Genomic DNA, 57,671 nt, shown 5'->3' with positions numbered 1-57,671 from the left:
GCCCTGACGCAGAACGCCGCGGACTATCCGGACCAGAACTGGATGCTCATCAACGACCACGTCGACGAGCCCAACGTGGCCGGGTACACGTGGGCCAACCACGAGATGTCGTACCTCGCGGGCGTCCTCGGCGGGACGATGACGACCGAGGAGCTCTCCCACGAGGGGAACTCGAACGAGCCGAGCGACGCGCACATCGGCTTCGTCGGCGGCGTCGACGGGTCGCTCATCAACGCGTTCGAGGAGGCGTACAAGGCGGGCGCGGAGTGGGTCAACTCCGACGTCACCGTCGACGTGGGGTACATCGGCGACTACAGCGACACGGACACCGCCGCGAGCATCGCCTCCTCCCAGTACGACAACGGCGCGGACATCGTCTACCACGCCGCGGCCGCGGCCGGACAGGGCGTCTTCGAGGCCGCTCAGGAGAACAACCGCTTCGCCATCGGCGTCGACGCGGACCAGTCCGTGACCCTGGAGGAGTTCCAGGACGTCATCATCGGCTCCGCGGTCAAGTACATCAACGAGGGGACGCGGGAGGTCGCGGCGGCGGTCGCCGAGGACGACTTCGGAAGCGTCACGGGCGCGAACACGCTCGGCCTCGACGAGGAGGGGGTCGACGTCGTGATCGGGCAGGCGTTCGAGGGGAACCTCCCGGACGTCGTCTCGCAGAACGTTCAGGACGCGAAGGACGGGATCACGAGCGGCGACATCGAGGTTCCGTGTTCCGCCTCCGGCTGTAACTGATCGCCGGCCACATCCCGATGGCATTTATAAACACGTTTTCGACGGGAGACGATGACGGCTGAAGGCACGCGGCCGCCGGCCGTTCGGATGGAGGGCATCACGAAGCGGTTCGGCGACGTCGTGGCGAACGACGAGGTCGACTTCTCGCTGGAGCAGGGGTCGATCCACGCCCTCCTCGGCGAGAACGGCTCCGGGAAGACGACGCTGATGAGCGTCCTCTACGGGCTCTACGAGAAGAACGCCGGGACGATATCCGTCGGCGGCGAGTCCAGAGCGTTCGACTCGCCGAGGGACGCGATGGACGCGGGCATCGGGATGATCCACCAGCATTTCCAGCTCGTGGAGACGATGACCGTCCTCCAGAACATCATCCTGGGCCACGAGCCGACCGAGCGCGGCTTCGTCGACACGGCGGCCGCCCGGGCCGACGTCGAGGAGATCTGCTCGCGCTACGAGTTCGACGTCGACGAGTACCTCGACGTGAAGGTCCGGGACCTCGACCTCGGCGCCCGCCAGCGGGTGGAGATCGTCAAGAGCCTCTATCGCGGTGCGGACATCCTCATCCTCGACGAGCCGACCGCGGTCCTCACGCCGCAGGAGATCGAGGACCTCCTCGACGTGATGGAGCAGCTCACGGACGCCGGCCACTCGCTCATCTTCATCACGCACAAGCTGGGCGAGGCGCTCGACGCGGCCGACGAGATCACCGTCCTGCGGGACGGCGCGGCGATCGGCACGGTCGACGCGGCCGACACCTCCGAGGAGGAGCTCGCGCGGATGATGGTCGGTCGGGAGGTCCAGTTCGACCGCCCGCCCCGGGACTCGACGGAGGGCGATCCCGTGCTCGACGCGGAGGGGCTCCGCGTGCGGGGCAACCGGGGTCTCGAGCAGGTGAGCGGCGTCGACCTCACCGTGCGGGAGGGAGAGATCCTGGGGGTGGCCGGCGTCCAGGGGAACGGGCAGACCGAGCTGGTCGAAGCGCTCACCGGGCTCCGCGAGGTCGACGCCGGCACGGTGCGGTTCGACGGCGCGGACGTCACCGACACGGACCGACGCGAGCGCATCGACGCCGGCATCGCGTACATTCCGGAGGACCGAACGACCGAGGGGCTCGTCCAGGACTACACGCTCGTTCGCAACGCGCTCCTGGGCAACCAGACCGTCGAACCGTTCTCGACGAACGGCCTGATCGACTGGGCGGCCGTCCGCGCCCACGCCGAGGAGATCGTCCGGGAGTACGACGTGCAGCCGCCGAACGAGGAGACGGAGGCGAAGTCGCTCTCCGGCGGGAACCAGCAGAAGTTCATCGTCGGCCGGGAGATCGAACACGACCCCGACGCCATGGTCGCCTCCCACCCGACGCGGGGGGTCGACATCGGCTCGATCGAGTTCATCCACGACCGGCTGCTGGAGCTGCGCGAGGCGGGGATGGCGATCGTCGTGGTCTCCTCGAAGCTCGACGAGATACAGAAGCTCTCCGACCGGATCGCGGTGATGTACGAGGGCGAGTTCGTGGATGTCGTTGACCCGGAGACGACGACCGAGGAGGAGCTCGGGCTGCTGATGGCGGGCCACGACACCGGCGACGGCGAGGGCGGTTCCGACGCCGCCTCGAGCGGAGGTGTCCAGTCGTGAGCGGGCCGTCGGAACGGCTCCGTGAGGCGGTCGACCGCGCCGCCGGCCACATGCTGCGCGCGTCGGTGCTCGAGCGGCTGGCGATCGCGACCGCCTCGACGGCGCTGGCGCTGGCGATCGGCGTCGGCATCGTCGCGGCGGCCGGGTACGACCCGGTGCAGTTCGTCACCAGCCTGATCGAGGGCGCGGTCGGCGGCCGGTCGGCGATCGCGCGAACGCTGCGGTTCTCGACGCTGTTCATCCTGACCGGCGTCGCGGTCGCGGTCGCGTTCCGGGCCGGCGTGTTCAACATCGGCGTCCAGGGGCAGTTCGTCGTCGGCGGCTTCGCGACCATCATGTCGATCATCTGGACGGCGCCGCTGCTCCCGGGGGGCGTCATCGGCGGGGTCGGCCTCCTGATCGTCGGGTTCCTCGCGGGTGCGGTCGCCGGCGGCGCCTACGCGGCGCTCCCCGGCGCGCTGAAGGCGTACGCCGACGCGAACGTGATCATCACCACGATCATGTTGAACTTCATCGCGACCGGCGTCGTCGGCTGGCTCGTTCAGGGGCCCCTCCGCGGGGAGGGCAACGCGGCGCCGAACACGGAGCGGATCCCGGAGTACGTCTCGTTCCCGAGCCTCGTCTTCGACAGCTCCGGGTTCTCGGTCGTCGGACTGGGGATCGCGCTCGTCACCGTCGCGGCGATCTACGTGGTCATGGAGCGGAGCCGGTTCGGCTACGACATGGTGACGAGCGGCCACCAGGAGTCGGCCGCGACCTACTCCGGCGTCGACGCCGAGCGAACGGTCGTCACCACGATGGCCCTCTCGGGCGTGGTCGCCGGGATCGCCGGGGCGGTGTTCGCGGTGATGATCATGGGCTACTACACCGACCCCGGCGGCATCGCGACGTACGGCTTCGACGCCATCGCCGTGAGCCTGCTCGCGGCGAACAACCCCCTCGGCATCGTGCCGGCCGGACTGCTGTTCGGCGGCCTCGACTCCGCGGGGACGCACATCGGGCTCTACACCGACGTTCCGGTCCAGCTCATCGACGGCGTCATCGGACTCGTCATCCTCTTCGTCGCGGTGCCGGAGCTGTTCCGTATGGCCGCACAGCGGACCGGGCTGGGGGGTGAGCGCCGATGAGCCTCACCGACTCCCTCGGCGGAAGCCGGGTTCGGATCGCCGGCGTCGTTGCGCTCGTCGCCGCCGCGGCGGTGGCCGCCGTGGCGATGGACCTGCCGCTCCTGGAGATCGTCACGGTCGGCTTCGCGGAGCGCTCGCTCCAGGCCGCGACCCCGATCGCGTTGACGGCGATCGGCGGGCTCTACGCCGAGAAGAGCGGCGTCTTCAACATCGGCGTCGAGGGGTTCATGATCTTCGGGGCGGCGACCGCGGCGACCACGATGTGGATCGTCGGCGGGGGGTCCCCCGGACAGAGCGACGTCTGGCTCGCGATCCTCGCCTCGGTCCTGGTCAGTCTGGCGTTCGCGGTCGTGTTCGCCGTCCTGCTGATCCGGTACGAGGCGGACCAGATCGTCGCGGGGCTGGCGCTGTGGTTCATCGGCCTCGGGTTCGGCCCGTTCATGGCGGTCCTCGTCTGGGACAGCCGCAACAGTCCGAGCCTTGAGAGCATCAACGACCTGACGATCCCCGTGCTCGCGGACGTGCCGGTGCTCGGCCCGATCCTCTTCGACACGTCGCCGCTGGTGCTCGTCACCGCCGTCCTGGCCGTCGCCGCCTGGAAGTTCCTCAACGACACGCGGTACGGCTACTGGATCCAGGCGGCCGGCGAGAACCCGGAGGCGCTCGACACGGCCGGCGTCAGCGTCACGCGCGTCCGGTACGCCGCCGTGATCTTCTCCGGCGTCATGGCCGGCCTGGGCGGTGCGGTGCTGCTGGCGCAGGCGGGCTCGTTCACCGGGACCGGCGACACGATGGTCAGCGGCCGCGGCTGGATCGGCATCGTCGCCTACCTGTTCGGCAACTACAACCCGATCGGCGCGGCCGTCGCGGCGCTCGTGTTCGGCGGGCTGGACATGCTGCAGATCCAGCTGCAGACGGTCGGCATCAGCGTGCCCAACCGGCTCGTCAACCTGTTCCCGTACGCCGGCGTGGTCGTCGTCCTCACCGTCTGGGGGTCCACGCGGACGCCCTCCGCCGTCGGTGAGCCCTACGAGAGCGAGGAGTAGGGCTCCCGAGCCGGCCGTGGGGCGCCGCGGATCGGCCGCGGTCGCCGTCACCGACCACACCGTCTGCGGCCGCGCGCCGCCGGATCAACTACCACGCGAGAGCGAACTCTGGCTGCTCGGCGATCTGACGTAGTGACGGTCAACGACCGGGTCGAGGTGGCCGGCGTCCCTGAGATCGAGGTCGAGTCGGCCCACCACGGCTGAGCCACCCCGCCTGAGGGGCCTGCCCGGGACGTGGCTCAAGACCCCTGAGTACGAGCAGCCAGTCGCGTACGCCCGTATCCTGGTGAACGGCCGTTCAACGAGTAGCAGGAGGGTTTCGACACGACGCTCGATGAGGGGGCTGCGTGGCGTTAGTGTACCCGTTCATGTTCTGTTGTTGGGTGCATCACCGTTCCTTCATCTCCCCGCCGAACTGCTAGTCATCCAGCTCAGACAACCAAAAGCATAGACACCCATGTACGAAGCTGGCTTGGCAACGGTGATTCAGCGAGATCCCGTTCGTGGAAGATACAGCGCGAGTCGCGAAGACCTCACAGGCGTCTTGAAATCAATATCACTGAGTGGCGTTGCTAGCACAGCTACAGATCGTAGCATGCCACCCCCACACAGATTCAAGTAGGCCGAAAGTAGTACTGAATCAACATATGGAGCTACACGAGCTTATTGATAAAGACTGGAACAGCTACGAACAAAGTCGGTTTTTGAAGGGGGAGACGAAGACGGCCACAGACGATTTCGACCCAGGAGAGTTCAAACACGACGGCTTTGACGACCGGGAACGCTACCTCGAAACGTACGTCCCAGCACTTGCCGATCCGGAGCGGGTCCGGACCGAACTCAACAACTTCACCCCGCCCCGGATCAGTTCGATCAACGACTCACCGTATCAGGCACTCGTCATCCGCTACGGCATTCTCCGACAGTTGATCCAGCAGCCCGACTACAGCATGGAAAAGCCGGACCTCTTGGATGCAGTGCAAGACTGGCAGCGAACGCTGATCGAGCGCTTCGATGCGGATTCGTTTAACGATGCGGACGATTTGCTCCATCTTGCCCGTGCTGCTGTGGACTACCAGAATCAGATCGACGATTCGGAGATCCACATGATCTACAGCTACTTCGAGCTTCACAACCGAGCCCATAACAGCAAGCACGACTGTTACACATGGCTCGACTTCTTTCAGCGTCTCTCCGCCATCGACCGCTTCCCAAAGGTGTCCCGCTCCGACAGCCCGGAGCATGCTCGTGACACGATTGAGAAGGGGCTATGGTCGCTCCAAGAACAGGCGCTCGTCTATGAGGTTAACGAGGAGGACTACCACGAGCTCGTCGGGATCCCAGAGGACTACATTGAGGTCATCCGGGACTGGCTCTACTACGAGATGTCGAATGAGAATTACCTCCAAATGCTGGAGACACTCGACCCATTTGATCGCCAGTCCGTCCTCGTCGAGGCCCGTGATCAGTTTGACGTCAAGGGGAAGAACTACGGTCGAAACCAGAACCGACGTGAGAACATTGTTGCTGCGGGTGTATATCCGAGTGAGCTCCTGAAGACAGTCGTCGACAAAGGGGATCTGAAAGCCATCGTCGATCAGTATGGGTTGGAGGCCCACAAGCAGAAAACAGACCAGATGGTGTCCGCGATCATCGAGTATTTCGAACAATCGCAGAAGTCCGTCGACGATAGAGAGCCAGCAGTCGATCTGTATATCGATGCCTTCGAAGAGATTGCCGACGGCTCCGTCACAGCCGTTCCGCCACAGCTCCAAGACCTCGTCGTCGCCGACAACCCTGAGGAGAAACTGGATATCCTGTTTGAAGAGGCAACCGGGGAAATCTTCCGCGAAGCGTTCAACCTCGATGGGACGAATCAGCTCGGACAAAAGGCAACCGGAATGGTCGCAGACGGGGAGATCGAGCAGGACGGCCGGTGGTTACTGTGGGACAACAAGCGCCGACGGCAACAGTTCCGTCTTGGAAGCGACACCCGAAGCAAGATCAAAAACTACATCGACACGAAAAGCAAGCAGCACGATGTTGAGTGGTTTCTCATCATCGCTCCGGATTTCACGGACCAAGCTGCCAGAAACGCGGAGCAACTGGAAATGCAGATCGGGGTGGACATTCGACTTATCCGCGCAGCCGACTTGAAGGAGCTCGCCGAGCTGTGGCAAGAGGAGTTCGCGGCTGCCGATCGGGAGTTGCCCCTTTCTGTCTTCTACGGATCCGAACTGTTCGACGTCGACACCGCTGCGTCGCTACTCGCAATCGAATTCTCGTAGTTGCCCGTCACAGTCAGTCCCCATCATCATGTGCTCCCGGTTTGTAGCCGATTTCTAGCGCCTGCGGTCGAGGCGATCGGTCTACCCTGTGAACCGGTCGGGATTAACCCCCGAGCCCTTAGCCTACTCCGCCTGTTCATGGAAACTCCAGAGGAAGACGATGCCGTTGCCCGTTGAGGGTGGCCCTCTAATGAGATCCGGGAGTGTCCGTTCAGAGATTACAACTATCTCTACTTACTTCAGTATCCTCACCATTCGCCACATATGTTCTTCGAGCTCGAGTTTCCCGGGTCTTCCTGATTTGTATCTCCTCTATTCCGACACCACAGCCCTAGCAAAACAGCTGTCAAACCAAATTATGAGGAAAAATCGACGGTTCTCAATTCAGGACGAAAGGGATCGACCGCTTGAGAGAACGCGGGTTAGCGCTTCGGATCCCACGGGAACCGCTCGTGACGGTAGTAGTAGATCCCGAGCGCAGCCGCCACTGAAACCACCAGCAGGACGATGCCAAGAACAACTGACGTTCCGCCGGGACCACCGACGCCGCCCGGAGCTTCGGTCGTTCCTTCGGGACCGCCTTCAGCAGTGACCTCGACAGTCCCAGCCGTCACGTCGTTGAGTGCGACCTCGTAGCTGCCGGCCTCATCGAAAGCGGAGGAGAACGTCACGCCCTCCGTTTCACCCGCTGCGACTGTGACATCCTGTGAGTCGACGGTTTCGCCGTCAACCACGAGGTCGACTGTCGCTGTGCTCTCGGAATCACCAGTGTTCTCAACCGTTCCAGTGATCTCGACCGTCTCACCGACCGCGGCCGTCGTTGTGGACAGTTGTGCATCCGTCACTTGAACAGCCGCGTCGGCCTGCTCATCCGAGATGACGCCGACCGCGAACGGCGAGAATCCGGGTGTCTCAGCATTGAAGCGGTTCTCTCCCTGATGGCTCGTCTCCAGTTCCTGCCACTCGCCATCGTTGTAGCGGAAGAGTCGGACATTGTCGGGATCCGTGCCTTCCGGAAGCCGATCCTCGTTCACGCGGAACCGAATCGATGCCTCGTCGATGTCCTGATTCGCGTTAATCGCATCAATATTGAGGTAGCTCACAGGCTCTCCAGTATCAAGTGCGGGCGCACTCTCCACTGGATCCCGCTGTGGCCGTGTGAGCTCGACACGGAAACCGCTATTCGCGAACAGCATCCGGAGCTGCAGGCTCTCGAACGCAACGCCATCACCGGAGACGGAATCACCGAGTTCGACATCGATCGCCTCCCCGCCGCTGGCATCTCTGATCGAGACCGTAGCACCGGTTCCAGTCGCGGTTACGGTTTTCGAGGCCTCATCACTACCGCCACCGCCGCCACCGCCGCCACCGCCGCCACCGCCGCCACCACCGCTAGTGGCGACTTGTACGGTTCCTGCCGTAACACCTTCAACGGCCACACCGTAAGAGCCCGTGTCGCCGAACGTCAGCGTAAACGTCTCCGTCCGCGACTCACCGGCTGTGAGCGTCACCTGCCGGGATTCCTGAGTGGTGCCATTAACGGTCACGTCAATCGTCTTCGTTGCGGACTCGTCACCGGGGTTGTTCAGATCCGCAGTGACGCGGACGGCCTCTCCAGGTTCGATCTCCGTCCGATTGAGGTCGGCGTTCGCCACCTTAACTGAACCCGGCGTCTGCACCTCTCCGCCAGTAACGGTCAGCGTCTCTGTACTCGAACTCCGAAGCATCGGGTCACTCCGATTCGCAGCGAGATGGATGACCTGATACGTTCGCGAGTCACCCTCGGACAGGTTCGCGTTCGTCCCAACGGGCATCGTGAGCGTCTCCGTGGCGCTCCCGTTCATCGCCGTTACGAAGGACACATTGGCTTGGTCGAGATTCTCTCCCGTTTCGACGTCCTCAACCGTGCCATTCTCCGTGACGACGAGCTCGGCGAAGAACGGGTCTCCTCCACGTGTGCCGCTGACAGAGACAAGCGTTCCCGTCGAGGTCACGTTCTCAGACGTTGCATTCTCAATGATGACCGTCTGACCTTCGAACTGCGCCTTGTCGTAGGCAACGACGAGGTGGGCAACGGAGTCCGCTGCAAGGTTCGAGTTCGCCTCGAAGGAGACGTTCTCTCCCTGCGTGACCTCCGTCGACGAGGGCGTGACTGACGATGAGGTTTCCTGCACCTGAATGCGCTCGGCCCCGATCACGCTGACGGAATCGTTGATGACGTCGAAGGCAATGCCACCGTTACCGCTTTCCTCGAAGCCAGTTCCCTGGTCGATGGTTGCTAATACGGCCGCATAATCACCGGACTGGTTGGGTGTGAAGTCGAACGACGTTTCTCCAGTCCCGTCCAGCTGGCCTACGTTCTTAACGTCGACTACTTCAACGCCTTCCGCATCGAGCGTTACCTCACCATCCGTCGGTGAGCCACTCATCTCGAAGAGTTCCTGAAGGTCATCCCTGGAGTTGAGCCCGGTCGTATTCACATCCGAGTCAGTCCGGACGAGCACCACATGCGCGTCTTCATCTGCGAATCGGTCCGTTGGTGCACCGGTTACCTTGTCAAAGGTGATTGCGACCGAATCCCCCTTGTTATACACGGACATCTGCTGCCGGTTGATACCCACGTCTTCTCCGTTAACGCGAACGAACGTTTCGGGAATCGGCACCGACGTGGCCGCAGTACTTGCATCCGTCCGAAGCGGAAGTGGGGATCGTTCCCAGACGGAGATACCCACAAAGTCGGACGCCGGACCCCTCACCGCTTCACCCTCGACGGTATACTCGATTGGATCCGTAATCGACGCGCCAGGAATTGTGAAATTGACCTCCGGATCCCGACCGGTATCGGACGTATCGTAGAAGCCGTCACGCGTCTCACCCTTGCCACCGACGCTTGGTGAGAACCGGACGTTTGCGACACCGTTACTGCCCTCAGAAACGGAGTCGCCAGCTCCATTCGCGAGCTGGCCTGTCTCCGGATCACTGAGCGGTTCAGACGTCGTACTAGACGGTCCAGTGGAGTTGCCCCAGTAATTGAACCGCGCATCAACGTTTGCCGAAGTGTTTTCATTGCTAACTCCGGCACCGTTCCGTCCAAGGAACGAATCGTGGATCTGGACGGCGTCAGCTGATGTCTCCTCAGTCACGACGACAGCGGAACCGTTGTTATCACGAAGTAGTGACTCCGTGACCTGGACGGAGCCCAGTTGACTCTGGTTACTGTGGATCAACAGCGCCGACCCGTTGGTCTCCTGAATGACAGCGGTATCAGCAGTGACCGTACCAATTGACCCGCCGTTCTCGGCGATAAGGAACAGCCCGTCTTCGTTGTCATCAAGGATCACTTCGGAGAACGAGAGGTCCTCAATCGCTCCACCATCACTGATAACTGTGACCCCGGAGCCTGCAGAACTATTGTACAACGTCCTAGAAATGGACACTTGCGAAACCGCTCCGTTGTTCGTGACCACCCGAAGACCAGCAGAAGACACATTTGACGCACCACTGTTTGCAAGAGAGATATTAGAGATTTGCCCGTCATTCAGAGAGGAGAGTGAGACCCCCGTTCCCGTATTCTGAGCGACGGTGTTCTCGACCGTGATATCACTCACATTTCCGCCATCACTGAGAACGTCCAGGCCAGTGCCGGCCGAGTCATTAGCTAAAGTGCTGTCGACCGCAACGCCCGAAACCGACCCGTTTACTCCATATACCGAGATCCCTGCATTTGACGCATTCGTTGTAGCGGTGTTCTGTACGGAAACATTGGAGAGTTGTCCACTGTCACGTGATCGGAGTGCGACGCCGGTGCCTGCGTCTTCAGCGAAACTGTCCGTAATGGAAACACCGGCGACTGTTCCGTTTGCGCTTGTAACAGAGACACCGTCACTGTTGGGATCCGACTCGTTAAGCAGCGCAGAGGAAATATTGACGTTCTGAAGCGATGCGTTCTGAGCAGTGACATCGATCCCAGCAAATTCGATTTCCTGAGCGGCCGTATCCGTGATGATGAGGTTGTCAACGGATCCATCGTTCGATGCCCATGCATTCACGCCGACGGACGCATTCCGCACGAGGGTACCATCGATAGTGGCGTCAGCAATCATCCCCTCGCTTGACAGCAGAACCCCCGACTGTGTGATGTTTTGAGCAGCAGTTTCCTCGATTGAGACGTTCTCAAGCTGCCCGTTTTCGGCCGATCGAAGTCGGATCCCGTTTGTGGACCCTTCAACAGTGACACTATTGACGGTGATGTCTTGAACTGTCGCACTACTTTCAGCGTGAATAACGAGTCCCGCGGTCGTGGCGTTGGTAACGTCTATATTGGATATTTGTACGTCGTTTGTGTTACCGGCCACGAGAACACCGCTGTTCGAATCTGCGATTCCAAACCCGGAAATGGAGACACCCGATAGTTGTTGGGTTCCATTTCGAACGACGATAGCCGGCTTCGACTCATTATCCGCGATGAGGACCACACCGTTCGCGGCCTCCAGCGTTATGGACTTGTTAACAACCAAGCTTTCTTGATACGTTCCTTCCTCCACATGAATTGTCTCACCTGTGGATGCGTTATTGATCGCCTCTTGAATTGATTCGTTCTCGCTGACGGTTGTCGTATTGGCTTCAGCCGCAGTGACTGCGCCAGCTCCAGCAACCACTCCAAGAAGGACTACTACGACTACGCAGGCGAGAAGGAGGGAACTTCTTCTTGTCCTCAACCGACTTGTCATATGGCTACAGTTGTTATATACGAGTGATAAAAGAATTCCGGTGGTGTACCCGGTTAAGCAATCGGTATACTTTTTCGATCCTACTATATTCCACAGACAAACATACATGAAACATGGGGGGAGGATGCAGCCACATACATCAGACCCAATTGGTTCATACCGATTAATTAAGGGCCGGGGCTGATAGAGACACTTATGAACTCCCGTTGGTTCCTTGGGCTCTCTCTACTTGTGATAATCGCAGTTGGAGTCGGGGTTGCCGGTGCTAGTGTGACTGCCTCAGATGAGTTTTCACTAGCGATGGATTCCAGTATCGATGTCCAGCCACAAACTGTGACGATAGAAGGGTCGACGTATAGTTTTGCGTCAATCGGGACCACATCGGCAGACAGCACGTTCGATGTCTCCGCGACGGGACCAGACGGAACCAGCTTCCGTATTCATCTCCGCGATTCCGAGAAACAGATCGCGACAACAGGGTCACGAATGGAAGGGAGTGGAGTTGAAACGTTCGATGCGAGCGAACTCACCCCCGGAACTTACATGATTCTGATCTCTGCAGACGGGTCGTACGAAGCAGCACTACCACTCGTGGTAGACGGATATGACACCTCCCTATCCGCACCGACTACTGTTGAGCCCGGCGAAACAGTGGCGATACAAGTAACCACAACGCAGACGGACGAATCCGCGGAGCCAATAACGCAGGCAGGCCTCGTCACAACCCATGAAGGAGAGGAACGCAACATTTCGATGACACACGTGGGTGATGGCACGTATGAAGCCACGGTGACGTTCGAAGAGGAAGGCACCCATTCGATCTATGCAGGGGTCCGTGGCGAATCGGAGATCAACGGCGAGAAACAGTTCGTCGGGCTCTCGGACAGATCGACAGTCAAGGTTGAGGCCGATGACGGGAGCACCGACGATGGAAGCTCGGGAAGCGGTGCTGGTGGCCCGACCGAGACTCCTATCGAGACAGACACCACGACAGAAGAGACGACTGCGACGGAGGAAGCTACCCCGGAGACCACCACAACTGCTACATCGACTCAAACGGAAACCACGACCGCTCAGTCCACGGACCGAACAGAGTCACCGACAGAGGGAACGGAATCAGAGGACTCTACGACTACTGAGAGCGGACCAATAACGCCGAGTGGGACACAGACGCCGGAAGACAAAAGTGGAGTTGATGTCCCGCTTCGGGGAGTTCAACTCCTGCTGTTCACGCTATTGCTCGGTGCTGGGTATATCCGATTTAGCGATCAGTGATCAGTCTGATAGAGTAGGTGAACTGGAACCTCTCGGTATCACTTTCTTGGGCGTGTTTGTTTCATCATAGGATACAGAGAGTGCACCGATACAGTCCAGCAATCGTCACAGACTGTCACGCCGGTGTAGAACCAAACCCCTATTTTTAATTGGGCTGTCAGCATTGCTGGAGTTATTGAATGTCGGAGCCAGCCACACCACCATCCGTTGCAGTAGAGTGTACTGGTGTTACGCGAGTGTTCGACACGGACGATGGCTGGTTCGAACGGGGAGATGGGCGATCGGTAACTGCGTTGGAGGATGTCTCGATAAGTGTCTCAGAGGGTGAAGTCGTTGGGGTCGCTGGACCCAGTGGAAGCGGTAAGTCCACATTGCTGCATCTGCTCGCGGGGCTGGACTCGCCGACGGCTGGTGCGGTTCGGATCCGTAGCCGGGATATCGCCACACTCGGTCGCCGCCAGCGGGCGCAATTTCGGCTCGCACACGTTGGACTGGTGTTTCAGCGGTTCCACTTGCTCCCGGCATTGACTGCACGCGAGAACGTGGCGTTGCCGCTCGTCGCACAGGGGCAGGCCAAAGGGACGCGACAGGAGCGGGCAGAGGATTTGCTTAACCGGGTGGGGCTCGGCGATCGTCTGACTCATCGGCCGGGATCGCTCAGTGGGGGCGAACAGCAACGGGTTGCGATTGCGCGCGCACTCGCGGCCGATCCCGCGGTCGTGATTGCGGACGAACCGACTGGCGAGTTGGACAGGCAGACGGGTGAGGCCGTGCTTGATCTGTTGACCGAGGTGAGCGATGGACGGGCGGTGATCGTTGCGTCACACGATGAGTACACGCTGAGTCGGACGGACCGCGTGCTTCGACTGCGAGATGGGCGTGTGGAATGAGGGAGCGCCTGCTTCACGTCATCGGGATCGGTGCTCTTGGCGGGCGTCGCGTGGTGGGTCGGCTTCGCGGTGCGTCGCCGGGGCGTACTGCCGTCTGTATCACGGGTGTCGCGGTCGCAGTCGGGCTGTTGATGGTCGTGACGGGGCTGTCACTCGGGCTGGCAACGGGCGCAACCGTCGACGGTGATGGTGTGAACTACTGGATCGTTCCGGATGACGGGAACGCCGGGAGCGTGCCGTTGAGTGCGGAAGGGACCCAACTTGGGGACGTGCACACGACGGCAGCACGGATCGAGTCGGACGAACGGGTGCGGTACGCAACGCCCGTTGCGATCCACCCAATACGGATACAGAATCCGGAGACTGACGAACGGATGTACGTGCTCGCGCTGGGGATCATTCCGACTGCTGAGCAGACCCATATCTCCGGGCTCAACATATCGACGCTTGACACCGCATATCCCCACTACGCCAACGGTACATACGAAGGAGCGTGGACTGGTGAAACCGTCATCACGCCCGCGGTGAGCGCAGAGATCGGCACCGAACGAGGCGGTCCTCTCGAGCTCGCCCGTGACGACCGTGAGCTCGATGTCGTCGGCGCCGCGGAGACGAACCTCTCCGCAGGCGTTGGGGAGGTGCCCGCGGTCGTCATGCCGCTTGCGGAGCTGCAGACGGTGACCGGTACTGCGAGCGGTGATCAGGCCGACCAGATCATGGTAAGTACGAGCGACAGTCGCGTCCGCGAGAGTCTCACGGGGATCTATCCGCGGACGAAGGTCATCACGCGGTCCGGTATCGTAGGTGCGGACACCACGCCGACGAGTCTGCCGCTCGCCATGGCGTTGACGGCCTCGCTCGTGGCTGGGGGAATCGGGGTGGCCTTCGTGGCGACGATGATGGGGCTCGAGTTGACCGCGGGGCGGCGCGAACTCGCGATGCTTGGGGCGATCGGGTTCTCACAGCGCAGTCGGGCGCTTCTGTCCGTCAGCGAGACGCTCATCGTCTCCGCACTCGGGGGCCTGCTTGGGGTTGTGTTCGGCACCGCTGGGATCCTCGCACTGAACGCGGGCATCGCGCAGACAATCGGTCTCTCGACGGTTGCGGAGCTGTCGCTCCCGCTCGCGGGATACGCGTTCGTGATGGCGCTACTTGTTGGGCTGTTGTCGGCGCCGTATCCGCTGTATCTAGCTCTGCGGACGGACACCTTGGAGGAGTTGACCCGATGACGCGCAGTCGAACGGCAGCAGGAATGGTGTGGCTCGGCCTCCGCCAGCTTCGGTCGGATCGGATGCGGACCCTCCTCGCGGTTGCGGGCGTTGCGCTTGCGGTCCTCGCGGTGACCCTGTTGGCAGGCGTCGGCGTGGGCGTCGTCGAGACGGGGGATCAGCTGTTCAACGAGTCCGACCGTGACCTGTGGGTCTCCGGGGGGCCGATCCAGATCGCACCGGGGACGGTCGGCGGCTTTCAGAATCCGGTTCCGGACGCACACACGCTGTCCGCGGAGATTCAGGAGCATCCCGATGTCCAGACGGCCGTGCCAATGGGGTTCCAGGTCGTCTACGTGAGCCCTGACGGCGAGGAGTTCGACACCGTGATGGGGAGTGGCGCCCCCGGTGGTGGTGGCTCGGTCGCGATCACGAACGGGAGCGGCTTCTCGGGCGCGGACACCCACTACGCGGGCGGCGAGTACGATGGGCCCATGACGCATGAGGCGATCATCTCGCCGGAGATCGCCGAGCGGTACGACCTCGAGGTTGGCGACACTATCTACATGGGCGGCACGATCGCGAACGCTCGCCGGAACGAGTTCGAGGTCGTTGGGATCTCGCCGACGTTCGCGAACTTCCTCGGGACGGGGACTGTCACGACGCGACTGAGCGAACTACAAACGCTCACTGGGAACGCGTATCAGGACCGGGCGACGCTCATCACGATCCGACTCGAGGATGGCGCAGATCCGGAGACGGTTCGCGACGAGCTCGCGGCCGCGCATCCCGAGTACACGTTCAAGACGAATCAGGAGCAGTTCGTCGACCTGCTCGAACGCCAAGCCGTCATTCTTGCGGGCGGCGTGAGTTTGGTCGTCCTCGGCGTTATCGGTGGGGCACTGCTTGCCGTCAACCTGCTTTTGTCGCTGATGTACGCGCAACGGGATGCCTTCTCGGTGCTGCGAGCGCTCGGTGGCTCGCGCACGCAGATCGTCGGCGTCGCAGTGACACAGGCGATCGCGATCGCGGCCGGTGGGTGTTTCGTCGGGCTCGTCTTGACACCTCCTACGGCGATCGTGTTGGAGACGGTCGCAGCCACCGTGACTGGGTTCGAGGGACTGGTCCAGGTGCCCCAGGAGGCGTATCTCGGTGGCGTGGCCGTCGCGACCGTGTTCGCGATCATCGGCAGTCTGGCCGGGGCATGGCGTGTCACACGGCTGACCGCGGCCGCGGAACTCGTCCGTTGACGGACAGCAGGAAGCCGAACGCCTCTGTGCGTGTCGGGGATCTGTTCCTCGCGAAATCTGGCTACTTTTGAATCCCTAACTCGACGGACAAATGTGGAGGGGAGGAACATCGCCGCCAGAGTGAGGGCCTACCTGCTGGTGGCGAAAGCGGTAGTTCGAACCATGCTGTGCGTGAGTGCCGTGTTCATCGTTGCGGCCATTCCAGTCCTCACTGTGGGGGCCGCAGTCACGGCTGCGATTGCCGTTACGTTTCGGACGAGCCAGCTCGCTCACGGACCTCATCAATCATCAATACGGACGCAGATGCGGTTTTTCTGGCGACGGTGGTGGCAGGAACGCTGGCGTGCACTGCCGCTCTCCCTGCTTGCACTCTCTCCGCTACTCCCCGGTCTAGTGGGACGAAGGTGGCTACTGTGGGGATCTCGGAGCCCTCTGGAGGCGATCGTCGGGCTCGGGCTGCTCGCTGTCGTGACGCTTTGGGTGCTGCGTGCTGGATCGCTGCTCGCGTCGTATCCGTTTCTTGCTGGCTCGACGGCCGTTCGCAATGCCGCGTATCGGCTGTGGGAACGGCCGCGACAGACGGTCGGTGCGCTGGGCGTTATCTGGGTCGTCCTTTCCGTGGCGATTGTGGTCCACCCGCTGCTCATCCCGTTTGTGCTTGGAGCCCTCTCAGTGTGGGAGGGCATCATGTACGGGACGCGTGTGGACTAGTGACCCCTACGAGGGAGTCTGAGAGGCAGGAGCGCCCCACGACGAGCTAGCGTTCCGTCTGGGACCCGTCGGTGGGTGTCGACTGTCTCGCATCGACCAGGGACTCCGCCGTCTCGACCGCGTCGTGTGCAGCAGTCGCGTCGACGGGTGTCTCTCCGAACGTGGCGCGCTCGAACGCTTGAGTGAGCGTGTGGAGTGGGCTGCTGTCTTGGAGGTGGTCCTGGATCCGTGCTGCAAATTCGCGGGGGGTTGCCGCTTCGAGGTCGGCATCAGTTACGCGATCTTGGAGTGCGCGTCTCGCGGCCGCGTACGAGGCCGTGACTGCGGTCGTCGTGTTCCCGGCAGCGTCCGCGGCCTTTGCGTGTTCGAGTAACTGCTTCGCTTGTGAGGTGGCCGCATCGGGTGTGGTCGTCGATGCGTCGTCCGCCGTGGCTGTGTCCGCCGCCGCGGTCGACGACTTGGGTGCGGTGCCGAACAGGACTGGGACGTACGTCTGAAGGGTCCCTCCCCGCACGTACCACCAGGTTGTGGCGAGCAGCCCGAGAAGGACGACTGCACCGAGACCGATCACGGGTACTGTGGGCAGTTCGGACGCGCTATTCCCCGACTCACTCGTGCTCCCTGAGGCGAGGGGTACTGTCGTCGACGCCTCACTGCCCTCGAGATTGAGCCCGGATCCGTCGAACGTAACGACCGGCTTGATCGCCTCGGCGCTCCGAGCCGTCTCTGGGACCGTGACTGTGTGGGTGAATGTCCCGTCCGTATCGGTCGTTATCGTTGCCAGATGCCGCCCCTCGAGTGTGACGGTGAGCTGTCGTTCGCCGGGAGCGACGCCGGTCGCGGTCGTGAGTTGCCCAGCGAGCGAGAGCGTGTTCTCCGATATGGACGCGTTCATGTCGAGACCCGTTGTGGTCGACCCAACGCGCCTCTCGGCCGACGCGTTCGACGATGCGACCGCCGCCTCCGACAGTCCGACCGCGACAGTCGCCGACTGCGATCCGGCTTCGACTGCGGCCGGCAGCCTCCCGGTCAGGGTGTAGCTGCCGTCCGCGGTCGTCTCGCCTCTCGCAAGCGGTTGGCCGTCCACACTGAGCGTCACCGGGATGCCGGCCACGGTTCGATTCGCGATTGAAACGGTCCCGGTCGCTTCAACCGTCTCGTCGAATTGGACCGTTTCGGTCGCAGTCGTCAGGGCGGTTTCCGATGGCGTTTGCTCCGTCACCGTCAGGGGAATCGTGGTCTCCGACTGGAGATAGGCCGACGAATTGCGAGGGTTGAACCGAACAGGGGCGTCGGTAGCACTCGTCGCGAGGAAGACGGGACGATACACGAGCGAGAAGTGGCCGCTTTCGTTCGTGTCCACCGAATACTGGCGCTGGCCGACGACCACGCCGATGCTCCGGTTCGCGACGGGGTCACCGTCCGTGGTGACGAGCTGACCGGTTACTTCGACTGGCTCCGTAAAGGACCCACTTGAGGTGTTCGCGGTGGCGTTGAGGGTCGTTCCGACGAGTTGTGCATCACGGATCGCCGCCGACTCGTTCGTGACGGTCGCGTTGAGCTCGGCAAGCTGCTGTCTTGACTCGGTAAAGTCAGTCTGGAGATCCTCCTCGAAGGTCGCATACTGCCCATCAAGGTTCGTGGTCGTCTCCGAAATCTCGCTTGCCTGCACCTGCAGTTCGCGAGCCAACTCCCGGGCGCGCTCCTCGTCCCCGTTTGCAACCGCCTCTTCGTACTCCTCGCGAGTCTCCTCGTACTCCTCGAGTTGGTTCGCCAATCGTTCCTGCTCGGCTTTCGTTTCGTTGAGCTCGGCGGCAGTGTCCTCGTTCCCCGTGTCACCGGCAACTTCCACGTACTGGTCGAGAATGGCGTCGTACTCGTCCCCAACCAGCGTCCGTCCATGTTCGTACTGTCCCTGACTGATCTCCCGCGTACTATCGCCAAGTCGGGACGCGAGTTGGGCGGCTAAGTAGGAGGCGACTTGGTCGTCATCACCGTCGCCACTAGCCTCCTCCGGATTTTCGTGTGGGGGAGGCGTTTCAGTCGAGTTGTTTACCACTTGTAACGGTGTGTCAGCCACCGTGTCGACCGCTGCGCCTGCAGGCACCGTGCCCACAATCACGACGCCGATAAAGAGCGCGCCGAGAACGATCGCGACGAACGGGCGACGAGTCACAAGGAATGTCTTGCGACCGACGTATTTAGACCCTTTCGTGTTGTGGGTCGGGGGATTGGGTTGGTGTGATGCGACCGGGAGACTGTGTCGTCGTCCAGCTGTGTCGTCGGAATCCGAGGCGGACTCAGCTGCGTCTGTCAGGGACTGTGGCTCAACGACTGAGTCGACTGCCGAATGGGTACGGCATGCATGAACGTGGATGCAAATTTCATTATCCCAGATCACCTTACAGTCAGTTTATGAATCCCAGAAAATTAATATCTGGATAGCTCGCTATTATGGACTGCTGCTGAGAACAAAACCATCGTGGCACCACCTCGGGACACACGGCTCAGTCGTCGGATGCGCCGGTCTCCGGGGTATCCCCAAATCCACAACAATGACTTCCGATCCTCTCCCAAGCATCCCCGTATCGATCAGTTGGAGACGATGGCTTCCAGGTTGGTGGACGGTGATCGCGACGATCCTGCTTTTGATCGTCGCGGTCGACCCAGTACTCGCACAGGAGAGCGCGGTGTGTGAAGCCGAACGTCTTCCCGAGATGATCTCGGGATTCTTCCAGCTGACGACCGCGGTCGGCCTCATGGGCCTCGTCGTCGTGTGGCAGGCCGACTCGCTGGTCGAGATGTTTACCGTGCGGCCCGACCAGCGTGAAGCCCTCAAGCGGCACAAGCGGACGGCGCTCAAGTCCGCGGTCGTGCTGCTCGTGTTGGGGCCCCTCACGACCGTCGCCGGAAGCATGATGAACCTCCCCATCGCGCAGTGTGTCGATCTCACGCCGTGGTGACCCATTGAGGTCCGATCGATGCGCACACGCGCACCACGACTCCTGCTCGTCTGGCTGGCAATGACCGCCGTCGCGGTCGGAGTAGGCACGGCCATGCAGACGAATGGAGAGGAAGAGCCGCTTACCGAGACGGAGCGAGCGACGCTCTTCTCGAAGCAGCCAGACCCGTGTCTCTCCGAGTCGGAGTACGAAACGGAACACGGGACGGAGCCGACCGCGATTCAGCGGCTCGCCACGTGTACGGACATCACGTTCGCGGAGCCTCCGGACACGGCCGCGAGATGGACGGCCGCCGATTTCCCGACCTTGACGCCAGGGAACGCGTCCACCTCGTACGTGCCCCCGAACGCGAACACGACGGACTCCGTCGCGATCGCCGATGCACACGCCTCGCTATTCGCGATCCATCCCTCAACGTATGTGCACCTGGATGGCGACGATCCGTCGCAGTATATTGCTCCCGAGGGAACCGTTCGCGGTTTCGTCGACTATCGCGTCCGCGAACCGGCCGCGATCACGAACGCGACCAACGCGTCCGTCTCCACCACCGACCACGACATCGAGGAGGTCCGCCTCTACATCGATGGCGAACGGGTCGCCAGCCATGACGGTAACGCGACCCCAGTCCTCGAGTATCGGACGGATGAGAGCGGGCGTGTGGACCTGCGGCTGGAAGCAGACATCCGGGTCGACTTGGAAAGCAGCGCGTCACGTCCGAACGGAACCACCTCGGTCCTGCCTGCCGACGAAGTGACGGTCGCGGAGACTCGGACCGTTCGCGTCTACACGCTCGACGCGGAGTCGTACGAAACGACGTACCCGAATGGAGAAACGGGGCTCGTCATCTACCACGCCCAGCCGTGGCACGGGTACACGCTGACTGCGGACGGGACCGACCGCGTTCGCGGCGTCTGGCGCTACTACACCGGCCGCGATACCCGCTGGGACACCCTGACGCGGTCGACCGCGACGGACGCGGAGACGGTTGACGCGCCTGCACGACCGGTGTACGTACACGCGTTTCCTTCGCGCATCGGTCCTCGTGCTGAACCCGTGCGTGACGGGCCGACGATCCTCGACGTGTGGGGGACTGATGCACCCACGCCAGCTGCAGGACTGCACGAGAATGTTGATGTCGGCGTCGTCAACGAGTCGTACACCCGCTCGTACGGGATGGCGATCCGAACGGATTCGGTCGACGACTCGGCGCTGACTATCCACGGCGTCGTCCGCGGCGTCGAGACGAATCTGAGCGACGTGGAACGCGAACACCGACCCCTTCGCGAGAGCAACCTCTCGGTCACTGTTACTGACCGGAACGAAACAGCAGCGACTCTCCGTATCGAACTCACGGATGCACGGACCGACGATCCGATCGTTCTCCGCGACGGGGATCGCCGTGCGCCGATCGGCGGCGAGCCACGAACGGGAACGCTCCGCGTGAACGGCAACGCCGTCGAGACGAACGGCCGTGGTGTTGCGGTCGTCACCGTCGACGAGCCGGGGATCTATACGGTCGAGTACGAGCCCGAGTCTTGGCGTGCGGCCAGTCCGGCCTACGTGGGTGCAACCGAAAGCGTTCAGTGGCACCCGCTGACGACGGTCTCGGGGTGGCTGCACGTGATCGAGACCGTCGTCGTGTGGGCGATTCCGTTTGCCGTCACGCTATATGCCGGACTCCGGATCGGTCGCTTCTTCCGCATTTCCGACCCATGAACACGAACACCACTCCCTCCAGCAGACGCACCGTCCTCAAAACGCTTGCCCCCGCGGGCGTTCTCGCGCTCGCCGGTTGTCTCGACGGTGACGGTGCCGACTGGACCCCGACCGCGGACGGCCCGCTCGCGGCCGTGGCCGTCGAAGAGACCGAACTCGTCGTCGATCTCGCTGCGGAGGCGAGCGTCGACGCACTCACGGTCGTCGATCCGAACGGCGAGCTCTTCGCCGAGACGACGGTCGCGGCCGGGGTGACAACCGAAACGTTCCCCATCGAAATGCCGTACGCCCCCGGCGAGTACGAGGTCCGTGCCGTTGTTGAGGACGAGGTAACCGACACGGAGACGATTGCGATCCGTCCGGACCTCGAGATTGTGGACCTCAAACTCGGCCGTAACCATCCTGACGAGATGTACGAAGGGGCTCCCGAATTAAGAACACGTACAGAAGTGATAGTCTATCTGGAAAATTCCGGTAGAGGCCCTGATTTTGTGACTGATCTGCGTTTCACTGGTGATGTCCCTAACCCCACAACTGACGGGTTTGATGAAAGCGGAATATTTGATCCATCTGATGGTCAGAGCGTTCCTGCAGATGGAATTGAGATTTCTCCTAATTCCGAATATAAGATATTCAGTTATTCACTCCCATTCTCATCAGCGGGAGATACTGTTGAGTGTCAACCAGGAGGAGCCGAAGGTGAGTTCACGGTCAGTCTAGAGAGTAAAATCACTGGAGAGGATGCAGTCGAAGAGAAATATCAAGTGGTCTATACTGGAGAAGATATGAGCGACTGTAGTATTGAAATCACGGAGGGGTCGTCGTGACCGACATCTCTCTCGTTGATGTTGGTGTTCAATGGTTTCAAGATATAGTTGATAAGGGGATCGAGTGGTTCCAAGATGGGCTGATTAGCGGATATGAATCGGTCACCGAATCGATCTTTTCTACGCCAACACCCCAGACTGGCGAACCGTTCGGATTTGGGGTCCCCACCAACGAACCGTGGAAGACGATCTACGGCGACCTCGTTGGTGGCGAGATCATGATCGTGGCGCTGCTGCTCCTGATCACTTGTGTTCAGGGCCGAAACACGATCCGTATCTTCAACATCGGGTCGACGTATGAAGCGCGGAAGGCTAGAAAGACGGCGTGGACGGGTGGGATCCTGATCGTGGCGTGGTACTGGGTCGCTGCGGTCTCGGTCTATTTCGTCGACGCGTTCACACTCGTCCTGATCCCCTCAGTGGGAACGGTTGCAGGCGCGATGGTCGACCTTCTCACCTCGTCCGTCGAGAACCCCGCCTTGGCCCTCTCGCTCAACATCCTCGGCGGAAGTGCGATGTGGGCGCTGCAGTCGCTGTTCTTCCTCCGGGACGTGCTCTTGATCGTCTTTATCTACGGGATGCCGATCGGGATCGCGCTCGCGTACGGGAACCTCCCGGTCGTCTCGCGGATCGCGAGTCGCGTCTGTCTGAAATTCGTTCCACTACTCGTCATGCCGATTCCGGTCGCGCTCCTCTTCCACGGGTACGAGCTGCTGTTCGGGAGTGGGACCGTCCCGGCAGTCACGCCTGACTCCGCGTTCTTGAGCCATCTCGTCGCGGTCTCGCTGCCTGTGGTGAGCGTGGTCCTCGTCTGGAAGACGTTTTCGTACGCGACGCCGCGGCTCACGCGGACCGTGGAGACGGCTGCGGGCGCGGCACTCACTGCGGGCGCGGTCGTTGGCGCCGGCGCGGCTGCGGGCCCGTGGGCCGCCTCCACGGCTGCCCGGTGGGGACCACGCGCTGCGGCCGGCCACGTCATCGCGAATCGGGTCGCGAACGGAGGAGGCGAAGACGGGGACACGTTCCAGAGCGCGCTCGTGACTGACGGTGACCGGCTCCCCGCCTATCGTCGAACGGGGAACGAACCGGGGGGGACACAATGAGCGACGAGAATCCGGCCCGGCGACGCATCATGGACGCGATCGGCGAGGAGACGCGCGTCCCGCTGTTCAACGTCACCGAAGGGGATCTGTATGTCCTACTGGGCTTTCCCGTTGCTGGCCTACTCACGGCCGCGTTCTCCGGCGTGGACGCCCTCCTCGCCCCGCTCGTGGGACTCGGCATCGTCCTCGGCGTCGCGGCCGTCTCCGCGACGCCCACGCATCGATCCGCGGCCAGCTGGCTCGCGGACGTGGGTCGCTTTTACGTGCTCCGACCGCGCGTGACGCAGCGCGAGCCGACGAATGACGACACAGCCGCGCAGGACCGACGACGTCAGTCCCCGGACCGATCGCTGTCCGAGTACCTGCCGTTCACGGTCGACGAGACGACCCAAGAGCTCACGCAGATCGAACGCGCCTGGCCGGACGCGGCCGCGATTCAGCGCACGGACGGCACGATGGAGGCGTTTCTGGAGGTCCGGCCCGGAAACATGGACTTCGCGATGGCCGACGACTGGGCCAGCGTCCAAGCAGCCGGTGCGGCGTTCGCGAACGACGAGCTCGACTTTCCGCTGACCGTGTACGCGACGACGCGGACCTTCCCGACCGACCAGCTAGTGGCGCAGCTCGAGGAGCGGCTGACCGACCCGGATGTCTCGGACAATCCGGTGTTCGAGCAGCTCGTCGAGGAGTACCGTCGCGAACGCCCTGATGAGCTGGCCGACACACAGCAGGTGCGCTACTACCTCGGCGTGGAGGTTGCACCCTACGAGGTGTACGAGCGCCACGACGACGAGCGGTCGCCTGCCCAACGGCTCACGACGATTCCGGTCCTCGGGGTGCTGGTGCGGCCGTTCGTCACGCGACGCGAGCGGCTCACGGAGGCCGAGCTTCGCGGCCGCGCGCTCTCGAAGCTCGACGATCGGATTCGGGCCGTCCAGACCGAGCTCGTCGGGACGGTGAGCGGGTGGTCCGCGCGGCGACTCTCCACAGTCGAGCTGTTTGGTCTCGCACTCCGGTTCTGGACCGGAAGCGAACGCGAGCAACCCCCGGTGCGCGAACAGGTTGCCGTGGATCACTCATCACGGGATACTGACGATGCGTGAGGCTATCAGCGTGCGTCACGACGCCGTGCTTCAGGGCGGACTGGACACGAGCGTCGACGTGCTGATCGGCTCCGCCGGCGTCATCGGCGCGGTCGTGATCGGCATCCTGATCGGCGGTTGGCTCGTCGAGCGGCGTCCGCGGAACGACCCCGAGGTCGATCTTTCGCAGTTCATTGATCCCGAGCAGATCGCGACCGCGCCGGACGATGGACGTGCGTTCGATGACGTGGCCGACCGCCATGCCGACACGGTCGCCCCCGACGCCATTGAGTGGGAGACGCGCGTCGCCCGGGTTGGCGACGACTGGACATCGACACTGTACATCGCCGACTGGCCGGACTACCCGAGTGACGGCTACCTCAGCGAGCTGTTCACCCTCACGGACGTCCGCTTCGACCTCACCGCCCACGTCCGGCCCAAGGACCAGGCCCGGGCTCGCGACGAACTGCAGACGGTCGCGGACGATCTGAAGGTGGACGCGGATCTCGAAGGAAGCGTTCGGAGCACCTACCTTCACGAGCGGGCCAACGAAGCGGCCGCGACCTATCGCGCCGTCGAAAACGGCCAGCGCGTCTTCGCACAGGCGATGCAGGTCACCGTCCGCGCCGACTCCCGTGAGGAGCTCCGGAACGCCGTGCGCACCGTGAAGCGTCGCCTCCGCGAGTCGCCCGCCGACCTCACGCCGAAAACCGCGATCTGTACGCAGGATCTCGCGCTGCAAGCGGCCGCGCCGATCGGCGACAACCCGTTCGGGCGCGACGCGATCGCGCTCGGTGGCGCGGTCGGCGCGCTCCTTGCGTCTCCCCATTCGCCAACCCTGCTCGAACCGGGCGGCGTCGAAGTCGGCGTCCATCGCCACACCGATAGTCCCGTGGTTGTCGACCCGTTCGCGCGCGAGAACGGCTACGCCATGTTCACGGTCGGCGACCCAGGGTCAGGGAAGAGTTTCAGCGCCAAACAGCAGTTCATCCGCTCCATCGCGCAGTCGGAGGACCGCATCGGCGTGATCCTCGAACCGCTGAACGACTGGACCGGCGTCGCGGACGCCCTTGACGCCCGCCGCATCACGGTCGGGGGCACGCTCGGGCTGAACCCACTCGAGATCCGGCCGACGCCCGAGCACGTGCAGCGCCGCCTCGGTGCCGACGCGAGCCCCTTCACCGAGAAGAAGGACAGCGTGCTCAGCTTCCTCACCAACTTCTTCGCGCTTCGCGGGGTGGACCTCATGGACCGGCGCACGACGCTCGAACTCGCGGTCGACGCGGCCTACCGCGACCGCGGCATCACCGAGGATATCGCCACGCACAGTCGCGAGAGTCCGACGATGACGGACGTGATCGACGTCCTAGAGGGGCTCGTTGAGGACCCGGACGAGTACGTCCTTCGGACGGACGCGGAAGCGGACAAACTCCAAGCGGACGCGACGTGGCTCATCGACCAACTCCGGCCGTTCGCGGAGGGTGGCCGATTCGAGAACCTCGGCCGCGAGACGGCGTTCGACATTCGTGACGAGGACCTCATCTACCTCGACCTCGCCCAGCAGGAGGGGAGCCTCGGCGGACAGACGAGCCTCCTGATGCAGTTGCTCGTCTCGCTCGTCTACGAGCGCGCCAAGGAGACGCCGAAGGAGGTCGTGTTCGTCATCGACGAGGCGCGCTACCTCTTCACTGATGCCGCGAGCCTCTCCTACATCGAGACGATTTTTCGACACCATCGGCATCACAATCTCTCTATCCGACTCGTCACCCAGACGGTCGACGAGTTCTTCCAACAGCCCGAGGCCGAGATGATCCTCGACCAGTGTGCGATCAAGCAGTTCCACCGCCTCGACGGCATGGACGAGGACTGGGCCGCCGAGTTCGGGCTGAATCACGCCCAAATGCGCTACGTCCAAGACGCGATTCCCGGCAATGAGGAGACCGGCTACGCCGAGGCGCTCATCGGCGTCGACGGGGAGTGGCGCGGTATCGAGATCCGTGCCCTGCCGTTCGAACAGGAGGTGATCGAGAATCAATCGACGATCGACGGCAGATCGCCCTGAATGTGCACGAATTGGGGAACTACCGCATAGTTGCGGTGAACGAATGGGGATGGGAGATGGGGGAATCGAGCGGATCGCAGGGGTGGTTCACAAACGTGCCGGGAATCAGGGGCTTTGGGGGACATCCTCCACCACCCGGCACGATCGGCCGTATTGGTTCCCTCATTGAAATACTTCTGGATCTGAAGAGTGGGCGGTTCTCCGTTCGGTTCCCTAACCGACTTGTTTTTACAGGGTGACCTGTATATCCAGCGTAATGCTGGGTCGACGGGATCTGTGGCTGCTGCTTCCACGCCCAGTCCGTCGGCTGCCAGCCGATCTCGCCGCGGTCGTTCTGCTCACGCTCCTGACGCTCGCGTCCGTGTTCATCCCGATCGTGAACGAGACGCCGCTTCGCGTCGTGTTCGGGCTTGCGTTCGTGCTATTTCTGCCCGGCTACGCGTTCATCGCGGCGCTGTTTCCGGAAGAGGGAGAATCACCGACCACCTCGGAAGCGGGTGGGACCGCGGCGTCCGAACCGGACACAGACGATGGGGATGATGCAGATGGCCCTGCCCCAGTTCCGGGGACGGCCGCGGCCGAGGAGGCGACCGCGGAGACGGCCGACACCTCCGCCGACGATCCGACCGCCCGCGCCGGTATCGACGGGATCGAGCGCGTCGCGCTCTCGTTCGGCCTCTCGATCGCCATCGTCCCGCTGATCGGGCTGGTGCTCAACTTCACGCCGTGGGGGATTCGGCTCGTTCCGATCGCGGTCTCGGTGTCGCTGTTCACCCTCGGCTGTGTCGTGGTCGCGGCCGTCCGTCGGTGGGAACTACCGCCTGAGGAGCGCTTTGTGGTGCCGTATCGCGAGTGGATCGCGGCCGGGAAGGCTGAGGTGTTCGAGCCTGAAGATCGGACTGACGCGGCGTTGAACGTGGTGCTCGGGCTGAGTATGCTGCTGGCCGTTGGAAGTGTGGGGTATGCGGTCGCCGTCCCGCAGGATGGCGAACAGTTCACGGAGTTCTACCTGCTGACGGAACAGCCGGATGGCGAGCTGGTTGCGGATGACTACCCTGAGGAGCTGGCGCTAAACGAGTCCGCGGAGCTCATCGTCGGCATCGGGAACAACGAACACAGCACCCAGAACTACACCGTTGTGGTCCAACTCCAGGAGGTCACGGTCGAGGGGAACACCTCGACGGTCGAGCGCCGTGAAGAACTCGGCCGGTATGGGACGACGCTCGAGCATAACGCGACGGACCAGCGACCGTTCGTGGTGGAACCGACGTTCACGGGCACGGAGCTTCGCGTCCAGTTCCTGCTGTACATGGGCGAGGCACCAGCGTCGCCGACACGGGAGAACGCCTACCGTGACCTCCACCTCTGGATGAACGTTTCCAACCCCCAGTAACGCGGTCGGCTGTCGCCGGAGGTGGAAAGGTTCAATGGAGTTGCCCGGAAGGGTGGGAACGGATGGAGCTCACGCGTCGCTGGTGGCTGACCGCGGCCATCGGCCTCTGGCTGCTGGCCGTTGCCGTCCTTACCCAGCAAGCGGTGCTCCTGTATGGCGGCGCGGCGATCGCCGCGTGGCTCCTTGCGGTCACGCTGTGGAGCACGCAGTGGATACTCCGGACGAACACGGACCTGTCCGTTACGACAGAGCTGTCCCACGCGGTGACGCGGACTGATGAACCGGTGCAGGCGACGCTCACCGTAACGCGCACGGATACAGTCGGGGCGGTCGAGACGACGCTCCCGCTTCCCCCGGGCGTCTCCTGTCCGAACGGGCCCCCCACGGTCACACTCGCCGCTGGCGAGCGGATCGCAGACACAACGGTGTCGCTGACGCCGACGGTCGTCGGGCAGTTCGAGTTGCCGACGCCCCGTATCACGTTCGCGGAGCCGTTTGGCTACTACACGCAGACGGTGGAGACGGGGTCGACGCCAGCGCTGACGGTCTCCGCGCGGACGCCGTCCACGCTCCACGTCGGACAGGGGGGCACGCCGGCCATCGGGGCGTTCGGCGAACACGAGGGTGACCGGGCCGGCCCGGGTGTGACGACGCGCGAGCTCCGCGAGTACCTTCCCGGCGACGCCGCGGACGCGATCGACTGGAAAGCGACGGCCCGGCTGGGTGACGTGTTCGTGCGCGAGACGGAAGCCGAGACGGACCGACGGACCGTCCTCCTCGTCGACCATCGCGGCCGGATGGCGTCCGGCCGGGAGGGAGAGACGATGTTGGCGTACGCCCGTGAAGTCGGGCTCGGGATCACCCAGTACGCCGCCGAGACCGGCGACCCGCTCGGGCTCTGGACCATTGGCGACGAAGGGATCACGACCGCGATCACGCCGGGCAGCGGTCCGGAGACGTACACCCGCATCCGAGAGACGCTGACGGGGCTACAGCCGGCTGGCGAGGCCACACCGGGTGGGGCACGCGCTCCGGCAGCGGTCCGCCGGACGGCTGACCAGCTCCGCGATGAGGAGCACCAGTTCGCGAGGACGTTGCGCCCGTTCGTGAGCGCGGCCGATCCGTACGTGACGCGCATGCGGGACGACCCGCTCATCGAGACGGTTCGGCGCGTGCGGACGCAGCTCACCGCGGACACGACGCTCGCCATCGTGACGACGGATACGGATCCCGTCCGCCTCAAGGAGGCCGTCCGGATGGCGACGCTTGGAGGAGGAAGCGCCCTCGTGTTCCTCACGCCGCAGACGCTCTTCGGAACGGCCGGCCTGGGCGACCTCGACGAGGCGTACGACGCGTACCTGTCGTTCGAGGACCTCCGGCGCGAGATCGCGGGGTACCCGCGGACGACCGCGTTCGAAGTAGCCCCGGGTGATCGACTCGCGGCCGTCCTGTCGAACCGACGGGAGGCGCAGACTGCATGACCGAGCTGGGATCGAGGGGGTGGCTGCGGACCGGACGCCGCGACCATGACCCGATCAGTCTCGGCGGGCTGCTGCTCGCGGCCGGCGCGCTCGGGGTCGGGAGTGACGGAGGGGTCGTGGCTGCCGTCGGCCTCCTTCTCACGGGCCTGCTGCTCACGAGTCTGCCCGCCGTCGCAGCCGGCCAGTTGTGGCTCCTCCTCGGCGGTGAACCGAGACTGCTGACGCTGGTGATGGTACAGGTCGGCCTCCTAATCGTCCTAACCGAACCGGCACGCACGGTTGGTGTCCGGTCGCCGATCGTACTTACGGCCGCGCTCTTCGCCATGTTTGCCGTCTCGATCGGAGTCCTCCAGACGCAACTCTCGATCGGCTGGCTCGCGGCCGGCCTCTGTCTGGTCGTCGCGATGGGCGTGTACGGCTGTCACCGCTATCTCCGCGTGCGCCTCGGGCTCGCCCGCCCAACAATGGAGACATAATAAACATAGGAGCGCGTCCTCTCGTCTTTAGTCGGGGATCAAGCGGGCAATAGCCTACGTCCCCACCGCCGACGCCAAAACGGAAATTCCCACCGTTCTGTCGGTAGTATTAAGATACTGGCTGACTATAGTATACAACACGGATGAAAAGCACACGGCATGCAACCTATAACCTCAACTACCACATAGTGTGGTTGCCGAAGTACCATCAATCAGTACTCGTTAATGAGGTTGCCAGCCGTGTGCGGTCCATCCTCCACGAAATAGCAGACAACAAAGGCGTCGAAATTCTCAACCTCACGTTACAGCCCGACCACGTTCACCTGTTCATCAGTAGCCCGCCCAAGAACGAACCCGCACTCCTCGCTAACTGGTTCAAGGGTATCTCCTCACGTAAGTACAACCATCGATACGCCGACCATGAGGGCGAGAAAATCGGCTGGGTGAGAGGATACTACGCAGGAACCGCCGGGGACGTTTCAAGTGAGACAATCGAGAATTACATCCAGCAGCACAAGGAGGGCAACTCGTGATCGAACTCACGAAGACGCTCGAACTCAAACTGGTAGAGCCAAACGCCCACAAGCGAAGGAAACTTCGTGAGACGCGAGAGGCATATCAAAACGCCCTGAAAGAAGCTTTCGGTGCCGGATGTGTCACGCAGACTGAAGCGAACGATGTCGTAGTCAACTACGACCTGAGCGGGTACGCGAAGAACGCCCTCAAGAAATACGTCCCACAACTCACGACGACGTACAGCGCGGGTGAACTTCATGACAACCACCCTGTTCGGTTCACTAACGAAGGGCTACGACTCGACCACAAGCCCGAGAACGCAATCGAGTGGTACGTCAAAATCCCGCACCATGAGGACTATCACCTCTGGATTCCCGCTCAACCGAATCCCGAACAGCGGGACTGGCTGGAAGCGTTGAATGCAGGAGCTGCCACGATGGGTGAGAGTCGGCTGTTCGAGCGGGAGGGAACGTGGTATCTTCACATCACCGCCACCCGAGACGTAGAGAAACACTCCGAGGTGTCCGCTGAAGAACCGACACCCATCGGGGTAGACGTAGGAGAGGCGTCACTCGTCACGGTGTGTCACCGCGACGACCACGGTTCTCCGACCACGCCCGTTCTATGGGCTGACGAGGGGAAGACCGTTCGTCGGCTCCGCAAGACCTACTTCACCGCCAAGCGCCGCCTCCAGGCGCGGGGATGCGAACGTATCGCGGAGTCCTTTGGGGACAAGGTGTGGAACCAGATAGACGATATACTCCACACCGTTACCCGCGAGGTTGTGGAGTACGCTGAGTCCGTCGAGAATCCCGTTCTTGTACTAGAAGATCTGACGTATATACGGGAGTCGATGGACTACGGCGGCTTCATGAATCGAAGGCTCCACGGATGGGGATTCGCCAAAATCCATGCGCAGATACGCTACAAGGCCGTCGAGAAGGGTATCCCGGTGGAGACAGTGAATCCACGAAGCACGTCGAAGGACTGTCACGCTTGTGGTGAAGTGGGGTACCGCCCGCGACAGGCGACGTTCAAATGTACGAACGACGCTTGCTGGATAAGCGAGTACCAAGCCGACGTGAACGGTGCGATCAACATAGCTGACCGCTACCTCAGCGGAGAGAGCCATTCAAGAGAACACACGGATGACGATGACTCGGCTGAGGATGGGGGGCGTTTGACCGCCCCGCAAGACAGCCAAGCTGATGCTATCAAGCACGAGACGCTTGGAACGTATGCGTCTTGAAACCCATAGGGCTACGCTCGGCCTAAAATCCCGTGGTGGGATTCCCGGGTCTCTAGAGCCGGGAGGAGGTCAAGAGCATGTCTGATACTACCTCGACGACACGGAACGCCACCGAGGAGTCGGCCGCGGAGCTGCAGGCTCGCGTCGACCTTCTCGAAGAGGAAACGCAGCGCCTCCGCGCCGAGCGCGACCGCGAAAAGCACGTCAAACACCGTCGGACGGCAGCCGGATTCGCCCTGCTGGGGCTGTTCGCTATCGGAGGCGCCGCCCTGTTTCCGGACGCACGATCCGTCCTGTTCGCGCTCGCGGGGACGGGCCTGTTTGCGGCCGTTCTCACACTGTGGATCACGCCCGAACGGTTCGTCAGCGCCGACGTCGGCGAGCGTGTCTACGCTGCGATGGCGCGGAACGGCGATGCGGTGGTGAGCGAACTCGGGCTGGTGGGCGAGCCGACGTACGTTCCTCGAGAGTCGGACGTCCGGCTGTATATCCCCCAATCCACGGGACACTCAGTCCCTGCCGCGGACGCACTCGAGGAGACGTTCGTCGTCGGCGCGGACGACGCCGACCGCGGTATCGCGTTCGAGCCGACAGGTGCACGCCTTCTCGACGCTCTCGACTGGAACGAGGGAACCGTAGCGAGCCAGGCGAACCTGCTGGCGAGTGCGCTCGTCGAGACCTTCGAGCTCGCCACCGCAGTGGACGTCGACGTCGACATCACGAACGGTCGCGCCACCTGGACCGTGTCTGACCCTCTATATGGGACTGGTGAGCAGTTCGACCACCCGATCGTCTCACTGCTCGCCGTTGGGACCGCGACCGCGGTTGACGAGCCGGTTCGGACGGATATCGACACTGGCGACTCGTTCACGGTCACGTGTCGGTGGGACGTGGATGACACGTAGCCAGGAGACATTTCACACGTTGGGACTGGTCACCGGCTCACCGGAGTAGTTCGTGCTTGGTGGCCCGCTTTCGCCATACGGACGTTCGAGAAAACACGTCCCGGCGAGGACGGAGAGTCGGCGCCATCGAGATTGCCTCCGCCGTCGAAGCGGCCGACCGATGGCGCCGCCAGAACCGGTGACTGTACTGGGAGTGAGGAGGGCTCAGCTTCCGCTCGTGTTTGCGGTTCCGGATGCCGAGAGGGACGCGGATGCCTCCGTGTTTGTGACGCTCACTTGGAACGTCGTGTTGAGGATGTCGTCCTGTTGGTCGAGGATGTTGTCCCCACTGTCTTTGAGCGTCACGTCCAGCCACAGTTCAACACTCGAGGTCGTCGTGTTCCCGTCTGTATCGGCACTAAACGCGCTGGCATCGAGTGTGTTGAGAAGGTTGATCTCCCCCATGTCTCTGGTGAGTGATCCGTCAGTGGAGCTACTGCTCGGGGTGAACGCGTATGGCGTATTCCCAACGGTCGATTTGCTGGTGTTCGGCCCGCTCGTGTGCCAGGTTACCTCCACTGTTGCGACGGCAGCGTCTTGATTGGCCCAGTCCACGGTAATGCTGGGCGTGATCGTCAAGGAATCCAACTGCCCATCAGTCGAGGACACTGACACGTCCGCAGCATCCAGCGTCCCGTCAGCTGCGAGCGACGGCTGTGTTAGGGTTACGATACCGCCACCTGCGAGCAGCGCAACGAGCCCGCCTCCCGTGACCTTCCTCAATACGTCCCGACGACGTATCTGTCTCATGTCTACGATATTGGACAACAGACGAAAAAGAGTGGTGGCCGATAGATCATTATGATTTTTCGTAGACATAAATATATAAATGAGACTGGGGTATCATTTACGACAGTTGATGCGAAATCTCCGTTTTTAGGCGGAAATAGATCCGGAAGAACGCTTCACCGGGGGGCCGATTCGGCTGCTGCTCCCGTGTCACAAAGGGCCAAGAGGGCCGACCCAGATGAATTCCGACTGGGTCAATTATCGGCGACTGACGGGTCGGGTGCCTCGGACGTGAACGTCTCGTCGCTTCCCGGGGGGGTGACGGAGTCGACGAGCTCCGTGACGATGTCGTCGACCGCACGGTCGGCGAGTTCCGCGTCCGTGCTTCGGATAACCCGATGGCGGAGTACGGGGAGCGCGAGCGCCTTCACGTCGTCCGGGATGACGTACTCGCGGCCGTGGATCGCCGCTCGCGCCTTCGACGCACTCAGGAACGCGAGCGACGCCCGCGGTGAGCCGCCATGCTGGAGTGCACTGGACGACCGCGTCGCCGCGACGATGTCGAGGACGTACTCCTTGATCGGCGCCGCGACATGGATGCCCTGGACGGCGTCGCGGGCAGCTTGAATGTCGGCCGCGTCCACCACGGAGGAGATGGCCGCCGCATCGAGATCGGGGTCCGCATCGAACCGGTCCAAGATTGCACGTTCGTTGTCCCGCTCCGGCACGTCGACGACGTACTTCAGCTGGAAGCGGTCACGCTGGGCCTCGGGGAGTTCGAAGACGCCCTCCATCTCGAGCGGGTTCTGCGTGGCGACGACGAGAAACGGGTCCGGCAGTGCGAGCGAGTCGCCGTCGATCGTCACCGTCGATTCCTGCATCGACTCCAGCAGCGCGGACTGGGTCTTCGGCGTCGCGCGATTGATCTCGTCCGCGACGACGACGTTCGCGAACACCGGCCCGCGCTGGAGCTCGAACTCGCCCTGCTGCTGCCGATAGATCTGCGTACCTGTGATGTCGGCCGGCACCATGTCCGGCGTCATCTGGATACGGCTGTAGGAGAGGTCCGTCGCCCGGGCGACCGCGTTCGCGATAGTCGTCTTCGCGACGCCCGGAACACCCTCGAGGAGGACGTGCCCGTCCGTAATCATCGCGATCGTCAGCCCTTCGATGACGTCCTCGTTGCCGACGACCACGTTCGACGTTTCCGCAAGGATGGCCTCATAGAGCGCTTCGGGACTACTCATTGGCCTCTGCTGCGTCTGTCTCCCCTAAAGTTCCTGCCATCACGTGGTCGAGTCGCTCCTCGTCCCACTCGGGATGCTGCTCGCGAAGGTACGTCTTCAGTGCTTCTGGATCCGTGCGCTGTGTCTCATCCGGTCGCGTGGTGAGACCGAAGTACGTCCCCACCCGTGTGAATCGGGTCCCGACCGCGTGGACGACCGCGCTCCAGTGGGACCGTCCCGAGAACGCGGTGCCGACCGCGAGCAGGCCGACCAGTCCGAGCAGGACCTGCAACCCGGGCGTTGCCCGAAGTGTTTGGAGGGCGACCGCGAGCGGGGGCTGGCTCCCGGCGTGTGAGTAGTCGAGCAGCGCCGCGTCGTGGCCGTTGAGGAGCGCGGTCGCGAACGCGCGGTTGTCCGGGGCATCGAGCATCGCGTTGATGAACAGGCTAGGGTCGCCGACCGTGATCACTTGCCCCTCTCCCATCGATTCTCGCGCGACGACCGCATGGGCGGCCAGCGTCTCGTTCGCGTCGAGTTCGTCGTTCCGGTTGCGGTCGAGATACGCGAACTCCGACGTTCGCACGAGCACGGTCGCGTTCCCAGGCTCGACTGCCGTGCCGTGGTTCAGCGTGAGCTGGTCGACAGCCGCGAGCTCCGGATCGTCGGACACGTTCGTTGCAACCGGGAACCGCGGATTCTCTCCGTAATGCCGCTCGTCACGCAGGATGTCGCCATCGAGTCTGGCGCTCGCACCGAGATCGTCGAGGAGCGCGTTCCCGTGTGCCCCGAAGTTGTCCGCGACCACGAGGGTCCCGCCGTTCGCGAGGAAGGTCTCGATCCGCTCTACATCGGCTTGGGAGTACCCCTCCGCGGGCGCGATGACGAACGCGACCGTCGCGTTCGGCGCCGCGGCCGCGTACCCCTCCGTGTCGAGGAGAACTTCGGTCTCGGTACCGTCCGTGTCCAGCTCCCGGAGATCCGAGGTCCCCTCCCATGAGGGGTTGTACGACCCGAACGCGACCGTCGAGGTGGAGGCTGCCAGGATGAGTGCCACGACGACCGCGGCCGTCAGCAGGGCGAGGACAGTGCGTGGGAGGTCCGGCCACGGCGACGCCATCTAGAACAACCCCTCCGGCAGGATCGCCAAGATGCGACGGATAACGATGATCCCGAAGCCCAGCAACCCGACCGCGATCAGCGGAAGCAGCCGTCGGCGCCACCGCGGCGTCACGTTGAACGGCGCGGTCAGCTCGACGACCACCAGCAGCCCGATCAGGGACATGACGAAGAAGAGCTCGAGCTCCATCGATCCCAGCAGGGAGAGCAAGAGGATAGCGCCCACCAGCCACGCGGTCACCCCCGTGACGAACCGCTGCCGCTTCGCCGTCGTCATTGGTGAGTGTTGGGATGGGTGGGGGTTTGTAGCTTGTCGTTGGAGAGCAAGGTTGCGACTACGGTCGGCCGCGGACCGCGTGACGCGATACGGTGATGAAGAATGGGTCGGTACCCCTCGAGTCCAAGATCAGAGACGCGATCAACCTGTTGATCCAAGCGGCGCGAACGACCGATGCGATCCGCTTGAGGGTTGACGGAGTAACCTCGGATATCCAGAGAATCGCGAAGGTCTGAAGCGTGGATAGAAGGGGGAGTTGGTAGAGAAAGAGACGGTTCGGGGCCGAAAATGGATATTGAGCGCAGGAAGATTAGGTTGGACTAATAGTAGAACGGGCTAGTAGTCGTTGAGATACCGTTTGATGTATGGATGGAACTCGTCGAACGGTGGCCGGAAGACCTGGAAAGCACCATGCTGATCGTCGCCGTTGAGCTCGGGATCGTTACGATCGAGGTGAGAGGAATAGGCGGTCGCGAGATAGTGCTTCGAGTCGACACCCCCGGTTGCGGCCGTTTCGTAGAAATGTTCATAGGTTCCAATACAGCCGTCGATGACTACAGGTTCACCCAGTTCCGCCTCGGCAACGCGATGGACGGCCTCAGTACGGGATTCGTTTTTGAACACCGTCCCACCGGGAACGAACCATTCGCCTTTCACGGGTTCGTTTTCTCGTTTTCCGAGGAGTACGCCACCGTCGTGTTCGATCACAAGGTCGACTGAGACGAGTGGGACATTTGCGACGATCGTGCGCCACTCGTCGTCCGCAATCGGCTTTTCGCTGTCAGTCATCAGCTGAGGTAGTAATCGACTGTTCGTTTGAGCGCGTCTTCGAAAGAGTGCTGGGGCTCCCAGCCCAGCGCTTTGATCTTGTCGGTGTCGAGCGCGTATCGCTGATCGTGGCCGGCGCGGTCCTCTACGAACTCGATGAGATCGTCGGATGCGCCGACGGCATCGAGGATCGACTCGGTAACTTCGAGGTTCGTCTTCTCGGCATGGCTACCGATATTGTACACTTCACCAATGTTGCCCTCCCGAAGCACTAGATCGAGTGCGCGACAGTTGTCTTCGACGTAGATCCACTCACGTACGTTCGACCCGTCACCGTACACAGGGAGACTCTTCCCGGTAGCTGCGTTCTGGATGAACTTCGGAATGAGCTTCTCGGCGTGTTGTCGTGGGCCGAAGTTGTTACAGGTTCGAGTGATGACCACGGGGAGGTCGTGTGTCGTTTGGAAGCTGTTCGCGAGTAGATCCGCACCTGCCTTCGTCGCGGCGTAAGGATTGCGTGGGTTGAGGGGGTCGTCCTCAGAGAAGGTCCCGTCAAGCACCTGGCCGTACACCTCGTCGGTTGAGATTTGCAGGAAGCGATCGAGATCTGCCTCGTTGGCCGCATCAAGCAATGTCTGTGTTCCCTGGACGTTCGTGCTTACGAAGGGTTTCGCGCCCTCGATGGAGCGATCGACGTGTGATTCTGCGGCGAAGTTGACGATCGCGTCGACATCGGCGACGAGTTCCGTAACAAGTTCTTGATTACGGATGTCCCCCTCGACGAACTCGTGGCGTGGGTCATCGAGGACGCCTTCTAGGTTCGTCTTTGAGCCCGCGTACGTTAGTGCGTCCAGTGTGACGATTTCGTCGTCAACGTGGGTGTCAAGCACGTGGTGTACAAAGTTGGATCCGATAAAGCCGGCACCGCCTGTGACGAGGAGTCGCATACTACCTTACTCTCAACAGCACCTATTTATATTCCTGTTGAAATACCGAACTATGCGTCTTCTCGTCGTCGGGGCGAACGGACTTCTCGGTAGCAACGTCGTTTATACCGGTATCCAGCGCGATTGGACGGTCGCAGGCACGTACCACTCGACACGACCTGAGTTCGAAATCCCGCAGACACAGTTCGACCTCACAGATTCCGAAACGTTCGACGAAGTACTCGAGACTCATGACCCGGATCTCGTAGTTAACTGCGCCGCGATGACAGATGTGGATGGGTGTGAAAAGAACCCTGATCGGGCAGACGTGATCAACGGTGATGCACCGGGCGCGTTGGCGTCCCAGTGTGCGGCAAATGATGTCGAGTTCGTCCACGTCTCGACCGATTACATCTTCGACGGCACCGCGCGGGACCCGTATTGTGAAGGAGACATGCCAAACCCCGTCCAAGTGTATGGCGACTCGAAGTTAGCGGGCGAACGAGCGGTGCAGGAGGCAGACGGGGACCACCTGATCGCGCGGCTCTCGTTCGTATGGGGCGTCCATCGGAGTTCGGGTGAGCTTAACGGGTTTCCGGCGTGGGTCCGTGACCGGCTGGCGTCGAGTGACACTGTCCCGCTCTTCACCGACCAGTGGGTGACGCCGACGCGGGCAGGTCAGGCGGCTGCGACGCTGCTTGATTTGGTCGACTCGGATGCAACCGGGCTGTACCACGTCGCTTGTCGATCCTGTGTAACGCCCCACGAGTTCGGCGAGGTACTTGCCGGTCAGCTCGAATCAGATGCGTCGCTGCTCAAAGAGAGGTCGACCGACGATGTCAATCGGGACGCGACACGCCCGACGTACACCTGTCTCGATGTGAGTACCGTCGAGTCGCGACTCGGCCGGCCACAGCCGACGCTGGAAGCGGACGTGAGAGAAATCAGGGACGCTGTGCGCTAGATCTCGTAGCGCTCGCGGTTTTCGAGGAAGTGCTCGCGCACCTCTTCTGGTAGGTCGTCGAACCGGAGGACTCCCTGACAGCCGAGTCCGGGACACTTCATCACGCGGTTAGACTCGAGCTCATTCGCGGCGACGACGGTGCCACAGTCCGGACAGGAGTGAGTGATGATGCGCATGGTTACAGTTTGAGCTGGGAGTTCTCGCCGACGACGAGGCGGCGGCCCTCGGGGAGATGATTCTCCGCACTCTCGACGTTCGCGCTCCGGCCAAGGAGACTGTCGACGATTCGCCCCGACGCCGTGATCGTCGAGTCGCCGATGACGACGCTGTTCTCAATGTGCACGTTCTCGAGTGTGGAGTTCGCGCCGACCGAAGTGTATGGCCCGACATAGGTACCGCTCTTGATGACCGTATCTTCAGCGATCGAGACCGGCCCGCGGACGACCGCGCCGTCCTCGATGACCGCAGATTCGTGGAGTTCGATACGGCCGTTAACCTCTGCGCCGTCCTCGACCGTACCTGCGGTCTCAAGTACTTTGTCCTCGAGGACAAGCCGGTTAGCGTGGAGGATGTCCTCGGGCTTCCCGGTGTCCTTCCACCAACCCGTAACAACGTGCGAGTCGATCGCGTGGCCGTCTTCGAGTAGGTCCTGGATGGCATCCGTGATCTCGAGTTCGCCTCGCCACGACGGTTCGAGGTCGTCAATGGCGTCGAAGATCGCGGCAGAGAAGACATACATCCCGACAAGTGCGAGGTTCGTTGGCGGGTCGTCAGGCTTTTCGATGAGCTCCGTAACGTTGCCCGAATCGTCGACGCCCGCAATTCCGAACGCCTGGGGGTTCTCGACCTCTTGGAGCGCGATACCCGCGCCGTAGTCGCCCGCTTGGAAGCTCTCGACGAGGTCGGTGACACCCGACTTGAGGATATTGTCCCCGAGGTACATTACGAAGTCGTCGTCACCGACGAAGTCGCGGGCACAGCCCGCGGCGTGCGCGAGCCCGAGCGGGTTCCCTTGGACGATGTACGTAATCTCGACCCCGTACTTCGAGCCGTCGCCGAGGAGTTCCTGAATCTCGTCGCGACCCTTGTTGCCGAGGACAACCCCGATCTCGGTGATTCCTGCCTCCTTGAGGTCGTCGATGGCGTATTCGAGAACCGGTTTGTTCGCCACCGGGACGAGCTGTTTCGGACCGGTGTGAGTGATCGGGCGGAGGCGTGAACCTGTCCCGCCGGAGAGGAGTACACCTTTCATCGTTCACCCGTCCGGGTTCTCGTCCCAATCCAGCGGAATGTGGTCGGTGTCCGGCGGTAGCCGTTCCTCGTCCGGGTCCTCGTAATCGTAGAGATTGGTCGGAAAGTTCACTAGGAAGGACGGTTCGTCGCCGATAGCCTTGAAGCCGTGCCAGCAATCGCCCGGAATCCGGATGACCTGCTGACTGTGCTCGCCGATGACGAACGTGTCGAGGTTGCCCTCCGTAGGTGAATGCTCGCGGTCGTCGTAAACGCCGACCTTGATTCGCCCCGAGGGACAGACGAAGTGATCGACCTGTCCTCGATTGTGCTTGTGCCACGCCCGGACGACACCGGGGTACGTCATCGAGTAGTAGGACATTGCCGGTTCTGGGTCATACGTGTCCCAGTCCTCGCGGAACACCTCGACCAGATGGCCGCGCTCATCCGCGTTTACTTGGAGGTCGCGGACCTCTACGCCCTGTATCATGTGTTGAATGACCAATTCTATGAATTTACAGTTTGGGATTTGAGAAAGCAGTATACTACTTTTCCATGCATTCTTGGCAGTACTAGATTAAACTACCTTTCGGGCTTCCACGTGCGATTACAAAATAAAATAGCTTGAACACTGTTTGGACAGGTTCTACTACTGTACAATCGAAGGGGCAGACTTTCATAATAGTGTAGAATAGTGGTGAATAGAGATTTACTCTGTGAGTACTGATTAACGCTACTGACGACGCCTCCATGTCACCAACAAATCCTCAGACGACGGTACATCTGGTAGTTGACTATCTAGCATACCATTCAGGTCAATCCAAGGTTGCAATCACTCGGGCCAAGGCGCTCGAAGAATTTGGGTATCACACTAAGATCTGGGCCGCTGATGTGGATTTTGAGTTTGCCGAGTCGAAGTTTGACATTGAGACAGTAAGTAATGTTGGTCCGGTTGGTATGCCGTTACTCGCTCGCCCAATCTCTGTACCGGACGAGGATGTCGTTCTTTTGGAGGGGGGCGCCTTGGGGAACTTCTTTCTGCACAATAACAACGTCATTTACGTGAACCACGGCTTTGTCCCACGTAACGTCACAAACACACGAAGAATCTCTCATATGGCGTATATCGCAACCAGAATACCGCAGTTGCGGTACGCTGACAAATTGTATTCCGTCTCCGAGTACGCCAAAAATCAGCTTGAATCTAAGTTGGGGTACCACTCATCAGTGGTCTACAACCCCATCGATACTGATCGGTTTAGGCCCTTAGACACCAACCAACATCATGAGTTGGGGGTCCTTTCTGGGAGCCGCTCACTAGCGAACGCTCTCGAACAAACGGATATTGAGATATATTCACCCGAATTCATCGCAGAAAATGATTTACCGGAGTTCTACTCTAGTCTTTCGGTATTCTGCCATCTGACTGAATGGGATAGTTTTGGACTTCCCGTCGTTGAATCGATGGCGTGTGGCACACCACCTGTCGTACTAGAGAATTCTGCAAAAAGAGAGATCGTCGGTATGGAAGAGTTGATTGCTGGCTCACCTGATGAAGCGGTAGAGATGATTGAGCAACTGATTGATGATGATAGAACCCGTGAGGAGCTAGGTGAAAAAAGCCGGTTGAGGGTTAAAAATATGTTTGATCATATAAGAACAGTCCAAGATTTCATGCTAGAATTATCAAATTTATAGGCAGTGCTCAAATTCGCTGGTTTCATACAATATCGAACATCTGAGCCACAGATTAGCAGTATTTGTGACAGTGTTGCTCAAATCGTTTCTTCACCAGGCTTGGAGCACCTTAGACTCTGACCACTACGGATCGCGGAGTTGATCTGAAACAGTCAACTCAACGCTAAAGCGGAAGTAAGGTGCGTTCATCCGTTTACGACGATGGTGGTAGTTCCGCAAACTCACTATCGCCTGTCTTAGTCAGAACACTAAATGAAAATTTAGCTTTGATTCACGAATTTATTATATAGACTATATTACCACCCCACATACGATGGTAAAGTGATCTACTTATTCTGAATGTCGCTGCATCCATATTTCCAGCAAGTGTACGTACTGGATTGTCGTGTGAATCAAAGTGACGACGGCTCGGTGTTAGCTGAGAATATCTAACATCAAAACGCTCGACTATCTTCTGAATATCCGCTAATGTCCACCAATGAACGTGGCCAACATCGCGCTTTGAGTCTTCCCACGTAAAAATACCAAGTTTGTTCTGTGCCCGACGGCAGTAATTATACTCGATCGGAACTTTAGCAATCACCGTTTCAGCAATTCTGATGGCTTCCTCAAGAACTGTTACTGGCTCCCTCACGTGTTCTAAAATATCCATGAGACAACAAACATCGAATTTTTTGTCCTTAATTGGGGTTCTTTGTGCGTCTCCAACGATACAACGTTTCTCGTCGGCGATCTCGTCGGCCACGTACACAGCTCGCGTCGAAAAATCAAGACCAACAGTTTCCTCCGCATCAAACCACTCAGAGAGAAGGCTGAGGACTTCCCCCGACCCAAAACCCAGTTCAACTATAGAGTCGCAGGAGGTTATTCCTGCTTCCTCAAGAACCTCCGTCACGTGAGACACCTTCCAAGCAGTCACATCCTCCTTGAGATTAAACAAATGATTCTCTTCGTACATTCTCTGTAATTCTCCATCACTTTCAATAGCCATAACTAATCAATATCAACGTGGCCACAAATAGCTACTTCATCAACACATTAAGCAGTTTAGTATCTCACAAATCGGTAATCGCCCAACGGCGGTGTTCAGATAAGGATTGAAAAGTGAGGCGGTGCGTTTTCAAAGTGATCTATGCCCGAAAACGACCGCCTCAGCGGCTGTTTAGACGAGATCAACTTAGAGTTTGTGGAGCGAGAGGCAACACCGCCGCTGTTGATGAAGCTCAGTATTCAGCTTCATTTGTCTGGATTGTCGCTTTCGAATACTGTTTCATTTCTTGAGGTATTCGGTGTTGATCGAGTTCGCTCCACCGTGCATAACTGGGTTCACAAGGCCGATTTACAGCCGGAATCTGGTCGAAGTCCGAATCACGTTGCGGTTGATGAGACCGTGATTCAGCTTGACGACGAACAATATTGGCTGTACGCCGCCGTTGATCCTGATTCAAACGATTTGCTACATACAAAGCTTGAACCGACGAGAACGAACGTGATCGCAGATCAGTTTTTTGCTGAACTTCGCGAAAAACATGATGTAGATAACGCGATCATTCTCGTTGATGGTGCGGTTCCTCTTCACCGAGCATGTGAAAAACATGGCCTCGATTTCAGATACGAACGACATGGAAATCGGAACAGCGTCGAACGTGTCTTTCGTGAGGTAAAACGCAGAACTACCAGCTTCTCAAACTGTTTCAGCAACGCCGAAGCAGAAACTGCTGACGAGTGGCTGATATCGTTCGCTTTCGCATGGAATCAGCTTATCTGAACAGTACCCGCTGTCGCTCCACAAAATCCAAATCAATCCAGTTCGTGCATCCACTGAGGCGGGCGATTTCTGGTATAGACCACCAAGAAATTCTCCCGCTTCACTCTTCATCCTTAACTAAACACGACCGTCAATAGACACCAAAAATTCAACAATCGAGACGCTATCCGGTGATAATCCAGTCAATTGGAGTCGGATACAAGGCTTCGTCACCAGCTCGTGTGTCTCCTCTTTCTCCAGAATGTCTAACTCGATACAACGCTTTTACTGCTGAGGTGGCTGAAACAGAGCATGAGTTACTCGACTTTTAGACTACCCCATTCCTGATCGCAACGCCACCATGAAGTAGAAACTTATAACATACTCATTCTCGTACACAACACATCTATGAAACGGAAATTTGGGATACTATTTTTCCTTTTGCTTAGTATATCTGTCTACTATATACGGTTCTTGCCACAACAGGGCATTCTTGTCTTTTTAGCTTTTCTTGCAGTTTGGTCAGCTTTCATTTCTCTGCTTTTCTTATATAGTCGCCGTTTCACAAACTATTTTGCACTTATATCATCAATAATATTCACATTTCTCATACGGTCTTTTTATAAGCAGTTTCCCGGTGTGCTTGTCGGCCCTTCCTACCAGCCATCGTATCGGACGCTCAGTAATGTCGTTGAGGTGGGTTCAGTTAGCCAACAGTATTCGGGAGTGACAGACGCACAATACCCCGGCTCTTACCTCTTAGGGTCCGCAATTAGGGTAGTTTCGGATTTAAGCATCTTCACCACTGTTCAGTGGACGGGAGCTATAATTACTTTGTTATTTCTTTTGTTTGTATTCCTAGCTGGACGGCAATTATTTGGTCTACGTCCTGCAACGTTAACTGTCATACTTCTTTCTGTATTTCCCCGTTACGTGTTCATTCATAGTAGTTTCATTAAAGAAACAATAGGGATCGTATTTTTTGCCTTGATTCTATATTTGTTAACTCTCCGATTGGTTCCAAGAGAGGATATATCTCGTGAGCAATGGTCGTTACTTGCAACATTGGGAATAGGTGGAGTGACGATCTCACACCATCTTGCAGCTGCAATCTCGCTTACCTTATTTAGCTCACTATTTATCAGCCAGTATCTTCCACTTTCCAATGAGCCGACAACTCGAAGCATAGATATTACTGGATTTTCCATACTTACAAGTGTTATAGTAGTTAGTTTTTGGATTTATGTTCAACAGAGTCCGCTCTTATTGACGATAACGGAGTTGTTGACCGCATTGCAACCAACTAGTTCATCGACAGGTACACCTATCCAAATTGCCGGAACTCCTGGGTCAGCATTTACTTATCCATGGCAAGATCTCTGGAATATAGCTTGGAATTCGTCCTTTATTTTAGGTCCGATAGCGGGTGTCGGGAGTATTCTAACATCGTTACTTATTCCTAAAAGACGTTGTATTTCAAGCGGGCTTATTGCGTTTGGAAGTTTAATGGCTATGTTCACATTAATTCTAACTGTGTTTTCATCTGCGTCATCTTCAGGAGCAGCATGGGGAGGAAGATTTGTAGTCTATGGCTTGGCTGCGTTGTATTTGGTGAGTACAGCCTTAGTACCCAGAATGCCGCGTCTCCCTAATGCAAAGGTTTTTGCTGGAGTTCTACTTGTGAGCGTTTTGATCCTACAGGGTTTTGCGACACCACCTAGTCTCTATATCGATAGCGAACAGCCAATTGATGTAGATAAACACTCATATTATTCGCAACCGTCAGAGAAAGTAGCGGTAGACTGGACGACCGAGAATTCGTTGGGTGGTAATCTAATACAAATTGACATTTGGTTGTATGAAAGAACAGTAAGCCTATATGAAAGTCCAATACAAGATCGAATGAGACGAATACAGCAATGTGGAAGGCGTGACCTCCCCATTTCGGTTACCTCAATAAATGCATTACCTAACAGTCCAGACTGTGAGTTCATCGATCGATCAAAAGTTTTTGATTCGGGTACAACAAAGGTAAATATTCAATAATTCAATCACCAATCGGTCACCGGTCACTATTATGAGAAATCAATACTGGAATTTGTAGGTATGACAAAATTGATCAGTGTAATAAATAGTAAAGCATATTCAACTTCAACTCAGAAATATAATTAAATGTCACGGAATATTATCTGGCTTACATTGGAGAGTATTCGGAAAGATCATTTATCAATATATGGACATCACCGTGAGACGACACCTGAATTGCAATCATTAGTTAATACTGGAGAAGTCACAGCGTTCCCATCATGCTACGCACACGGTATTTGGACACGGGCCTCCAGCGCATCCATTCTGACTGGACGAGCCCTTAGCGACCATCGGACTGGCTTTGACAGAGATCAATTGCCCAAGTCGGTCAAGACCGTCCCGGAACAGTTCAGTGAGATGGGATACAGAACGGTCGGTATCTCAAACAACACACAGGTTTCTTCTGCCACAAATTTGGATCGAGGATTTGACGATTTTCACCATCTTACTCGAGATACGCTGCTTGACACGGTTCCACTCACCACGATCGCTAAGTATTTATTAAATATTCGACGTCATTCTGCTGGACTGTCACAGAATACACGAACTGCCTGTACGAGTTATATCCAGCAAGATCTAGCGAAACGTGAGTTGAATAAGCACCAGTCAGCTGACGACCCGCTATTCTTGTATATGCACCTGAACGATAGCCACCACCCATACTGGCCACCAGTCACATGGCGAGATACATTTGCGTCCGAACTCCCGATGCCGATGAATAAGGCGCTTGATCTTGCGATAGATATGAGTGAAAATCTCCATGCACGAATCGGTGAAGGTGCCGACTATTCGGAAAAAGAATTTACTGCACTCAGAGTCCTTTACGACATGCTGATTCGATATATTGACCATATTGTAGCAGACCTGATAGCGGAGGCACGCCGCAAACTTGACAATCCAATTATTATCGTAGTTGGGGACCACGGTGAGCTTTTCGGTGAGGACAGTCTCATTAGCCATACGCTCACTATCAATGACCAGCTGACCAATGTTCCATTCATGACTGCTGGTATAGATGGGATTGAAGCTGTTGCAAATGAGATCGTCCAACCTGCAGACGGATTACAGATGGTCTTCAACGAAATAGATGCAGATATAAACGTTCCAGCTGGTCAAGACCTACGACAAGAGTCACGAGAGTTCGCCATTTCAGAGGTAGGTAAGGGTCACCTAAATGATGCACTAGATTTAATCAGAGAACATAATCCAGACTACCAGCCACCATCTCTGCCAGTTGCAGATATACGGTATTACCAGTCTAAAACTGCTAAATACAGATATGCCGACATTAAGCACGCTGGGGTTGACGACGTCCCATCTGATGTAACCGATGAAATCGCTGATTGGATAGACGAACATGAAGCAGAGCGCGAGGATAGCGATGACTCATTTGACGAGAAGACCATGGAGCGGTTGAAAGATCTAGGCTATGTCTGACAAACATTAATTGACGATTATTTATATACTATGTTCAAATCGTCCCTCTTATCAAAGTAGAAATTTGTTGGTTCTATATGTCGTTGGGCAATGATGGGGCCAAAGTATTCATTTGGAATATGTCTAAATTGGGTCTCTCTTTTTTATCGATAGCAGTTATTTCTCGAATAGTCCCAAGGTCAATTCTAGGAACTTATTTTTTATATATCTCTGTGGTTTCCGTTGTGGGAACTCTTTCGCTTATCGGAGTTGGCGAGGGGCTCGAAAAGAGATTATCCGAAGGCAAAAACAAGGCAGAAATCTTTTCTACTGGTGTACTCATTGTCTTACTCATATCCACACTGTTAGCACTTTTGAGCTACATATTCAAGTCCCAAATAGAATCTTATCTCAATGTTTCGATCGCATATGTAACTCTTGGCCTTTTTTTATATATACTCTTAGTAGGGCTACGAAAGGCACTGAACGGCAATTTAGCTGTCCCAAATACAATATTCTCCCAATTTCTGCAAAAATTACTATTTTTTGTATTTATAGCTTTCTTCTATTATTCTGGGCGTGTGAATATCAACGCAATTTTAATATCCTACTTAGCATCAATCTGTATCGCGCTAGTTTATGTTAGCATAAAATTACCCATTGGAATATCTACACCAACAAAAGACGCTGCTGAGAAGATATTTACTTTCTCTATCTTTGCAGGAATCTCTCAAGTATCTGAACAGGCTTACGATAGGACCGACATCCTTCTCATTGGCTTCTTCCTTGTCTCTTCATCTGTTAGTATGTACGAGATCGCTTGGCAAGTATCGCTTATCCCGATGATAATAGCACAGTCTCTGGGTGCGGTCATCCGTCCGCAACTCAGTGAATGGTGGGTGGAAGGAAAACAACAACTAGTCGAAGACGTAGTGTACCGGTACTTCACTCTCACACTGGTTTTGCTCATTCCAATTGTTGTAGGTGGCTGTCTCCTTGCGGGTGAACTGTTGTCAAATTTGTTCACCGCAGAGTACGGCGCAGCCAGCGTCGTATTGATAATCCTCCTTCTGGAAAAGATTCCACAGACTGTCGGTGGCATCGCTCGTGCAATACTTTATGGGTTAAATTTACCCAGAGGACTAATGTGGGTGAGCTTCTGTCTATTAGTGACAAACATCGTATTGAATATCATCCTCATCCCCACCGCAGGGATCGAAGGGGCGGCAATTGCTACGTTGGTATCCGCTATGGCGATGTCGGTCTCGGCACTGTGGTTCGCGTCGAAACACATCGACCTTCGCGTCGACTGGCGAAGTCTAACCTGGTCTGTTATTTCCTCGGTAGCTATGGCTCTTGTTTTGGTTCTTATCGATTCACAGTTCAGTATTGATGGGATTCCCCAGCTACTAGGACTCGTAGCCACTGGCGGTACTCTGTATTTCATCGTCCTCCTCGCAGACAGTCATATCCGCACACAAGCAGTTGAGACGGCCGAATTGCTTGATGTTAGTTTTTAATTTCTCACGATCCCCCTCTGGCGTCGACTACCTTGCCATCGCAGATTCGAACGTCCGGATGTATGCTTCGGCAATTGTGTCGAAAGCAAAATTCTTTGCCGCGTAGTTACGGCATGCCCGGCGGATGTTCTCGGGATCCTCTTCCACTCGTCTAGCGACCGCTTCCATCGCCGCTGCTATTGTCTCTGCGTCGTCGTCTAGCACAATTTCGCCTAGTTCCTCAGCGGTGATGATTTCGGAGACATCACCAACGTCCGTACTCACAATTGGTGTACCACAACTCAGAGTCTCTTTGACCACGGTTGGAGATGCTTCGTAGAGCGAAGGGAGGCAGAACACGTCAGCTGCGGCCATATACTGGGGTACCTGTTCGAAGGGGACCTCACCCTTAAATCGGACATTCGGATTCGTTACGTAGTTTTCGAGTTCATCCCGCATTTCACCCCTACCAAGAACAATTAGCTCCGTTTGGGGGTTGTTTCGGCTGACAATATTGAAGGCATGGAAAAGTGATTTCAGGTTCTTCTGTTTGGAAAGACGCCCGGCAAACAGGTATGTTGTTACCCCTTCGGTGACCTCGGCATCATCGGTCTTCTCCGGGGAAAAGAAGTCTAAATCAACACCGCTGGGAATTGGCTTGTTCTTCACTTCGAACCAGTCCCCATGTCGTTCCGATAGCCGTTTCTGCGGCTCGGGCCCCGCTGTCGTCGTTTTATCAACTCGCTGGATTATCTCCCGTTCCAGTTTTTTGTAGGGTACCGAAGCGGTACGGGATACCATTGGATAGTTAGCGTCAAGCCAGTCAAGCGGAACTCCGTGGAACGTACAGACTGTCGGTGTCTTTGTCTGTTTCAGTAAAAATGGAAGCATGACTAATGGATGGTGAGTATGTATGACATCCAGGTCTTCGAGATCCCCTGTGTCGATTTTTCGATAGAGATTAAATATAAACCTCCACCAATTATCGGAACTATGCTGTACAGGGTGGTGACTCAAATTTTCGATGGGTTCCCGTTTAGTGGTCAGTTCGACATCAAATAACTCTACCTTATGCCCTTTTTTGGTTAGTGACCGGACAAGATTGTTGCAATAAGTAATTCCACCACCTGTCCGAAGTTCACATGGATCGTAGTTGTAGGCCACTCCTACTTTCATGATAGTAATATGTTGCCTGCGTGTTTATTAAGAATTACGTCATAGATGGCCTCTCCTTAGACTGCTCTCATCAAAGAATATAATAAGATAAGTTGAGACTAGCAACACACATTGTCAGCTAGCCCTTTTCAATCATCGGATCGACTGAAATTAGACGAAGGACACATATCTACTGCCGCCTATCATTTCGTACGTTCTCAGGACGAAATGTCACACATTCATGTTTAATTCGAAGTTCGCTACATTCGTCGAAAAGGTTACCGAGGCAGATAGTTGGCTGTCCGCACTTGTGCTCGTGGGGTCACACTGGACGTTTCAAGGGCTATTTAATATGTCTAGAACGGAGTGCGCTTACAAAGTCGGTCTTGACGTGCTTTTGACCGCAATATTATACAGTATATTAAACAAGCATATTGGTGGGAGAATTGGGATTATCGCTTCGGTGCTAATCGCTCATACACTTAATTTCATATTTAATGGGCACATATTTGTTGTGTTAAAGAACGTTGATCTGATTCACACTGATGAGAAAACCTTCTATAATTATTGCGAGTTTCTACGAGATCTCGGGGCGGAGCACGAAAGCATCGAGGCTGTCGTGGCACTGGGTAGTCTCTCAAGAGATGAACTTCACAGTACTTCTGATTTAGATATTAGGATTATTCGAAGCGATGGCGTCTTAAACGGAATTTTCGCGTGTTGGTTAACAACACTAGCGAGGAGTAGAGCGTTGTTTGATAAATTCCCGCTTGATATCTTTGTTCTTGAAAACGCTGAAGAGTTGTCGAAAATACGTGAGGATGAACGAGAGAACCTGATTGTTCTCTACGATAAAACGGGCCTGTTCGATTAATGCTCCCTTCTGAGCTGTGCTTGGATTTCATGATGAATCGATTCCGGGGATTTTGAAGAATCGATAACAGGAAGATCAAGCCTATCTGCGAGGATCTGATAATACTGGATTTTCTCCGAGATGTTCCTGTCAGCTTCGACATCATCTCTTCTATCACGAAGCGTATCTTCATCGGCCAACAAGACGAATACTTCCGCGTCGTCGGGAATTAACCTAAAAAACAAATTGCAGACCGCAGTGTCTATGAAATCTGGCTGGTCGATAGAGAGCATAATATTCACGACCGTATCGTGAATGAAGCGGTCACAGACTAGTGATTTGCCGAGTTGGCTTCGTGGCCACGCGACCGCTATTAGATAGGCAAGTAGTGTATCGACTAGGAGTAGGACAGGGTACAGCTTTGTAAGGATTTTTGAACGCTCAAAGTGATGGTAACCGACCTCTCTGCCACTATCGAGTGTCTCTATTTCGCTCAATCCAATGAGCCGGGCAACTCCAAGTAGCGGCAGCGATAGGTAATGATTGAATCCGAGCCACCGATACTCACAATCGTGACCGTGGTTTGATAACAATTCCAGCAACATGTCGGCCTGCGTTGATTTCCCGGCACCATCGGGCCCAATAATGCAAATCAGTCGACTTTCACTCATTGTATTCCCTCCAGAATCCCTACGAACTGTTCTCGTGATTCTTCCCAAGTCGGGTGGTCACTTATCCGTTCCCGATTTGCCCGACCGACCGCGTTCGAGTCTGCCAACCGTGCCTCCAGCCTCCTCGCCAGCGAGTCAACATCGTTGGGCACAACGAGTTGGGATCGATCACCGACGAGCTCTGGCAGCCCGTCGGTGGTTGTCGTCACGACTGGTCGCCCGACTGCCATCGTCTCCAAGATGCTTACCGGTACGCCGGAGATGACAATTTTGTAGGGCAGGGCCACCACGTCACTGGCCCGAAGGTGGGCTTTGACCCCCTCCGGCGTGAGGTTCTTCGGCAGGAGCACGAAGGAGTCGGCCACGCCTAGGTTCGATGCAAGGTCCGTCAAATACTGCTCCTCGTCGCTCAGCCCGCCGCCGTCCTGTCGTGCGAGGACGACCAGAATCGCGTCCGTCGACGTGGTTAGCTTCGCGAACGCCTTCACAAGCGTATCCGTCCCGCGAAGGGTCAGTGGCGAGGTAAAGTAGAGAATAATCGGATCGCCGTCTGGTGCTAGCTCCGCTTGTACGTCTTCTACGGCGCTCTCTGGCGGCAGTTTACGGTCAAACGGATCCAATCCGGGCCTGACGACATCGACGGGCGTCGTCGTCCCGGTGTCGGCAAGCGCGTCACCCGTACTGCAGGTCAGCGTAATAAGGTGATCATACTGGTCAAGGTGCCGTCTGGCAGCGATGTCCGGTGTTAGTGCCCCGGCAAGGTGGCCAATCAGGTACGAGGAGTGCCGATAGAACTCGGCAGCGCCGACGCCGACCACGTCCCCGAGTTCGTACAGGGGACTCGTCATGACGGCGATGGTCGGAGCCTGGACTTCGGACGCGAGCGAAGTCGGCCGAAACAGACTAGAGGGCCCAAGCACTGTCGCGACCACGTCGGGGTCCGCTCGACGGACTGTGTCGACGAGCGCCGTGGAGGGTCCGGTCAGCGTCCCGAGTGAATCGACGGTGTGGGTTGCTACTCCGTCGACCTCAGCCTCGGTGTCGGTGACCACGAGTGGTTCCACATCCGTATCAAGCCCACGTGTTAGTTCTGCTACATACCTCCATGGCTGTTTACGAAGCTTGCTCGGTTCGAACTCGAAGCAGACGAATACCAGTTTCATGCGTTCATGCTTGTCTCGTAAAGATCTAGGTAGCGGTCGGCGACCGCGTCCCAGGTGTACTCCCGCTCAACTGTTTCTCGACCGCGCGCTGCGAGTCGTTTCCGGGCTTCGGGGTCACGCAGGAGTCTGAGTACCGCCTCGCTCATCTCTTCCGGCGCCCGTGCCGGGACGAGAATGCCGTTCTCTCCGTCATCGATGACATCGAGGGCTCCGCTTACGGCCGTCGAGATAACAGGAGTCCGGGCCGCCATCGCTTCCAGCAGGACCGTTGGAAGTCCTTCGTAGTGCGAGGGAACGATGAATAGCGTAGCCTGCTGATAGAGGCGCACCAGGTCCGCCCGCGGCAGGTGTCCGAGAAAGGAAACATCCCCAGACAGTCCAGTGCCGCTAAGTTGATCTTCTAGCTGCTCGCGAAGCGGACCCTTACCGACGATCTTCAGCGGGATGCGCTGTTCGTCGGGCAGTTGCTCCCACGCGTTGAGCAGGTCCGCGATTCCCTTGCGATAACTCAGTCGACCGACGAACAGCCCAAATCGTTCGTTGGTGTCCGATACACCGTCGAATTCGGAGATATTCACACCGTTGCCGACCACGTGTATGCCTGAGAGCCCGAAATGTGTCGCAAGCTCTTCCTTCACCGAGTGTGCGACTGTCGCGAGTTCTGTCGCGGATTCAGCTTGCGCAGCGATTGTCCGTCTGCTAGTGACTCGTGTGAGAAATCGGTGTGCAAGCGCACCGGGCCTGATCGAATCGGTCTGGTTAGCATCTTCGACGACAGAAGTGTGGATGGTCGAGACCACCGGTATGTCGATATCTACCGGCGGTGTCAATGGTGTGTGGGTGTGAACGATGTCCGGGCCGAGCTGACGGAGTCGACGACGCAGGAAGATCCCGTGTAGGTCCACGTGGAACGGGTAGGCTGGAATATACGGTACCTTTTTGATCTCGAGCCCGTCGTGTGTTGCGGACATCCCTTTGAGTCCACCTCTCGTGACGATAGTTATTCGATGGCCCCGTTCTTGGAGCTCCTTCGAGAGGTTGTATGTGTAGTAGCCAATCCCCTCTTCGGGTGGCATTGGGGTCGATACGATCATCGCGACGTGCATTATTCAGTCCACCAGTCGTTCGATATTCGCCGACAGATACGTCACTAGTTCTCCGGATGACGTGGTTTTCGTCTGAGTATATGCTAGCGCGTCGTCGATCGCAGCTTTGAGTTCGTCAGCCATCTTCACGATGAAGACACCCTCTCTTTCCCTGAGTGCGGCCGTCAGCTCGAGTTGGTGGTCATCAATATGTTCGTCGTATTGCTTTCGCCGCGGCATCAACACGATTGGCTTTCCGTACGAGAGGGCCGTCAGAATCGTCCCTGCGCCGGCGTGCCCGACTATGACCGACGCATTCCGGTAGTAATTGTTGATCTCAGATTCGGCGACAAAATCGAACCACTCCATGTTTTTTGGCCGGTAGGTCGAGTGCCCGACCTGTGTGACCACCTTGTCGTATTCGTCCGCGATTTCGTCCAATCCGGATAGTAATCGGTTGAACGGCTGATCATGTGTCCCTACTGTCCCGAATATCATACGATGCTTCCTCGAAACTCTGCCTTTTCACCGTATTCCTCAAGCAGTTCCGGCCACTGGACGAAGAAGTGGTCGACAATAGGATACACTATGCGTCCCGTTGTTGATCGGCTGGTGACACGGCACCAGCTCTCGACAAAGATAGTCGTCGCTCCGAAGATCTCGCCGGCGACAAATGCGGGGATTGCAATCTCGGACCCCGTGCTCACTACGAGATCTGGTCTGTGCGACCAGAACCACCGAAGTATTTGCTTGAACGCTATTGTCATTGATATAGGGTTTGTCCCAATGTTCTCCAAGGTATACGCTTCTATATCAAGCTGGTTCGTGCGCTCACTTTCATATGTTATATAGAACTGATCGTGCCCATCAAACGCGTCAGCGATCATTTGAAGTTCCGTGAGATGTCCTCCGTGAGATGAAACCATGGCTACCTTCATACGTTAAGAAGCGAATAATTGAGTTTGTATACTGTGTTCGCAAATTTCTTTCCAAATAGATCAAGCATACTGTATGTGAGTTGATCTTCTGGAATCTTGACTGCGAGCTTGGAAAGTACTGTTTGTGGATCCTTTTTTACTGTGTTTATGTCCATAGTTAGACCTTCCCGCATTCCTCGTAGCTTGTTTCGAATTCCTTCGGTACCGCTCAGAACTGCGAATCCAGTAGTTAGCAGTTCAGTCAGTAATAGCGACGGTAGCAACATCATTGTTGTCTTCATGTTGAGGTACTTCCGGAGTATGTAATATCGTCCTCGTTCAAGGTGATAGATCTTTTTCGCCGGAACCTGGATATCCTCGTAGTCATGACATATTATTGCATCAGGGATGTAGCGGATCTCAATATCGTTTAGTGCCGCTCGCCATGACAATTCCACATCTTCCATGTAGAGGAAGAGCTCCTCATCAAACCCACCTATCTCCCTGTACAGCTCCGTACGGAGGGCAAAGCACGCACCGGAAAGACCAGAAAGTCGCTCTGTTTCCGAGAGTTCCATAGGTGGCCGATAGAAACCTCTAGTAAAGCCCAGGCCTGTAAAGTGATCAATATTCCCACAAGTGTTGATATGTTTCCCGTCATAGGTGAGTATCTTTGGTGTCGTAATTCGGTTTTTCATCTCTGCGAGGGGCTCTAATAACGCTTCGAAACAGCCTGATTCGACCCGAGTATCTGGATTCAGAATGACTGTAAATTCCGTATCTATACTGCTCACACCAACATTGTTTCCGGCACCATATCCCCTGTTTTCCGCCATTGTAAACAACTCTACGTCAGGGAATTTCTCCGATACAATATCTTTTGTTCCATCAGTTGAACCGGTGTCAACAACGATGACTTTCGCCGGATTCTCAGCCAGAGAACTCCGAAGACACGTTTCGATAAAATCTGCATGGTTATAGGTAACAACGACGACAGTGGCGTGTGTTGTGCTATTTGTGTCCATTCTAGCTCTTATTCATAACATTGTTAACTGTGATCATTTTGATCTTCCAACAGTTTTGACTAATCTATCAATTATTCGCCTCAGTCGAAATTCTCTCATATAGCACCATGGACATTCTTAATCGGGGCGGGAGACCATGTTCTTCACCTGGCTCAAGACGAGTGCACTAAAGAGACACACAATCCCTGTCAGAACCAAGAACCCGCTAATTAACGCCCGCCACTGATGGAAAGCCGCAGTAGTTTGGTAGAGATATGCAGTTTGGAGTAACAGCGCACCTCCAACTCCGAGCAGCAATAGTGCCGGCACACCAAAGAACAGCAAGGGATGCCGGTCCCGGATTAGTTGCGTTACGAACACGGCGACACTCAATCCGTGGGCAAGCGGGTTGAACGTCTGTCCATCGATGCCGTCATACCTTACATCGATAGGCACCTCATCGATCTTAAGTTCACGATTTGCTGCTTCGCTGATCATCTCACTTTCGACGCCCATCCCGTCCGTCTGGAGGTTCAAACTCGAGGCCGCCTCGGGCGAGAACGCCCGGAACCCGCTCTGAGTGTCGCTCAGGTTCTCTCCAGACGATCCCAGTGTCAGGGTGTCGAGCACACGCTGCCCGAATCGTCGATGCAGCGGCGTCTCAGTCTCTTCCTGCTCGACGTATCGACTTCCGATCGAGATGTCACAGTCGCCTTCAAGGACGGGTTCAACAACATCTGGGATGTCCTCGGGAAGGTGTTGTCCGTCACCATCGAGGATCACGAGGCTGTCAACACCATCGATATTCGTAGTATACTTCATGAGCGTTCGGATCGCGCCGCCTTTGCCCTTGTTTTCCTCATGTTTGATCACCGTCGCTCCGACGTTCTGAGCAATCCGGACCGTATTGTCGGTGCTCCCGTCGTCAACGACGACGACCTCATCGGCGTATTGCTGTGCCTCCGAGACGACACTGCCGATCGCAATCTCCTCGTTGTACGTCGGAATACCGGCGACGATTGTGTCGGATGTAGTATCGATCGGTTCCTGTTCCAAAGGAGCCTCTCGCTCGCCATTCACACCCGATGTTGCGTAGGTCGACATTATTCACCTCCTTTATTGACTACGTGGAATGGCCATCCCCTCGAACTTCCCAACACCATAGAGTATTTAGAAGATAGTGAATTTATGCTCACATAAGTGTTATGCTATCTTTACTAGCTTATTCTGATAGTAATGCGTACATAATATACTAGATAGCGCCGTACAGCACCAATATTGTGCAGTCTTTTACACATTAATTATGTATTATTAGATCCTGTATAAGTGGAAGAATCCACCCATCGCAAGAGCTCTCTACAATTCTAACCGCACCCTTCAACGACACCAGACAAGGCCACTACTCTTGAGTACCGTGGCCGAGGGACACGTGTATGTCGGAGTCTACCCCCTTCAAGAGTACGGGCCATAGACCAGATGCCAAATTCTGATAGCGACCTGAAAATGTTTATGTGCGATGACGAATAGGTTGATAGACATGGATGCCATCGTGCTGGCGGGTGGGTACGCAACGCGGCTCTGGCCGGTCACGACGCATCGGCCGAAGATGTTTCTTCCACTGGGGGACAGCACCGTCATCGACCGGATCTTCGCGGAGCTTGAGGAGGACGACCGCGTCGATGACGTGTACGTGTCGACGAACGAGCGATTCGCGGGCGAGTTCCGCGAGTACCTCGCCGCGGCTGACTTCGAGAAACCGGCACTCTCCATCGAGGACACGACCGGCGAATCGGAGAAGTTCGGCGTCATCAGCGCGCTTGCACAGCTCGTCGACCGCGAGGAGATCTCGGACGACACGGTCGTCATCGCGGGCGATAACTACATCAGTTTCGACGTGAGCGACTTTCTGGACTTCTTCCAAGAGGCCAAAAGCCCGACCATCGCCGCCTATGACGTTGGCTCTCGCGACCGCGCCACCTCGTACGGCGTTGTCGAACTCGAAGGGGACCGGATCGTCGACTTCGCGGAGAAACCTGAGCACCCCAAGAGTTCGCTCGTCTCCATTGCGTGCTACGGCTTCCCCAGCGACTCCATCGACTTGCTGGAGACGTATCTCGAGGAGGGGAACAATCCGGACGAGCCGGGCTGGTTCGTGCAGTGGCTGCAGGACCGGACGCCGACGCACGCGTTCACCTTCGACGGCGCGTGGTTCGACATCGGCACCGCGGAGAGCTATCTCGACGCGGTCGAGTACGAACTCGACGGCGAGGCACTCGTTGCTGACGAGGCGACCGTTGAGAACACGAGCATCGGGAGCGGCGTGCAGGTGCTCGGCGACGCGGTCGTTAGGGATTCGGACCTTGCCCGAACCGTGATCTTTCCCGAGACGGAAATCGCGAACGCCTCCGTCTCCGAGTCGA

50 protein-coding genes and 1 pseudogene (2 of these 51 cut by a window edge) are annotated in these 57,671 nt (G+C 58.2%); 30 read left to right on the top strand and 21 right to left on the bottom strand.

Translation table 11 applies throughout. The annotated features are described in order from the left end of the window. The 5 genes from ACZ432_RS11710 to ACZ432_RS11690 form a co-directional block, all read left to right on the top strand. Positions 1–747, top strand: the 3' portion of a protein-coding gene (locus ACZ432_RS11710) for a BMP family lipoprotein (protein ID WP_426962410.1). It extends 351 nt beyond the left edge of the window; only the last 747 of its 1,098 coding nucleotides appear in the window; the start codon falls outside the window, past its left edge; its stop codon occupies positions 745–747. A gap of 87 nt (positions 748–834) precedes the next feature. Continuing rightward, positions 835–2,382, top strand: a complete 1,548-nt coding sequence (locus tag ACZ432_RS11705) for an ABC transporter ATP-binding protein (RefSeq protein ID WP_426962411.1) — start codon at positions 835–837, stop codon at positions 2,380–2,382. A 50-nt stretch (positions 2,383–2,432) separates the two neighbouring features. After that, on the top strand, positions 2,433–3,509 hold the full coding sequence (locus tag ACZ432_RS11700) for an ABC transporter permease (protein WP_426962412.1): 1,077 nt from the start codon (positions 2,433–2,435) through the stop codon (positions 3,507–3,509). Further along, positions 3,506–4,555, top strand: a complete 1,050-nt coding sequence (locus ACZ432_RS11695) for an ABC transporter permease (RefSeq protein ID WP_426962244.1) — start codon at positions 3,506–3,508, stop codon at positions 4,553–4,555. The genes ACZ432_RS11700 and ACZ432_RS11695 overlap by 4 nt, the downstream gene beginning before the upstream one ends. A gap of 647 nt (positions 4,556–5,202) precedes the next feature. Further along, positions 5,203–6,843: a hypothetical protein gene (locus ACZ432_RS11690; RefSeq protein ID WP_426962245.1), complete on the top strand. Its 1,641-nt coding sequence runs from the start codon at positions 5,203–5,205 to the stop codon at positions 6,841–6,843. Positions 6,844–7,265: 422 nt separating this feature from the next. Here the strand turns inward: ACZ432_RS11690 and ACZ432_RS11685 are convergent, their stop codons facing one another. Then, a complete protein-coding gene (locus ACZ432_RS11685; RefSeq protein WP_426962246.1) occupies positions 7,266–11,573 on the bottom strand; it encodes a PGF-pre-PGF domain-containing protein in 4,308 nt (1,435 codons plus the stop codon). Positions 11,574–11,768: 195 nt separating this feature from the next. Here ACZ432_RS11685 and ACZ432_RS11680 point away from each other — a divergent pair, with 195 nt between their 5' ends. The 5 genes from ACZ432_RS11680 to ACZ432_RS11660 all read left to right on the top strand — a co-directional run bounded on the left by ACZ432_RS11680 (position 11,769) and on the right by ACZ432_RS11660 (position 16,907). After that, positions 11,769–12,848, top strand: coding sequence for a hypothetical protein (locus ACZ432_RS11680; protein ID WP_426962247.1), 1,080 nt, complete (start codon positions 11,769–11,771; stop codon positions 12,846–12,848). A gap of 179 nt (positions 12,849–13,027) precedes the next feature. After that, complete coding sequence (locus tag ACZ432_RS11675; protein ID WP_426962248.1) at positions 13,028–13,738, top strand: ABC transporter ATP-binding protein; 711 nt, start codon at positions 13,028–13,030, stop codon at positions 13,736–13,738. Next, positions 13,735–14,967, top strand: a complete 1,233-nt coding sequence (locus tag ACZ432_RS11670; protein ID WP_426962249.1) for an ABC transporter permease — start codon at positions 13,735–13,737, stop codon at positions 14,965–14,967. Before ACZ432_RS11675 ends, ACZ432_RS11670 begins: the two co-directional genes overlap by 4 nt. Beyond that, on the top strand, positions 14,964–16,196 hold the full coding sequence (locus tag ACZ432_RS11665) for an ABC transporter permease (RefSeq protein WP_426962250.1): 1,233 nt from the start codon (positions 14,964–14,966) through the stop codon (positions 16,194–16,196). Before ACZ432_RS11670 ends, ACZ432_RS11665 begins: the two co-directional genes overlap by 4 nt. Before the next feature lie 93 nt (positions 16,197–16,289). After that, positions 16,290–16,907, top strand: coding sequence for a hypothetical protein (locus tag ACZ432_RS11660; protein ID WP_426962251.1), 618 nt, complete (start codon positions 16,290–16,292; stop codon positions 16,905–16,907). A 46-nt stretch (positions 16,908–16,953) separates the two neighbouring features. Here ACZ432_RS11660 and ACZ432_RS11655 read toward each other — a convergent pair whose 3' ends face one another. After that, positions 16,954–19,083, bottom strand: coding sequence for a DUF4129 domain-containing protein (locus ACZ432_RS11655; protein WP_426962252.1), 2,130 nt, complete (start codon positions 19,081–19,083; stop codon positions 16,954–16,956). Between the two features lie 451 nt (positions 19,084–19,534). On the opposite strand from ACZ432_RS11655, the gene ACZ432_RS11650 reads away from it, so the two are divergent. The 12 genes from ACZ432_RS11650 to ACZ432_RS11595 all read left to right on the top strand — a co-directional run bounded on the left by ACZ432_RS11650 (position 19,535) and on the right by ACZ432_RS11595 (position 32,680). Continuing rightward, positions 19,535–19,870: a hypothetical protein gene (locus ACZ432_RS11650; protein WP_426962253.1), complete on the top strand. Its 336-nt coding sequence runs from the start codon at positions 19,535–19,537 to the stop codon at positions 19,868–19,870. Between the two features lie 93 nt (positions 19,871–19,963). Further along, on the top strand, positions 19,964–21,586 hold the full coding sequence (locus tag ACZ432_RS11645) for a hypothetical protein (protein ID WP_426962254.1): 1,623 nt from the start codon (positions 19,964–19,966) through the stop codon (positions 21,584–21,586). Then, positions 21,583–22,413: a hypothetical protein gene (locus ACZ432_RS11640; RefSeq protein ID WP_426962255.1), complete on the top strand. Its 831-nt coding sequence runs from the start codon at positions 21,583–21,585 to the stop codon at positions 22,411–22,413. The genes ACZ432_RS11645 and ACZ432_RS11640 overlap by 4 nt, the downstream gene beginning before the upstream one ends. After that, on the top strand, positions 22,410–23,516 hold the full coding sequence (locus ACZ432_RS11635; protein WP_426962256.1) for a hypothetical protein: 1,107 nt from the start codon (positions 22,410–22,412) through the stop codon (positions 23,514–23,516). The genes ACZ432_RS11640 and ACZ432_RS11635 overlap by 4 nt, the downstream gene beginning before the upstream one ends. Then, positions 23,513–24,619, top strand: a complete 1,107-nt coding sequence (locus ACZ432_RS11630) for a hypothetical protein (RefSeq protein ID WP_426962257.1) — start codon at positions 23,513–23,515, stop codon at positions 24,617–24,619. The genes ACZ432_RS11635 and ACZ432_RS11630 overlap by 4 nt, the downstream gene beginning before the upstream one ends. Beyond that, positions 24,612–26,660 (top strand): VirB4 family type IV secretion system protein, encoded by a 2,049-nt coding sequence (locus ACZ432_RS11625; RefSeq protein ID WP_426962258.1) that lies wholly within the window; start codon positions 24,612–24,614, stop codon positions 26,658–26,660. Before ACZ432_RS11630 ends, ACZ432_RS11625 begins: the two co-directional genes overlap by 8 nt. A 256-nt stretch (positions 26,661–26,916) precedes the next feature. Continuing rightward, a complete protein-coding gene (locus ACZ432_RS11620; RefSeq protein ID WP_426962259.1) occupies positions 26,917–28,053 on the top strand; it encodes a DUF1616 domain-containing protein in 1,137 nt (378 codons plus the stop codon). A 62-nt stretch (positions 28,054–28,115) separates the two neighbouring features. Then, entirely contained in the window at positions 28,116–29,534 is a 1,419-nt protein-coding gene (locus ACZ432_RS11615) for a DUF58 domain-containing protein (protein ID WP_426962260.1), read from the top strand. Beyond that, a complete protein-coding gene (locus tag ACZ432_RS11610) occupies positions 29,531–30,010 on the top strand; it encodes a hypothetical protein (protein ID WP_426962261.1) in 480 nt (159 codons plus the stop codon). Before ACZ432_RS11615 ends, ACZ432_RS11610 begins: the two co-directional genes overlap by 4 nt. Positions 30,011–30,153: 143 nt before the next feature. Beyond that, positions 30,154–30,543: an IS200/IS605 family transposase gene (gene tnpA / locus ACZ432_RS11605; RefSeq protein WP_426962262.1), complete on the top strand. Its 390-nt coding sequence runs from the start codon at positions 30,154–30,156 to the stop codon at positions 30,541–30,543. Continuing rightward, entirely contained in the window at positions 30,540–31,775 is a 1,236-nt protein-coding gene (locus ACZ432_RS11600; RefSeq protein ID WP_426962263.1) for an RNA-guided endonuclease InsQ/TnpB family protein, read from the top strand. The genes tnpA and ACZ432_RS11600 overlap by 4 nt, the downstream gene beginning before the upstream one ends. Positions 31,776–31,852: 77 nt before the next feature. Further along, a complete protein-coding gene (locus tag ACZ432_RS11595) occupies positions 31,853–32,680 on the top strand; it encodes a hypothetical protein (RefSeq protein WP_426962264.1) in 828 nt (275 codons plus the stop codon). Positions 32,681–32,884: 204 nt separating this feature from the next. Here ACZ432_RS11595 and ACZ432_RS11590 read toward each other — a convergent pair whose 3' ends face one another. The 6 genes from ACZ432_RS11590 to rfbB form a co-directional block, all read right to left on the bottom strand. Continuing rightward, the gene (locus ACZ432_RS11590; RefSeq protein WP_426962265.1) at positions 32,885–33,469 is read right to left on the bottom strand and encodes a hypothetical protein; all 585 of its coding nucleotides are present in this window, start codon (positions 33,467–33,469) and stop codon (positions 32,885–32,887) included. Between the two features lie 233 nt (positions 33,470–33,702). After that, positions 33,703–34,695, bottom strand: a complete 993-nt coding sequence (locus ACZ432_RS11585) for an AAA family ATPase (RefSeq protein ID WP_426962266.1) — start codon at positions 34,693–34,695, stop codon at positions 33,703–33,705. Next, positions 34,688–35,791, bottom strand: coding sequence for a DUF4350 domain-containing protein (locus ACZ432_RS11580; RefSeq protein WP_426962267.1), 1,104 nt, complete (start codon positions 35,789–35,791; stop codon positions 34,688–34,690). Before ACZ432_RS11580 ends, ACZ432_RS11585 begins: the two co-directional genes overlap by 8 nt. Next, a complete protein-coding gene (locus tag ACZ432_RS11575; protein ID WP_426962268.1) occupies positions 35,792–36,067 on the bottom strand; it encodes a hypothetical protein in 276 nt (91 codons plus the stop codon). It lies immediately after the preceding gene. Between the two features lie 336 nt (positions 36,068–36,403). Further along, complete coding sequence (locus ACZ432_RS11570) at positions 36,404–36,856, bottom strand: NUDIX domain-containing protein (protein ID WP_426962269.1); 453 nt, start codon at positions 36,854–36,856, stop codon at positions 36,404–36,406. After that, the gene (rfbB, locus tag ACZ432_RS11565; RefSeq protein WP_426962270.1) at positions 36,856–37,782 is read right to left on the bottom strand and encodes a dTDP-glucose 4,6-dehydratase; all 927 of its coding nucleotides are present in this window, start codon (positions 37,780–37,782) and stop codon (positions 36,856–36,858) included. The genes ACZ432_RS11570 and rfbB overlap by 1 nt, the downstream gene beginning before the upstream one ends. Before the next feature lie 52 nt (positions 37,783–37,834). On the opposite strand from rfbB, the gene rfbD reads away from it, so the two are divergent. Continuing rightward, entirely contained in the window at positions 37,835–38,725 is an 891-nt protein-coding gene (gene rfbD / locus ACZ432_RS11560) for a dTDP-4-dehydrorhamnose reductase (RefSeq protein WP_426962271.1), read from the top strand. On the opposite strand, the gene ACZ432_RS11555 is transcribed toward rfbD, so the two are convergent. Genes ACZ432_RS11555 through ACZ432_RS11545 form a run of 3 tightly spaced genes read right to left on the bottom strand, consistent with a single transcriptional unit; the run spans position 38,722 to position 40,445 of the window. Next, positions 38,722–38,901, bottom strand: a complete 180-nt coding sequence (locus ACZ432_RS11555) for a hypothetical protein (RefSeq protein ID WP_426962272.1) — start codon at positions 38,899–38,901, stop codon at positions 38,722–38,724. The two genes, rfbD and ACZ432_RS11555, sit on opposite strands and share 4 nt — an antisense overlap. 2 nt (positions 38,902–38,903) lie before the next feature. Beyond that, positions 38,904–39,977: a glucose-1-phosphate thymidylyltransferase gene (locus ACZ432_RS11550; protein ID WP_426962273.1), complete on the bottom strand. Its 1,074-nt coding sequence runs from the start codon at positions 39,975–39,977 to the stop codon at positions 38,904–38,906. A gap of 3 nt (positions 39,978–39,980) precedes the next feature. Then, positions 39,981–40,445, bottom strand: a complete 465-nt coding sequence (locus ACZ432_RS11545; RefSeq protein WP_426962274.1) for a dTDP-4-dehydrorhamnose 3,5-epimerase family protein — start codon at positions 40,443–40,445, stop codon at positions 39,981–39,983. A 260-nt stretch (positions 40,446–40,705) separates the two neighbouring features. Here ACZ432_RS11545 and ACZ432_RS11540 point away from each other — a divergent pair, with 260 nt between their 5' ends. Next, on the top strand, positions 40,706–41,653 hold the full coding sequence (locus ACZ432_RS11540) for a glycosyltransferase family 4 protein (protein ID WP_426962275.1): 948 nt from the start codon (positions 40,706–40,708) through the stop codon (positions 41,651–41,653). A 271-nt stretch (positions 41,654–41,924) separates the two neighbouring features. On the opposite strand, the gene ACZ432_RS11535 is transcribed toward ACZ432_RS11540, so the two are convergent. Next, complete coding sequence (locus ACZ432_RS11535) at positions 41,925–42,611, bottom strand: class I SAM-dependent methyltransferase (RefSeq protein ID WP_464378855.1); 687 nt, start codon at positions 42,609–42,611, stop codon at positions 41,925–41,927. Between the two features lie 174 nt (positions 42,612–42,785). Between ACZ432_RS11535 and ACZ432_RS11530 the strand changes: the two genes are divergently transcribed. Continuing rightward, on the top strand, positions 42,786–43,421 hold the full coding sequence (locus tag ACZ432_RS11530; protein WP_426962277.1) for an IS6 family transposase: 636 nt from the start codon (positions 42,786–42,788) through the stop codon (positions 43,419–43,421). A gap of 7 nt (positions 43,422–43,428) precedes the next feature. Here ACZ432_RS11530 and ACZ432_RS11525 read toward each other — a convergent pair. Next, a pseudogene (locus ACZ432_RS11525) lies at positions 43,429–43,497 on the bottom strand (IS6 family transposase); the annotation flags it as partial. Positions 43,498–44,333: 836 nt separating this feature from the next. On the opposite strand from ACZ432_RS11525, the gene ACZ432_RS11520 reads away from it, so the two are divergent. From ACZ432_RS11520 to ACZ432_RS11510, 3 genes are all read left to right on the top strand, one after another. After that, positions 44,334–45,446 (top strand): hypothetical protein, encoded by a 1,113-nt coding sequence (locus tag ACZ432_RS11520; RefSeq protein ID WP_426962278.1) that lies wholly within the window; start codon positions 44,334–44,336, stop codon positions 45,444–45,446. A 126-nt stretch (positions 45,447–45,572) separates the two neighbouring features. Then, entirely contained in the window at positions 45,573–46,925 is a 1,353-nt protein-coding gene (locus ACZ432_RS11515; RefSeq protein WP_426962279.1) for a sulfatase-like hydrolase/transferase, read from the top strand. Between the two features lie 77 nt (positions 46,926–47,002). Continuing rightward, positions 47,003–48,424, top strand: a complete 1,422-nt coding sequence (locus ACZ432_RS11510; protein ID WP_464378854.1) for an oligosaccharide flippase family protein — start codon at positions 47,003–47,005, stop codon at positions 48,422–48,424. Between the two features lie 27 nt (positions 48,425–48,451). Here ACZ432_RS11510 and ACZ432_RS11505 read toward each other — a convergent pair whose 3' ends face one another. Then, a complete protein-coding gene (locus ACZ432_RS11505) occupies positions 48,452–49,579 on the bottom strand; it encodes a glycosyltransferase family 4 protein (protein ID WP_426962280.1) in 1,128 nt (375 codons plus the stop codon). Between the two features lie 331 nt (positions 49,580–49,910). On the opposite strand from ACZ432_RS11505, the gene ACZ432_RS11500 reads away from it, so the two are divergent. Further along, positions 49,911–50,432, top strand: a complete 522-nt coding sequence (locus tag ACZ432_RS11500) for a nucleotidyltransferase domain-containing protein (RefSeq protein WP_426962281.1) — start codon at positions 49,911–49,913, stop codon at positions 50,430–50,432. Here ACZ432_RS11500 and ACZ432_RS11495 read toward each other — a convergent pair. From ACZ432_RS11495 to ACZ432_RS11465, 7 genes are all read right to left on the bottom strand, one after another. Continuing rightward, positions 50,429–51,082, bottom strand: a complete 654-nt coding sequence (locus ACZ432_RS11495; protein ID WP_426962282.1) for a nucleoside/nucleotide kinase family protein — start codon at positions 51,080–51,082, stop codon at positions 50,429–50,431. The genes ACZ432_RS11500 and ACZ432_RS11495 overlap by 4 nt on opposite strands. Continuing rightward, positions 51,079–52,245: a glycosyltransferase family 4 protein gene (locus tag ACZ432_RS11490; RefSeq protein WP_426962283.1), complete on the bottom strand. Its 1,167-nt coding sequence runs from the start codon at positions 52,243–52,245 to the stop codon at positions 51,079–51,081. Before ACZ432_RS11490 ends, ACZ432_RS11495 begins: the two co-directional genes overlap by 4 nt. Further along, positions 52,242–53,351, bottom strand: coding sequence for a glycosyltransferase family 4 protein (locus ACZ432_RS11485; protein WP_426962284.1), 1,110 nt, complete (start codon positions 53,349–53,351; stop codon positions 52,242–52,244). The genes ACZ432_RS11490 and ACZ432_RS11485 overlap by 4 nt, the downstream gene beginning before the upstream one ends. Before the next feature lie 3 nt (positions 53,352–53,354). Next, positions 53,355–53,828: a glycosyltransferase gene (locus ACZ432_RS11480; RefSeq protein WP_426962285.1), complete on the bottom strand. Its 474-nt coding sequence runs from the start codon at positions 53,826–53,828 to the stop codon at positions 53,355–53,357. Beyond that, positions 53,825–54,268 carry a PssD/Cps14F family polysaccharide biosynthesis glycosyltransferase gene (gene pssD / locus ACZ432_RS11475; RefSeq protein WP_426962286.1) on the bottom strand — a complete coding sequence of 148 codons (444 nt, stop codon included), beginning with the start codon at positions 54,266–54,268 and terminating at the stop codon, positions 53,825–53,827. Before pssD ends, ACZ432_RS11480 begins: the two co-directional genes overlap by 4 nt. Further along, positions 54,265–55,272: a glycosyltransferase family 2 protein gene (locus tag ACZ432_RS11470; RefSeq protein ID WP_426962287.1), complete on the bottom strand. Its 1,008-nt coding sequence runs from the start codon at positions 55,270–55,272 to the stop codon at positions 54,265–54,267. The genes pssD and ACZ432_RS11470 overlap by 4 nt, the downstream gene beginning before the upstream one ends. A gap of 117 nt (positions 55,273–55,389) precedes the next feature. Beyond that, positions 55,390–56,355, bottom strand: coding sequence for a glycosyltransferase family 2 protein (locus tag ACZ432_RS11465; protein WP_426962288.1), 966 nt, complete (start codon positions 56,353–56,355; stop codon positions 55,390–55,392). Positions 56,356–56,788: 433 nt separating this feature from the next. On the opposite strand from ACZ432_RS11465, the gene ACZ432_RS11460 reads away from it, so the two are divergent. Further along, a protein-coding gene (locus ACZ432_RS11460) for a sugar phosphate nucleotidyltransferase (RefSeq protein ID WP_426962289.1) crosses the window boundary here: on the top strand, positions 56,789–57,671 show its 5' portion. It continues 143 nt past the right edge of the window; 883 of the gene's 1,026 nt are visible here — the first part of the coding sequence; the start codon lies at positions 56,789–56,791; its stop codon lies beyond the right edge, outside the window.

It is taken from the genome of Haloparvum alkalitolerans (assembly GCF_055381565.1).
The sequence above is the reverse complement of the archived record's forward strand: the minus strand, read 5'-3'. Positions and strand labels throughout refer to the sequence as shown.

Excerpts from the sequence above, each read along its gene's own strand:
- ACZ432_RS11705 (WP_426962411.1), top strand. The coding sequence starts at position 835 with ATGGAGGGCATCACGAAGCGGTTCGGCGACGTCGTGGCGAACGACGAG.
- ACZ432_RS11700 (WP_426962412.1), top strand. The coding sequence starts at position 2,433 with ATGCTGCGCGCGTCGGTGCTCGAGCGGCTGGCGATCGCGACCGCCTCG.
- ACZ432_RS11695 (WP_426962244.1), top strand. The coding sequence starts at position 3,506 with ATGAGCCTCACCGACTCCCTCGGCGGAAGCCGGGTTCGGATCGCCGGC.
- ACZ432_RS11690 (WP_426962245.1), top strand. The coding sequence starts at position 5,203 with ATGGAGCTACACGAGCTTATTGATAAAGACTGGAACAGCTACGAACAA.
- ACZ432_RS11685 (WP_426962246.1), bottom strand. The coding sequence starts at position 11,573 with ATGACAAGTCGGTTGAGGACAAGAAGAAGTTCCCTCCTTCTCGCCTGC.
- ACZ432_RS11680 (WP_426962247.1), top strand. The coding sequence starts at position 11,769 with ATGAACTCCCGTTGGTTCCTTGGGCTCTCTCTACTTGTGATAATCGCA.
- ACZ432_RS11675 (WP_426962248.1), top strand. The coding sequence starts at position 13,028 with ATGTCGGAGCCAGCCACACCACCATCCGTTGCAGTAGAGTGTACTGGT.
- ACZ432_RS11670 (WP_426962249.1), top strand. The coding sequence starts at position 13,735 with ATGAGGGAGCGCCTGCTTCACGTCATCGGGATCGGTGCTCTTGGCGGG.
- ACZ432_RS11665 (WP_426962250.1), top strand. The coding sequence starts at position 14,964 with ATGACGCGCAGTCGAACGGCAGCAGGAATGGTGTGGCTCGGCCTCCGC.
- ACZ432_RS11645 (WP_426962254.1), top strand. The coding sequence starts at position 19,964 with ATGCAGACGAATGGAGAGGAAGAGCCGCTTACCGAGACGGAGCGAGCG.
- ACZ432_RS11640 (WP_426962255.1), top strand. The coding sequence starts at position 21,583 with ATGAACACGAACACCACTCCCTCCAGCAGACGCACCGTCCTCAAAACG.
- ACZ432_RS11630 (WP_426962257.1), top strand. The coding sequence starts at position 23,513 with ATGAGCGACGAGAATCCGGCCCGGCGACGCATCATGGACGCGATCGGC.
- ACZ432_RS11625 (WP_426962258.1), top strand. The coding sequence starts at position 24,612 with ATGCGTGAGGCTATCAGCGTGCGTCACGACGCCGTGCTTCAGGGCGGA.
- ACZ432_RS11620 (WP_426962259.1), top strand. The coding sequence starts at position 26,917 with ATGCTGGGTCGACGGGATCTGTGGCTGCTGCTTCCACGCCCAGTCCGT.
- ACZ432_RS11615 (WP_426962260.1), top strand. The coding sequence starts at position 28,116 with ATGGAGCTCACGCGTCGCTGGTGGCTGACCGCGGCCATCGGCCTCTGG.
- ACZ432_RS11610 (WP_426962261.1), top strand. The coding sequence starts at position 29,531 with ATGACCGAGCTGGGATCGAGGGGGTGGCTGCGGACCGGACGCCGCGAC.
- tnpA (WP_426962262.1), top strand. The coding sequence starts at position 30,154 with ATGAAAAGCACACGGCATGCAACCTATAACCTCAACTACCACATAGTG.
- ACZ432_RS11595 (WP_426962264.1), top strand. The coding sequence starts at position 31,853 with ATGTCTGATACTACCTCGACGACACGGAACGCCACCGAGGAGTCGGCC.
- ACZ432_RS11590 (WP_426962265.1), bottom strand. The coding sequence starts at position 33,469 with ATGAGACAGATACGTCGTCGGGACGTATTGAGGAAGGTCACGGGAGGC.
- ACZ432_RS11585 (WP_426962266.1), bottom strand. The coding sequence starts at position 34,695 with ATGAGTAGTCCCGAAGCGCTCTATGAGGCCATCCTTGCGGAAACGTCG.
- ACZ432_RS11580 (WP_426962267.1), bottom strand. The coding sequence starts at position 35,791 with ATGGCGTCGCCGTGGCCGGACCTCCCACGCACTGTCCTCGCCCTGCTG.
- ACZ432_RS11575 (WP_426962268.1), bottom strand. The coding sequence starts at position 36,067 with ATGACGACGGCGAAGCGGCAGCGGTTCGTCACGGGGGTGACCGCGTGG.
- ACZ432_RS11570 (WP_426962269.1), bottom strand. The coding sequence starts at position 36,856 with ATGACTGACAGCGAAAAGCCGATTGCGGACGACGAGTGGCGCACGATC.
- rfbB (WP_426962270.1), bottom strand. The coding sequence starts at position 37,782 with ATGCGACTCCTCGTCACAGGCGGTGCCGGCTTTATCGGATCCAACTTT.
- rfbD (WP_426962271.1), top strand. The coding sequence starts at position 37,835 with ATGCGTCTTCTCGTCGTCGGGGCGAACGGACTTCTCGGTAGCAACGTC.
- ACZ432_RS11555 (WP_426962272.1), bottom strand. The coding sequence starts at position 38,901 with ATGCGCATCATCACTCACTCCTGTCCGGACTGTGGCACCGTCGTCGCC.
- ACZ432_RS11550 (WP_426962273.1), bottom strand. The coding sequence starts at position 39,977 with ATGAAAGGTGTACTCCTCTCCGGCGGGACAGGTTCACGCCTCCGCCCG.
- ACZ432_RS11545 (WP_426962274.1), bottom strand. The coding sequence starts at position 40,445 with ATGATACAGGGCGTAGAGGTCCGCGACCTCCAAGTAAACGCGGATGAG.
- ACZ432_RS11540 (WP_426962275.1), top strand. The coding sequence starts at position 40,706 with ATGTCACCAACAAATCCTCAGACGACGGTACATCTGGTAGTTGACTAT.
- ACZ432_RS11535 (WP_464378855.1), bottom strand. The coding sequence starts at position 42,611 with ATGTACGAAGAGAATCATTTGTTTAATCTCAAGGAGGATGTGACTGCT.
- ACZ432_RS11530 (WP_426962277.1), top strand. The coding sequence starts at position 42,786 with ATGCCCGAAAACGACCGCCTCAGCGGCTGTTTAGACGAGATCAACTTA.
- ACZ432_RS11515 (WP_426962279.1), top strand. The coding sequence starts at position 45,573 with ATGTCACGGAATATTATCTGGCTTACATTGGAGAGTATTCGGAAAGAT.
- ACZ432_RS11510 (WP_464378854.1), top strand. The coding sequence starts at position 47,003 with ATGTCGTTGGGCAATGATGGGGCCAAAGTATTCATTTGGAATATGTCT.
- ACZ432_RS11505 (WP_426962280.1), bottom strand. The coding sequence starts at position 49,579 with ATGAAAGTAGGAGTGGCCTACAACTACGATCCATGTGAACTTCGGACA.
- ACZ432_RS11500 (WP_426962281.1), top strand. The coding sequence starts at position 49,911 with ATGTCTAGAACGGAGTGCGCTTACAAAGTCGGTCTTGACGTGCTTTTG.
- ACZ432_RS11495 (WP_426962282.1), bottom strand. The coding sequence starts at position 51,082 with ATGAGTGAAAGTCGACTGATTTGCATTATTGGGCCCGATGGTGCCGGG.
- ACZ432_RS11490 (WP_426962283.1), bottom strand. The coding sequence starts at position 52,245 with ATGAAACTGGTATTCGTCTGCTTCGAGTTCGAACCGAGCAAGCTTCGT.
- ACZ432_RS11485 (WP_426962284.1), bottom strand. The coding sequence starts at position 53,351 with ATGCACGTCGCGATGATCGTATCGACCCCAATGCCACCCGAAGAGGGG.
- ACZ432_RS11480 (WP_426962285.1), bottom strand. The coding sequence starts at position 53,828 with ATGATATTCGGGACAGTAGGGACACATGATCAGCCGTTCAACCGATTA.
- pssD (WP_426962286.1), bottom strand. The coding sequence starts at position 54,268 with ATGAAGGTAGCCATGGTTTCATCTCACGGAGGACATCTCACGGAACTT.
- ACZ432_RS11470 (WP_426962287.1), bottom strand. The coding sequence starts at position 55,272 with ATGGACACAAATAGCACAACACACGCCACTGTCGTCGTTGTTACCTAT.
- ACZ432_RS11465 (WP_426962288.1), bottom strand. The coding sequence starts at position 56,355 with ATGTCGACCTACGCAACATCGGGTGTGAATGGCGAGCGAGAGGCTCCT.